Consider the following 57252-nt stretch of genomic DNA (forward strand, 5'->3'; position numbering starts at 1 on the left):
TCCGTGAGGGGAACCCTGAGGGACTCTGATTCCCTCAGGGTTCCCCTCACGGACGACCGACTCCCCCGAGCCCGGCATGGCTCGGCCGCGCTCATGGCGCCGGCTTGAGCCCTGGGCAGGGGGGCTCGGATTTCTTCGAGGAGTCCTCCACGGACCGTCGGGGGCAATACCGGCACCGGGGACGGAACGGCTCGATACATCGCCCGAACCGGAGTCGATACGCTTCCGGGCGTGGCAGTCGGCGAACACCCGGACCAGCGGGCACCGGAACCGGACTTATCCGGCGAACCGGGCAGCGCTGACGGTGCCGACGGCGCCGTGGCCGCTCCCCCGGCCCCCGAAGCCGCGCCGTCGCCGGTCGGCCCGCGCCGCACCGATCCGCTGAACGCCGCCGAGACCCGCGGCCTCGACGCGGTCCGCCGCTTCGGCACGGTCGGCTCGTTGTTCCTCGCGCTCGGCTCGCTCGGGGCCGGGGCCGCGCCGGTGATCAACCCGGTGCAGGACCTGCCGGTGCTGCGGCTGTTCATCCGGATCCCGACGGTCTCGCTCGCGATCGCCTTCTCCGGCATGGGCATCCTGGTGCTGAGCTGGCTCCTGCTCGCCCGGTTCGCCCGTCCGGCGAGCGCGCGGCTGGCCACCAGCGGGCAGCTCGCCCGCACCGTCGCCATGTGGGTCGCGCCGCTGCTGCTGATCCCGCCGCTGTTCTCCCGCGACGTCTACAGTTACCTCGCGCAGAGCGAGATCGTGCACCGCGGCATGGACCCCTACCAGCTGGGCCCGGCGCAGGCGCTCGGCGTCGCGGACCCGCTCACCGCGGGCGTCACCAACATCTGGCGCGAGACCCCCGCCCCGTACGGCCCGCTGCTGCTGCGCCTCGGCGGCTGGCTGGCCCCGGTCGGGGGCAACAACATCGTCGTCGGCGTGCTGCTGCAGCGCGGCCTCGCGATGGTCGGCGTGCTGCTGATCGTGTGGGCGGTGCCGCGGCTCGCCCGGCGCTTCGGCGTGCAGCCGGCCACCGCGCTGTGGCTCGGCGCGGCGAACCCGTTGCTGATCTTCCATTTCGTCGCGGGCGCGCACAACGATTCGCTGGCCATCGGGCTCATGGTGGCCGGGCTGGAGATCGGCATCCGGCGGCTGCCGGTGCGGGTGAAGGGCGACAGTCCGCCGCCCTTGGCGAAGGGCGAACTGCTTTTCATCGCGCTCGGCGTCGTCATCATCACGATCGGCGCCACGGTGAAAATCCCGGCGGTGCTGGCGTTGCCGTTCCTCTCGGTGATGGTCGCGCGCAGATGGCACGGACGGCTGAAAGACCTGGTGTGGGCGGGAGCGCCGATGGCGCTGCTGTTCGGCGTGGTGCTCACCGCGATCTGCGTCGGCACCGGGCTGGGCTTCGGCTGGATCGGCGCGACGGCGAGCACGCCGGGGCTGGTGCGGTCGTTCATCTCTCCCACCGCGGAGATCGCGAACCTCAGCGGCGTCCTCGGCATCACGCTCGGGCTCGGCAACCACACCGACGCGCTGGTGCCGATCCTCGGCACGCTCGGCAACGCGATCACCGCGGCCGTCACGATCAAATTCCTGTGGGCCAGCTTCAAATGGCGCTACCGGCCGATCATCGGGCTCGGCGTCTCGCTGGGCGCGGCGATGATCCTGCAGATCAACCTGCAGCCGTGGTACCTGCTGTGGGCGGTGATCCCGCTCGCCGCGGCGGCCGGGACGTCGCGGTTCCGGGTGGTCGCCACGGTCATCAGCGCCGGGCTGCCGTTCCTGCTCCCGCCCACCGGCGGCACCTTCGACGGCCGCTCGTACATCCTGCCGTGGGCCTACGGCGCGGCCGCTCTGGTGACCCTCGGCGGGCTCGCGATCGTGTACCGGGTTTCGCCGCTGCTGTTGTCCAGGACACCTCCGGCGTCCCCAGCACCGCGCGCGCCCGCCGACGTCGTATCGTGAACCGTTGTGGACAACCCCGCCGTCGAGATCTCCGGCTTGGCGAAAAGCTACGGCTCCACCACCGCGGTCGACGGCATCGACCTGCGCATGGAGCGTGGTTCCCTGCTGGCCCTGCTCGGGCCGAACGGTGCCGGAAAAACGACCACTGTCGAGATTTGCGAGGGTTTCCGCAGACCTGACGCGGGCCGGGTGCGCGTGCTCGGGCTCGACCCCGTCGCGGACAGCTCCCGGCTCCGCCCGCGCGTCGGCATCATGCCGCAAGGCGGCGGCGCGTACCCGGGCGTGCGCGCGGAGGAAATGCTGCGGCTAGTGGCTTCCTGCGCGGCGAACCCGCACGATCCGGCGTGGCTGCTCGACGTGCTCGGGCTGGCCGGCGCGAAGCGGACGCCGTTCAAACGGCTCTCCGGCGGGCAGCAGCAGCGGCTTTCCCTGGCGTGCGCGCTGGTCGGCCGCCCGGAGCTGGTGTTCCTGGACGAGCCCACCGCGGGCATGGACCCGCAGGCGCGGCGGCTGGTGTGGGACCTGCTCGCGGCGCTGCGCGCGGACGGCGTGAGCGTCCTGCTCACCACCCACCTCATGGAGGAAGCGGAAACGCTGGCCGACCAGGTGGTGATCGTGGACCACGGCAAGGTCGTCGTCGAGGGCACGCCGCATTCGCTGACGCTGGAGGCGGGCGAGGCGGCGCAGCTGCGGTTCCGCGCCCGCACGAAGCTCGACACGACGCTGCTCGCGGCCGCGCTGCCGGAGGGGTACCGGGTCAGCGAAACCGCGCCCGGTTCGTACCTGGTGGAAGGCGCGGTCGACCCGCAGGTGGTCTCCGCCGTCACCGCCTGGTGCGCGCAACAGGGCGTACTGCCCGAACAACTGCAAGTCGGACGGCGGACGCTCGAAGAAGTGTTCCTCGAACTCACCGGACGGGAGCTGCGCGCATGAGTTCTCCTTTCCCCGCAGGCACTTTCGCCCCCGCGCCCGGCCGCGGCTCGCTCGGCAAGATGCTGCGCACGCACGCGCGCGTCGAGGCCGCGCTGACGCTGCGGCACGGCGAGCAGCTGCTGCTCACCCTGATCATCCCGCTCGCGCTGCTGATCGGCCTGAGCTCGCTGGACATCCTGCCCGCGAGCCAGCTCGGCTCAGCGTCCAAAGTGGACTGGATGACGCCGAGGATCCTCGCGCTGGCGGTCATGTCGTCGGCCTTCACCGGCCAGGCGATCGCCCTCGGCTTCGACCGCCGCTACGGCGTCCTGAAGCGGCTTTCGGCGACGGCGCTGCCGCGCTGGCTGCTCGTGGCCGGACGGGTCGTGGCCGCGCTGGTCGTGGTGGCCCTGCAGTCCGTGGTGCTCGGCGTGGTGGCGGCTTTCCTCGGCTGGTCGCCGTCGGCCGCCGGGATCGGTTCGGCGGTCGTGCTGCTGGTGCTGGGAACGCTCGCTTTCGGCGCGCTGGGCGTGCTGCTGGGCGGCGCGTTGCGCGCGGAAGCCGTGCTGGCGCTGGCGAACATCGTGTGGTTCGTGCTGCTGCTCGCGGGCGGGATCCTGCTGGCTCCGTCGGCGTTGCCGTCCGGGGTCGGGGTGATCGTTTCGCTGCTGCCCTCGGGCGCGCTGGCGGAAGGCATGCGCGCGGCGCTGGTGGACGGGCAGTTCCCGCTCGGCCCGGCGGCGGTGCTGGTGGTGTGGGCCGCGGCGGCCGGAGCGCTGGCGACGCGGACTACGAAACTCACCTGAAGCCCACACCCGATTTCCGGATCGCCGCGCCGGAAATGGTGCCCCGAATGTGACGGCCGCCGCACCCGATTCCTTGCGCGCGCTGGCAAATCCGTGCCGGACAATACCGCCGCGTGAAGGCGGGAAAACGCGCGCGAGTATTCTTTCCGCGTGTCCCTTCGCAGTTTGATCGCCCGCCTGCCGTATCCGTCCGCCGCGGTCCAGCGCGGGGTCGGGATCGCCGCGGTGGTCGCGCAGGCAGGCATCGGCGTCACCGGTTCCGTGGTGCGGGTGACCGGGTCCGGGCTGGGATGCCCGACCTGGCCGCAGTGCGTCGCGGGCAGCCTGGTGCCGGTGCGGCACCCCGGCATCGACGCGGTCACGCAGTGGATCGAGTTCTCGAACCGGATGCTGACCGGCGTCGTGATCGTGGTGGCCGCGCTGGCCGTGCTCACCGCGTGGCGGATCCAGGTCGACCACCCGGAGCGCAAGCGGCTGGTGAAGCTCGCCTGGGCGATGCCCGGCGGCGTCGTGCTGCAGGCGGTCATCGGTGGGCTGACCGTGCTGGCGAAACTGGAATGGTGGACGGTCGCGATCCACTTCCTGGCGTCCACTCCGCTGGTGTGGCTGGCGGTGCTGCTGCTGAAGGCGTTCCGCGAAGGAGACGAACCCGCGCGCCCGCTGGTCCCGAAGCTGGGACGGCAGATGCTGGTGTTGCTGACGGTCCTGATGTGGGCGGTCCTGATCGCCGGCACGACGGTCACCGGAGCGGGCCCGCACGGCGGCGACGTCAACACGCATCGCCTCGACGCCCCGATCGAGCAGCTGGCCCGGGTCCACAGCGGCCTGTTGATCGCGTACCTCGTGGTGCTGGGGGTCTTCGGGCTCACGCTGATGCGCGTCGGTGCGCCGAAGAGCGTGTGGCAGCGGTACGCGTGGGTGTGGATTGTCGCGCTGCTGCAGGGGGTTCTGGGAACGGTGCAGTACGCACTGGGCGTGCCCGAGGCGATGGTGTCGTTCCACGTGCTGGGCTCGGCGCTCGTGATCGTGGTGACGGCGGTGCTGTGGACGGGGACTCGCGACCGCGGGCCGGTGACGTCGCTGGAGCCCGCGGAGAAGCGGGAACTCGCCACCGCGAACTGACGGTCATCCGGGCGTAACTGCGCGTCGGCCCGGCGGACAGGTCGGCGGCTTACCGTCATCGCCGTCCGGCTTTCCGAAAGCCCCGCAAAGCCCGAGGTGCCGCCATGCCGACCGCCCCTGCCCGTCCCGGCAAGCCCCTGCTCTCCGGCCGGCGCGGGACCGCCGAGATGATCGTGCTCAAGACGTTCCTGCTCGTGCCGTTCGCCGCGCTGATCGCCGCCGTGCCGCTGCTGTGGGGGTGGGGCATCGGCTGGACCGACCTGATCCTCGCGACAGTCTTCTATGTGCTCGCGACGCTCGGCGTGACCGTCGGGTACCACCGCTACTTCACCCACGGCGCCTTCAAAGCGAGCCGCCCGCTGCGGATCGCGCTCGCGATCGCGGGGAGCATGGCCGTGCAGGGTTCGGTGATTTTCTGGGTCGCGAGCCACCGCCGCCACCACGCGTTCTCCGATCGCGAGGGCGATCCGCATTCCCCGTGGCTCTTCGGCACCTCGCCCGCCGCGCTGCTGCGCGGGTTCTGGCACGCGCACATGGGCTGGATGTTCCAGCGCGAGGTCACCAACGCCGACCGCTTCGCCCCGGACCTCGTCAGCGACCGCGACCTGCGCCTGGTGAACCGGTTCTTCTGGCTGTGGATCACCCTCAGCCTCGCCCTGCCCGCCGCGCTCGGCTGGGCGTTCAGCGGCACCTGGCAGGGCGCGCTGACGGCGTTCTTCTGGGCCGGCCTGGTGCGGATCGCGTTCCTGCACCACGTGACCTGGTCGGTGAACTCGGTGTGCCACCTGATCGGCGACCGCCCGTTCGCGAGCCGCGACCGCGCGGCGAACTTCTGGCCGCTGGCGCTGCTGTCCATGGGCGAGTCGTGGCACAACTCCCACCACGCCGACCCGACCTGCGCCCGGCACGGCGTGCTGCGCGGACAGGTGGACGTCTCGGCCCGGGTGATCTGGGCGTTCGAGAGGTTCGGCTGGGCCAGCGACGTCCGCTGGCCCCGGGCAGAGCGGTTGGCGGCGAAGCGCGTCCAGCAACCTGGCTGACAGTCCGTGAAGGGCTCCTTGAGGGAATCTGATTCCCTCAAGGAGCCCTTCACGGACCTTCAAGCATTGCCGGGTGGGGCTAGGCCAGCTGCTGCCGCACCGCCGACGCGAACCGCAACGGCGCACCCGCGTCCGCATGCCGGAAACCCAGCGACGGCTCAGTCAACTCCAGCTCCAGCACCAGCGGCCGACCGTCGTCCCCGCGCACCAGATCCACCCGCGCGTACAAGAGCTCCGCCCGCAAAATGCCGAGCAGCCCGCAGGCGGCGTCCAGCGCGTCCTCCGCCACCGCACGCACCTCCGGAGCCGGAACAGCAGCCGCGAGCCGCTCTTCGCGGTACAGCCCGGAAGTGTCCATTGAGGAATCCAACGGAGCGAATTTCGTGAAGGCGTGCGAATAAACGCCGCCGAAGTACGTCACCGCGATCTCGCCCTGAGTGTCCACACTGGACTGATACGGCTGAATCAAACCCGTGCGCCCGTCGTCGTGCAAAGCGCGCAGGTGCTGCTCCGCGTCCGCACCGGCGGAGGAGAACCGGGCGGCGTCGCGGCCTCCCGCGCCCACCGAAGGCTTCACCACGAACGGTTTCTTCGGCCAGCGCGGCTTCTCCCCCGGCGGCACGATCTCGACCGGCACTGTCGGCACGCCCGCGTCGAGCAGTTCGCCCAGGTACGTCTTGTCGGTGTTCCACCGCACGACCGTCGCCGAGTTGCTCAGCCCCGGCACGTCTTCGCACCAGCTGAGGAATTCCTCCCGCCGCGAGGGGTAATCCCAGGCGGCACGCAGCACCACGATGTCCGCCGAAGCGAAATCGACGGCCGAATCCCAGGCCGCCCAGCTCACGGTGAAGCCGAGGTCCGCGAGCGCGGGCAGCACCGCGGCCTCGTCGCCGTCGCCCTCGGGCAGCGCGGCGCAGCCGACGAAAATCGCCGAGCGGGTCACCGGCCCGCTCGCGGCCCGGCCATCTTGCGCCGGTGCGCGGCACCGATCTTGACCGTCTTCACGGTTTCGCTGTCCCACTCGGCCGCCTCGAGGTCGTCGACCTGCTCGACCAGCGCGGCACCGGTCTCGACCCCGGCGACCAGCACGTCGCCCATCGCCCCGTCCGGGCCCACGAGCACGACCCGCGCGCCGGCCAGCCCGATGTTCTCGACCACCGCGCGCGACGGTTTGCCGTGCTTCGCCACGAAGCCGCGGGCGGAGGCCAGCTGGCGGGCAGTCGGCGCGGTCGGCGTGTTTTCGGTCTCCTCAGCCACGTCCGGAGCTTAACCCGAGACCCCCGCCCCCGCGGCCCGACCGTGTTCTCGGCCATAGTGGACGGCAGACGCGCACATCTCGAGGAGGAACCATGCCGACCGCAGTGCAGGTGACCCGGACCGGCGGCCCGGAAGTGCTGGAACTGGCCGAGATCGAGCCCGGTCCGCCCGGCGCGGGCGAACTGCTGGTCGACCTCGCCGCCGCGGGCGTGAACTACATCGACACCTATCAGCGCCAGGGCATCTACCCGATCGACCTGCCGTTCGTCCTCGGTTCCGAGGGCGCCGGGACGGTCGTGGAGACCGGCGAGGGCGTCACCGGGTTCGCTCCCGGCGACCGCGTGACCTGGCAGGGCGTGCTCGGCAGCTACGCCCAGCGCGCGGTGGTCCCGGCCAGCGCCACGGTGAAGGTGCCCGAAGGCGTGTCCGACGAGACCGCCGCGGCCACAATGCTGCAGGGCCTGACCGCGCACTACCTGGTGCGCTCGACCTACGAAGTCAAGGCAGGCGACGACATCCTCGTCCACGCGGCGGCCGGCGGCGTCGGTTTGCTGCTGGTGCAGCTGGCGAAGGCACGCGGCGCGCGAGTGCTGGCCACGGTGTCCACCGACGAGAAGGCCGAGCTGGCCCGCGGCGCGGGCGCGGACCACGTGATCCGCTACGACCGCGAGGACTTCGCCACCGCGACCCGCGAGCTAACCGATGGCGAAGGCGTCGCGGTGGTCTACGACGGCGTCGGCAAGAGCACCATCGACGGCAGCCTCGCGAGCCTGAAAATCCGCGGCACGCTGGCGCTGTTCGGCGCGGCCAGCGGCCCGGTCCCGCCGATCGACCCGCAGCGGCTCAACTCCGGCGGCTCGCTCTTCCTGACCCGCCCGACGCTCGGCCACTACCTGCGCACCCGCGAGGAACTCGACTGGCGCGCCAACGAACTGTTCGCCGCCGTGCAGGACGGTTCGCTGAACGTCCGCATCGGCGGCCGCTACCCGCTCGCCGACGCCCGCAAGGCCCACGAAGACCTGCAGGGACGCCGGACGACCGGGAAGCTGCTGCTGATCCCGTAAGCAGCGTGGCTCGGACGGGTGTGGCATCGGCGCTGGCGCTCATGCCACACCCTGAGCATCACCGTCGGTAATCGATGTCGAGTCGCGTCGACAGCCGCTGCTCGGGCGAGGCCTCCGGCCGGGGGCCGCAAGGCCCGCAGAGCATGAGGTAATGAAACGTGAACTTCAGGTTCGCGGTCCCGTTGTTCTTCACCTTGAAGACACACGACCCGTAAAGATCGTAGGGAGTGTTGTCGGATTTGTTTCCCTGCACTGTCGAGTGCCAAAAGTAGTCGACCGGGATATTGCTGTGGGCATCGTGGTACGGCAGCTGCATATGCCCGGCAGTGCAGTTCATCGAGCTCACCGCGATCGCCTGGACAGCCGGCGAAATCCGGAAAGACCACGCCATCGGAACAGCTCTTCCGGGAAAAGTCACTGCCTGACCGGTGAACCGCCCGTTCGCGTCCGTCGCGTCGAACGTGGTGTTGTCCTGGGTGAAGGTGTGATAGTGGTCCGCACTCGCCTGCCCGGCCGCCAGCGCCAGCGCGGCGGCGACGACAGCACCGACGGCTACCGCCTCAGCGGCTTTCTTCCGGCCCATTCCCGCGCTCCTTCGTCGACTTGATCCACGACGCCCGCAGACGAAAATCGTCCTGCTCGGCGTGCTCGACGATCATGCGGACTTCGTCGCCCACATGGAGCTGGCGAAATCCGCTGCCGAGCACGCCCCAGCTCGCCGGATCGACAACCGAATAGTGCACCCAGACGGGATCGCTGAAACTGTCGGATTCGACAACTCCCCACCCGTTGTCCGTGTCCCATTGACTGACTCGGCCCACGTAGACCAGGCCATCTGAATACGCCATTTCGCGACCTCGCTCCTCAGCGACGGTATGCACCGGCCGCGGCGCGGTCAACACTTTCCGTGAGGAACACCCGAAAGCGGACTCGGCGATTACCCAAGCCCGCCGAGCGCGGGCACCGCCGGACCAGTCCGCACCACGCCGAGTCGCTGTGTCGCCCGGGTCAGCGCCACGTACAGGTCGTTGAGCCCGCGCGCCGAGCCCGCCACGATCTCGTCCGGCGACACCAGCACGACCCCGTCGAACTCCAGCCCCTTGGACCGGTCGACGGTCAGCACGCTCAGCCGCTCGTCCTCCGGAAGCAGCTTCCGCACCTCGTCGACGCGACCGCCCGGCACCAGCACCGCCACGGTCCCACCGTCCACAGCGGACAGTTCGGCGGCCACCAGCGCGGGCAGTTCCCCGTCCAGCGAAGCGACTTCCACGCCCCACGGCGGCACCCCGGTCTCGCGCACCGACGCCGGCGCGGCCAGGTCCACGTCGAGTTCGGCGAGCACGCCCGCCGCGACCGCCATGATCTCCGCCGGGGTCCGGTAGTTCACCGTCAGCTGCTCCAGCCGCCAGCGGTCCGCGACGTACGGCGACAGCACCTCGTCCCAGGTCCGCGCTCCCCCGGCGGCCCCGGTCTGCGCGACGTCGCCGACCAGCGTCATCGACCGGTTCGGCGTGCGGCGCATCAGCAGCCGCCAGTCCATCGCGGACAGTTCCTGCGCCTCGTCGACGATCACGTGCCCGAACGTCCACGTCCGGTCCTGCGCGGCACGCTGCGCCGCGGTCAGCTCGCTGCGCGCCTGCTGGCGTTCGGCGAACATTTCCGCGTCCAGCACGTCGGACACCCGCAGGATCTCCTCGTCCTGGATTTCCTCGTCCTGTTCGAGGATGTCCAGCACGCCCTCCGCATACGCGCGCTCGACGCGTTCGCGGCGCTTCTCCGCAGCCTCTTCCTCGGAGTCGTCGGTGCCGAGCAGCTCGGCCAGTTCGTCGAGCAACGGCACGTCGGCGGGCGTCCACTTCGTGGTGCGGCCGCTCTCCAGGTGCTTCCGGTCCGCTTCGGACAACAGGTCGCCGGCCGCCCGATCGAGGTGTTCGCGGTCGGCGAACAGGTCGTCGAGCAGGCCTCCCGGGGTGAGTTTCGGCCACAGCGAGTTCAGCGCGGCGGCCACCGCGGGGCTCGAGGCCAGCTCGGCGCGGATGTCCTGGACGTCCTGCGCGTCCAGCAAATCCTCGCCCAGCGCGCGGGCGGCCTGCCGGGTGAGCGCGTCGAGGACGTCGGAGACGAACAGCCGCCGCGCGAGGTTGTGCGGCCGGCGCGAACGGCGTGCCCGGGTGCGGGCCTGCGCGCAGGTCTTCCGGTCGAGCTTGAGGATCTCGCGTTCGTGCTCGATCTCGATCACCGGATCGGGTACACCTTGCCGATCCCGAACGGCCTTGGCGAGCACGTCGGCCATCACCAGCCGGCCCTTCACCTCGGCGGCCTCCGGGGGCTCGACGCCGTCCGCGTCCAGGCCCGGCCACAGCTGCCCGATGGTCGACAGCAGCACGCCGGTCTCGCCGAGCGACGGCAGCACCTGGCCGATGTAGCGCAGGAAGGTCGAGCTCGGGCCGACGACGAGCACGCCGCGCGTGGTCAGCTGCTGGCGGTGCGTGTAGAGCAGATACGCCGCGCGGTGCAGCGCGACCGCGGTCTTCCCGGTGCCCGGCGCGCCCTGCACCACCATCACCCCGCCGAGCGGCGCGCGGATGATCCGGTCCTGCTCGGCCTGGATGGTGGCGACGATGTCGGCCATCTCACCGGTCCGGCGGCGCTCCAGCGCGGCCAGCAGCGCCGCTTCTCCGGCCAGCCCGAGATCCTGGCCCTGGTCGGCGGCGGTCAGGTCGAGGATCTCGTCGTCGAACCCGGTGACGCGACGGCTCAGCGACCGCAGATGCCGGCGGCGGCGCACCCCGTCCGGCGAAGCGGCGGTGGCGAGGTAGAACGGCCGGGCGACCGGCGCGCGCCAGTCGATCAGCAGCGGCCGGTAGTCGTCGTCCTCGTCGAACAGGCCGAGCCGTCCGATGTACGCGGTCTCCTCGGTGTCTTCGGAGGTGCTGCCCGGCACGAAGTCCAGCCGCCCGAAGCACAATCCCTGCTCGACCGACCCGAGCTGGGCGAGCCGGTCGGTGTGCAGGTTCGTGGCGGCTTCGCGTTCGGTCCGCGCCTGCGGCGTCCCGCCGGTCTGGCGCAGGGTCTCGTCCAGCCGGCGCTGGGTCTGGGTGCGTTCGGAGTCGAGCTTCGCGAACAGCGCGTCGGTGTAGGCCTGTTCGCGGCGCAGCTCGGCTTCGTAGGCCGGTTCCTCGGACAAGGAAAGGTCCTGCTTTCAGGTCGGGATCGGGGCCGGAAGAGTGCAACCGGCGAGGATCCCGGGCCATTCCTGCCCGGCGCGAAACGGGGCGGAACGGATCAGAAAGGAAGGCCGAGGACCGGCAAGCCGATCGCCGAGTCGACCGCCAGCGCGACGAACACGATCATCAGGTACGTGTTCGACCGGTGGAACAGCGCCATCGGCTTGGTCTCCTCGCCGCGGTGCACGGCGGCCTGCAGCCGGTGCGCGTAGAAGAGGAACCAGCCGCCGGCGAGGATCGCGAAGGTCGCGTACAGCCAGCTGGTGACCGGGAGCAGGAGCAGCGTCCAGGCGACCATCACCCACGAGTAGATGACGATCTGCCGGGCCACGTGCTCGGCGGTCGCGACGACCGGAAGCATCGGCACGCCCGCGCGCTCGTAGTCGTCGCGGTACTTCATGCCCAGCGCCCAGGTGTGCGGCGGAGTCCAGAAGAAGATCACGCCGAACATCACGAACGCCGGCCACTGCACGGTGCCGGTGACCGCGACCCAGCCGATCAGCACCGGCATGCAGCCCGCGGCCCCGCCCCAGACCACATTCTGCGACGTCCGCCGCTTGAGGCCGAGGGTGTAGACGAAGATGTAGAACAGGATCGTCGCGATCGCGAGGACCGCCGCCAGCAGGTTCACCGTGAAGTACAGGACGGCGAACGAGGCGACGCCCAGCACGAGACCGAAGATCAGCGCGTTGCGCCGCGGCACCGCGTCCTTCACCAGCGGACGCCGCTTGGTGCGGTTCATGACCTTGTCGATGTCGCTGTCGATCACGCAGTTGAGCGCGTTCGCGCTGCCCGCGGCCATCGTGCCGCCGATCAGCGTCGCGACCACCAGCCACGGGTTCGGCACCTCGCGCCCGGCGAGGAACATCGCGGGGATCGTGGTGACGAGGAGAAGCTCGATCACGCGCGGCTTCGCCAGCGCGGCGTACGCGCCGGCCACCTGGCGGAAGCTTCGCCGGGCCCCGCTCGGCCGTCCGCCGTCCGGGGGTACGGCGCTGGTGTCTTCACTGCGTCCGTGCGCAGCGTTCACCAACGACATTTCTCTCCCTGAGTCAGTCCTGGGCCGGGCGGCCCGGAAGAAACAGGTGGTGCTGTGTGAGAACTTCCGTGCCTGGCCCGCGATCGATGTTAGACGTGGCGGATGGGCTCGACGCCCGCGGGTCCGGGACACGCCCGGCGATGTCTCGTCCGTCACGTCGCCCCGCGAGTCGCGAAGGCCCGCGGCGGGTAGCCGGGGAAGGACAGGCGGGCAGGATCACCTCACCCGCAGGGTGCTCGCCCGCGCTCGCGCGCACGCGTACGCACTAGGGTGACAGCGTCGGGCCGCTCGCTCCGCCTGCACAGCGCCGTCAGCAGGAATATCGTCCCTTCGGGATCGATTGAGATAACTGAGGGCGCACACCGCAGCACCTGAGCGGCACGCACGGAATACAGCCACCACTTCACCGACGCAGGAGTTCGAGTTCAGTGTCCGAAACCTCTAGCAGCGAGACCAACCCCTTGCTCCGGCGCAATGTGCCGGCCGACTGGACCGAGACCGACACCCGCGCCGTAGACACCGCCCGCGTGCTGGCCGCGGACGCCGTCGAAAACTGCGGCAGCGGGCACCCGGGCACTGCGATGAGCCTGGCGCCGCTGGCGTACACGCTGTTCCAGCGCACGATGCGGCACGACCCGGCGGACCCGGAGTGGCCCGCCCGCGACCGGTTCGTCCTCTCCGCCGGCCACTCCAGCCTGACCCTCTACATCCAGCTGTACCTGGCCGGCTTCGGCCTCGAGCTGGAAGACCTCGAGCAGCTGCGCCGCTGGGGCTCCAAGACCCCGGGCCACCCGGAGTACCGGCACACCAAGGGCGTCGAGACCACCACCGGCCCGCTGGGCCAGGGCCTCGCGAACGGCGTCGGCATGGCGATGGCGGCGCGGCGCGAGCGCGGCCTGCTGGACCCGGACGCCCCGGCCGGCGAGAGCATCTTCGACCACCACATCTACGTGATCGCCTCCGACGGCGACATCGAAGAGGGCGTCACCTCCGAGGCCTCGTCCATCGCGGGCCGCCAGGAGCTGGGCAACCTGATCGTCTTCTACGACGACAACAAGATCTCCATCGAGGACGACACCAACATCGCGCTGTCCGAGGACGTCGCGAAGCGGTACGAGGCCTACGGCTGGCACGTGCAGACCGTCGAGGGCGGCGAGGACGTCGTCGCGATCGAGGCGGCCATCAAGGCGGCGCAGGCCGAGACCCAGCGGCCGTCGTTCATCCAGCTGCGCACGATCATCGGCTACCCGGCCCCCACCAAGATGAACACCGGCAAGGCGCACGGCGCGGCGCTGGGCGCGGAAGAGGTCGCGGGCGTCAAGAAGGCGCTGGGCTTCGACCCGGAGAAGAACTTCGACGTCGACGACGCGGTTCTCGCGCACACCCGCCAGCTGATCGAGCGCGGCGAGAAGGAGCGCGCCGAGTGGCAGGAGCGCTTCGAGGCGTGGGCCGCGGCGAACCCGGAGCGCAAGAAGCTGGCCGACCGGCTGTCCACCCGCACGCTGCCCGAGGGCTTCGCGGACAACCTGCCGTCGTGGGAGCCCGACGCCAAGGGCATCGCCACCCGCAAGGCCTCCGGCGAGGTGCTGAACGCGCTGGCCGAGCCGCTGCCCGAGCTGTGGGGCGGTTCCGCTGACCTCGCGGAGAGCAACAACACCACCATGAAGGGCGCCGACTCGTTCGGCCCGGCCGCGGCCGGCACCGACATGTGGAAGACCAACCCGTACGGCCGCACGCTGCACTTCGGCATCCGCGAGCACGCGATGGGCTCGATCCTCAACGGCATCGCGCTGCACGGCGGCACCCGCCCGTACGGCGCGACCTTCCTCACCTTCTCCGACTACATGCGCCCGCCGGTCCGGCTCGCCGCGCTGATGAAGGCGCCGGTCATCTACGTGTGGACGCACGACTCGATCGGACTCGGCGAGGACGGCCCGACGCACCAGCCGATCGAGCAGGTCGCCGCGCTGCGCGCGATCCCGGGCCTCAACGTCGTCCGCCCGGCGGACGCCAACGAGACCGCGTACGCGTGGAAGGCCGTGCTGGAGGACGTGCACCACCCGTCCGGCTTCGCGCTGACCCGGCAGAACGTGCCGGTGCTGGAGGGCACGAACGCCGAGGGCGTCAAGAAGGGCGGCTACGTGCTGGCCGAGGCGTCCAACGGCACCCCGGAGGTCGTGCTGATCGCGACCGGTTCCGAGGTCCAGCTGGCCGTCGAGGCGCGCAAGACCCTCGAGGCCGACGGCGTCCCGACCAGCGTGGTCTCGATGCCGTGTGTCGAGTGGTTCGACGCGCAGGACCAGGACTACAAGGACGCCGTCCTGCCGCCGTCGGTCAAGGCCCGCGTTTCGGTCGAGGCCGGGATCGCGATGCCGTGGCAGCGCTTCACCGGCGACGCCGGCGAGAACGTTTCGATCGAGCACTACGGCGCCTCGGCCGACGCCGCGACGCTGTTCCGCGAGTTCGGCTTCACCGCCGAAGCCGTGGTCGACGCCGCCCGCCGCTCGATCGCCAACACCAAGAACTGAATTGAAGGGAGTGCACTCATGACTGACCGACTCGCGCAGCTCTCCGAAGCAGGCGTCTCGATCTGGCTGGACGACCTTTCGCGGGAACGCCTGGAATCGGGCAACCTCGCCGGGCTCGTCCGCGACAAGCACGTCGTCGGCGTGACCACCAACCCGACGATCTTCGCGAACGCGCTGTCGAACGGCGCCGCCTACGACGCGCAGGTCAATGACCTCGCCGCCCGCGGCGCGGACCTCGACGGCACCGTCCGGGAGCTGACCACCACCGACGTGCGCAACGCCGCGGACCTGTTCCGCGACGTGTACAACGCGACGAACGGCGTGGACGGCCGCGTGTCCATCGAGGTGGACCCGCGTCTGGCGAAGGACACCGAGAAGACGGTGGCCGAGGCCAAGGACCTGTGGAAGACCGTCGACCGGCCGAACGTGATGATCAAGATCCCGGCGACCGAAGAGGGTCTGCCCGCGATCACCGCGGTGCTCGCCGAGGGCATCAGCGTCAACGTCACGCTGATCTTCTCCGTCGAGCGCTACGAGGCCGTCATCAAGGCCTTCTTCGCCGGCCTGGAGCAGGCGAAGGCCAACGGCCACGACCTCAAGGGCATCCACTCGGTCGCGTCGTTCTTCGTGTCCCGTGTGGACAGTGAGGTCGACAAGCGGCTGAACGCGATCGGCACCGACGAGGCCAAGGCGCTGCTGGGCGAGGCGGCCATCGCCAACGCACGGCTCGCGTACGCGGCCTTCGAGAAGCTGTTCGCCACGGACCAGTGGAAGGCGCTCGCCGAGGCCGGCGCGAACGCGCAGCGTCCGCTGTGGGCCTCCACCGGCGTGAAGGACCCGGCCTACTCCGACACCCGGTACGTCGACCAGCTCGTGGTCAAGGACGTCGTGAACACGATGCCCGAGAAGACCATGGACTCGGTCGCGGACCACGCGGAGATCACCGGCGACACGGTTTCCGGAAAGGGCGAGCAGGCGCAGGCGATCTTCGACAAGCTGTCGGCGGCCGGCATCGACGTGCCGGACGTGTTCGTGACGCTGGAGACCGAAGGCGTCGAGAAGTTCGAGAAGTCCTGGCAGGAACTGCTGGACACGGTGACCGGGCAGCTGAACAAAGCGAGGGGCTGAACCAGAGACCATGAGCGGGGACGAAACCGGCGTCGTGATCGTCGACGCCGAACTGGCAGAAAAGGCAGCGCCGCTGGCGCAGCGGCTGGCCGAAGACGGCGCCGCTGCCAAGCTCGCCGCCAAGGACTCCACGCTGTGGGGTCCGGACGCCGAGTCCGAAGCGTCGATCCGATTGTCCTGGACGACGTTGCACAAGTCGTCGCGTCCGTTGATCGGGGAAATCGAAGCGCTGCGCGCGGAACTGCGCAGCGAGGGCGTGGACCGCGTGGTGCTCGCCGGCATGGGCGGCTCGTCGCTCGCGCCGGAGGTCATCACCGCCACCGCCGGCGTCCCGCTCACGGTGCTCGACACGACCGACCCCGGCCAGGTGGCCGACGCGCTCGCGGGCGACCTCGAGCGCACCGTCATCGTGGTGTCGTCGAAATCCGGCGGCACCGTCGAGACGGACAGCCACCGCCGGATCTTCGCCAAGGCGTTCGCGGACGCCGGGATCGACGCGGCGCGACGGATCGTCGTCGTCACCGATCCCGGCTCCCCGTTCTCCGAACTGGCGGAGAAAGAGGGCTACCGCAAGACCTTCCTGGCCGACCCGCACGTCGGCGGCCGCTACTCCGCGCTGACCGCGTTCGGCCTCGTGCCGGCCGGTCTCGCGGGCGCGGACGTCGCGCGGTTGCTCGACCAGGCCGCGTCGGTGGCGGAAACGCTGGCCGAGGACACCGCTGAGAACCCGGCTGTGCAGCTGGCGGCGGCGTGGGGCGCGGCGCACGAAGCAGGTGCTGAAAAGGTCGTGCTGGCCGACACCGGTTCTGGGATCAAGGGCTTCCCGGACTGGGCGGAGCAGCTGATCGCCGAGTCCACCGGCAAGCTGGGCACCGGCCTGCTGCCGGTGGCGGTCGACGGCCCGGACGCACCCGGGTTCGCCGACCACGGCAAGGACGCGACCGCGGTCGCGATCGGCGCCGCGGAAGGCGCGGCGCAGATCTCGGTGACCGGCCCGCTCGGCGCGCAGTTCCTGTTGTGGGAGTTCGCGACCGCGCTCGTCGGACGACTGCTGGAGATCAACCCGTTCGACCAGCCGGACGTCGAGGCGGCCAAGAAGGCGGCGCGCGCGCTGCTGGACGACCCGGAGAAGCTGAAGGGCGGCGAGGAACCGGCCACTGTGGACGGTTCCGTCGAAGTCTTTGGCACTGGGTCCAACAATGCGGCGCGCAGCGCCTCCGTTGAGGGCGGCGGCGGGGGCATGGATGGAGTCTCGACCGACGGCAAGCTCGCCGACGTGCTCCGCGCGTTCTTCGGCTCGGTGGCCGACGGCGGCTACATCGCCGTGCAGGCCTACCTCGACCGGCTGGACGACGCGTCGACTTCGTTGCTGCGCGGCGAAATCGCGAAGCGGACCGGCGTGCAGACCACGTTCGGCTGGGGCCCGCGGTTCCTGCACTCCACCGGGCAGTACCACAAGGGCGGCCACCAGAACGGCAGCTTCCTGCAGATCACCGGTGCTGTCGACGAGGACCTCTCGGTGCCGGACCGCCCGTACACGCTGGGGCAGCTCCAGCACGCGCAGGCCCTCGGCGACGGCCAGGTGCTCGCCGAGCACGGGCGTCCGGTGCTGCGGCTGCACCTGACCGACCGTGCCGCCGGGCTCGCCGAGCTCGTCCGGGCAGTGCAGGAGGCCGCTCAGTGACCACCTGGCGCAACCCGCTGCGGGATCCCCGCGACAAGCGGCTGCCGCGGATCGCCGGTCCGTCGAGCCTGGTGATCTTCGGCGTCACCGGCGACCTGGCGCGCAAGAAGCTGATGCCGGCCATCTACGACCTCGCGCACCGCGGGCTGCTGCCCGCCGGGTTCTCGCTGGTCGGCTTCGCCCGCCGGGACTGGGAACACCAGGACTTCGGCGAGCTGGTGCACGATTCGGTGCGGGAGCACGCGCGGACGCCGTTCAAGGAGTCGGTGTGGAACCGGCTCGCCGAAGGAATCCGGTTCGTCCAGGGCACTTTCGACGACGACGACGCCTTCGACCGGCTCGCGCAGACCGTGCGCGAGCTGGACGAGGAACGCGGCACCGGCGGCAACACGGCGTTCTACCTCTCGATCCCGCCGGGCGCGTTCCCGGTGGTGACCAAGCAGCTGGCGCGCTCAGGCCTCGCGCAGGCCGACGAGAACACCTGGCGGCGCGTGGTCATCGAGAAGCCGTTCGGCCACGATCTCAAGAGCGCCAAGGAGCTCAACGCGATCGTAAACGACGTCTTCCCCGAGGAGTCGGTGTTCCGCATCGACCACTACCTCGGCAAGGAGACGGTGCAGAACATCCTGGCGCTGCGCTTCGCGAACCAGCTGTTCGAGCCGATCTGGAACGCCAACTTCATCGACCACGTGCAGATCACCATGGCCGAGGACATCGGCCTCGGCGGCCGCGCGGGGTACTACGACGGGATCGGCGCCGCGCGCGACGTCATCCAGAACCACCTGCTGCAGCTGCTCGCCTTCACCGCGATGGACGAGCCGCTGTCGTTCGAGCCGAAGGCGCTGCGCTCGGAGAAGGCCAAGGTGCTGGCGGCGACCAAGCCGATGCTGCCGCTGGACCAGACCACCGCGCGCGGGCAGTACGCGGGCGGCTGGCAGGGCGGCACCAAGGTGCCGGGGCTGTTGCAGGAAGCCGGATTCGCGAAGGATTCGAAGACCGAGACCTACGCCGCGGTGACGCTGGAGGTGCAGAACCGCCGCTGGGCGGGCGTGCCGTTCTACCTGCGCACCGGCAAGCGGCTCGGCCGTCGCGTCACCGAGATCGCGGTCGTGTTCAAGCGCGCGCCGCACCTGCCGTTCGACTCCACCTCCACCGAGGAGCTGGGGCAGAACGCGCTGGTCATCCGCGTGCAGCCGGACGAGGGCATCACGCTGCGGTTCGGCTCGAAGGTGCCGGGGACCACGATGGAGGTCCGCGACGTCACGATGGACTTCGGCTACGGCCACGCGTTCACCGAATCGTCGCCGGAGGCCTACGAGCGGCTGATCCTGGACGTGCTGCTGGGCGAGCCGTCGCTGTTCCCGGTGAACGAGGAAGTCGAGCTGTCGTGGGAAATCCTCGACCCGGTGCTCTCGCACTGGGCGAAGCTCGGCACCGCGCCGGAGCAGTACCCGCCGGGCAGCTGGGGACCGAAATCGGCTGACGAAATGCTCGAACGTACCGGCAGGCACTGGAGGCGTCCGTGATCATCGACCTGCCGTCGACCACGACGTCGGCGCTGAACAAGAAACTGGTGGAAATCCGCGAGCAGGGCGGCCAGGTCGCGCTCGGCCGGGTGCTGACGCTGGTGATCGTCGCGGACGACGACGCCAAGCTCGAGGACGCCATCGAGGCCGCGAACGACGCCAGCCGCGAGCACCCGTCGCGGGTGATCGTCGTGGCGAAGGGCGCGCGCACGGCCGCGCCGCGCATAGACGGCCAGATCCGCGTCGGCGGCGACGCCGGCGCGAGCGAGGTCATCGTGCTGCGGCTGTACGGTCCGCTGGCCGCGCAGGGGCAGAGCGCCGTGGTGCCGCTGCTGCTGCCGGACGCGCCGATCGTCACCTGGTGGCCGGGTGCCGGTCCGAAGGCTCCCGCGGAGGACCCGCTCGGCCAGCTGGCGCAGCGGCGGATCACCGACTCGGCCGCGGAAAAGAGCCCCATAAGGTCTCTCACCACGCGCGCGAAGTCCTATGTGGAGGGTGACACCGACCTGGCGTGGACCCGGCTGACCCGCTGGCGGGCGCAGCTGGTGTCGGCGCTGGACCTCCCGCCGTACGAGAAGATCACGAGCGCGACGGTGACCGGCGAGGCGGATTCGCCGTCCACCGAACTGCTCGCGGGCTGGCTCGCCGAGTACCTCAAGGCTCCGGTGCACCGGGTCAAGAGCTCGAGCGCGCAGGGCATCATCTCGGTGAAGCTGGAGCGGAAGTCGGGCGCGGTGGAGCTGACGCGGCCGGACGGGCGGGTCGGCACGCTGACCCAGCCGGGCCAGCCGACGCGGCGGATCGCGTTGCAGCGGCGCAGCAATCCGGAGTGCCTCGTGGAGGAACTGCGGCGGCTCGACCCGGACGAGATCTACGAGGCGGCGCTGCACGGGCTGCACAAGATCGCCGCGTCCAACGGGTCGAAACCCGCTGCCGCCAAGGCTCCCGCCGCCAAGCCCGCTGCCGCCGCGAAGCCGAAGACGGCCCGCAAGACGGCGGAAAAGAGCACCTCATGAGCCGGACCGAGGTCGTCGTCTACGAAAACCCGGACCTGCTCGCCGCGGCCGCCGCGGCCCGCCTGGTGACCCGGATCGTCGACGTGCAGGCGGCCCGGGGCGCGGCGTCGGTGGTGCTCACCGGCGGCGGCACCGGCATCGCCGTGCTGCGGGAACTGCGGGAGTCGAGCGCGCGGGACGCGATCGACTGGTCGCGGCTGGACATCTACTGGGGCGACGAACGGTTCGTCCCGGCGGATTCGGACGAGCGCAACGAGAAGGGCGCGCGCGAAGCCCTGCTCGACCACGTGCCGCTGGCTCCGGAGCGGGTGCACGCGATGGCCCCGTCGGACGGCGAATTCGGCGACGACGTCGACGCGGCCGCCGAGGCCTACGCGAAGGTCCTGTCCGACGCGGCCGGTCCCGATGCCGACGTGCCGGAGTTCGACATCATGCTGCTGGGCCTCGGCGGCGAGGGCCACACGGCGTCGCTGTTCCCGGAAACCGCCGAGGTGCGCGAAACCCAGCGCTCGGTGGTGCCGGTCCGCGATTGCCCGAAGCCCCCGCCGACGCGCGTGTCGCTCACGCTGCCGGCCATCCGCCGCGCCCGCGAGGTGTGGCTGATGACGGCGGGCACCGCCAAGGCGGACGCGGTCGCGCAGGCACTGGCCGGTGCGCCGGAAACGCAGATCCCCGTGTCGGGTGCCCGCGGGTACCGGCGGACGCTGTGGCTCCTGGACCGCGAGGCGGCAGGGAAGCTGACGAAGGTGTACGAGCCGCCAGCCGAGTAAGACGGTTTGCCGGAAAGGGCTCCTCGCGCGTTGGCGCGGGGAGCTTTTTTCGTTGTGGAGCAAGGGAAGCGGGCTTATCCCGGCGCTGCGCTCACGCGCATTGTTCCCCCGCCAGGTGGTTCGCCGCCAATTCCCCGCGCATCGCGACCGGGCCCGTCTCCGTCGCGCGGCAAGGAATTCTCGCCGCTACTCCCCCGCCGACTCCGCACCCGCCAGCAGCGCCGCCGTCGCCCCCAAATGGTCCGTCAGCAACCCCGCCGCGACCTCCGGATCCCGGCCCAGCGCCGCCCGCTCCAATTCCTCGTGCTGGGCGAGCACGTCCTCCACCGGGAGCCGGTACGCCGGGTGCACCGTCCACCGCCGGGCCAGTTCGCTCGCCGCCCACATCCGGTCGAAATTCTCCAACAGCACCGCGTTCCCGCAGCCGTCGAGCAGCGTGCGGTGGAACAAGCGGTGCGCTTCCGCCCAAGCAGCGGAGTAGTAGCTGCCTTCGTCCGGCACATACATCGGCGTCCGGGCGAGCCGGTGTCCCGCCGCGCGCACCCGCGTCTCCCACTCCAAGTCTCCGCGCACGACCGACAACCGCAGCATCGCGGGCTCGACCGTCTGGCGCGCCTCGACGATCTCCTGCCACCGCCGGTCGGCGAGCGCCGGCACCGCGAACCCGCGGTTGGTCAGCCGTTCCGCCAATCCCTCTCCGGCCAACCGGACCAGCGCCTCGCGCACCACGGCGAGGCTGACCTCGTACCGCGCCGCCAGCTCCTGCGGTTTCAGCGCCTGCCCCGGCTCGACCTCGCCGCGCATGATCGCCGCGCGGACCTGGTCGTAGATCTGCTCGGACAGCATCTGCTTCATGCCCTCAGGATAGACGATCTGACAAATCATCGATTATTATTGCTATCGTCGATCAGGTACCGCTTCCCGTGAGAGGAACTCATGTCCGCCAACTCCCCGTTCGCACGCCTTCCCGAGGTGCCGAGCTTCACCGTCACGAGCACGACCGTCGCCGACGGCGCGGCCTGGTCCGCCGAGCAGTTCTCCGGGATTTTCGGCGTGCCCGGCGGCAAAGACACGTCACCGCAGCTGTCCTGGACCGGAGCGCCGGAAGGCACGAAGAGCTACGCCGTCACGGTCTACGACGCCGACGCGCCGACCGGCTCTGGCTTCTGGCACTGGGTCGTCGCCGATATCCCGGCCACCGTCACCGACCTGCCGGAAGGCGCGGGCGACGACACCGGCTCGGGACTGCCCGACGGTGCGTTCCAGCTGCGCAACGACGCCGGAGCCGCGCGCTTCATCGGCGCGGCCCCGCCCGCCGGCCACGGCGAACACCTCTACTTCGTCGTCGTGCACGCCCTGGATGTCGCGTCGATCGGCGTCCCGGCCGACGCGACGCCCGCCGTCCTCGGATTCACCATGTTCGGCCACGTGCTCGGCCGCGCGGTGCTCGTCGCGACCGCGGAGACCCCCGCGTAAGCCTCGGCCGACTGCTCACTCGGAGGCCGCCGCTTCGTGCTCGCCACGCCGCGGCGGCCTTCGACTGCGCTCCGACACTTCCCACCCACCCGCACGGGTGATCTGTCGCCTGTTCGCGTGGCTAAGACCTGGTCCCGACCTGGGCGGCAAACGGAGTAACTGACACTCCGCCAAAAAGCGGCTCACCAGTATGTGGGAACCGCCGTATGGTGAACATAAGGTGATGTGATCGACACATGGTGATGTCGACCGCGCTTTGTTCATCCTGTTGGAGCAGTCGTGGAGATTACAACACCACTAGAACCACTCTGGGTGAAACTTACTGGCAACACACACGTTCCCGTTAGCATCCGCACATTTGTTCACCGCCGCGCGTCCCGATCGGGTGGCCGGAGCATCTCATCACTAAGTCCACAAGACGAATGGGGTCGCCGCGATGAGCACTGAGGGACTCTCGATTCCTGGCATCTCGATGAGCAGCTCCGCAGCGGGAGCCGCTCGACGGGCCAGGCGCGCCAGTCTGACCGGCGTGTTCGCCGTGTTCCGGAAACCCCTCGTCGCGACGATCGCGGTCGAAGCGGTGGTGGTGCTGCTGGCGGTGCTCGACGTCTGGCTGGTCGTGCCGCCGAAGGCACAGCCCTATTCGCTGTACCTGTCCGCCGCCGCGTGCCTCGCGGTCGTGGTGCGGCGGCGCTTCCCGTTCCTCGCGGTGCTCGCCGCGGTGCCGGGATTCTTCGCCGGATGGGCGCAGCTGGCGTCGATGCTCAACCTGGGCATGCTCGCGACGCGGCGGCAACTGCACTGGCAGACCTGGGTCGGCGCGGGACTCGTGTTCACCTGCCGGTTCGTGCGGTGGCCGCTGTCGGAGTTCGCGGAACTGAGCTGGCGCGAACACGTCCTCGACGGGATCTACGGCGTACTGGTCGCCGGAATGCCGATCGCGATCGGCCTGCTGATCGGGGCGCGCGCGGAGATCTCGGCGAAGCTGCGCGAGCTGGCGAAGAGCCGCGACCGCGAACGCCGCTTCCACGCCGACGCGGTGCGAGCCGAGGAACGCGCGCGGCTGGCCCGCGAGATGCACGACGTGGTGTCGCACCAGATCACGCTGATCGCCATGCAGGCCGGCGCGCTGCAGGCACAGGCGAAGGACGGCCCGGCGCTGGAAACGGCGCAGGTCATCCGCCAGCTCTCGACGCGGACACTGGAGGAACTGCGCTCGCTGGTGAGCGTGCTGCGCTCCGGCTCCGGAGACGACGGCCCGCGCCCCGGGATCGGGGAACTGGACCACCTGATCCGCGAGTGCGACGTGCCGGTGCAGCTGACCGTGGAGCAGCTGCCGGACACCCTGCCGAGCCAGGTCTCGGCGGCGGCGTACCGGACGGTGCAGGAATGCCTGACGAACGTCCACAAACACGCCCCCGGCGCGACGGCGACAATCCGCATCCACGCGGCGAGCGGCGCGCTGGACATCGAGGTGGAGAACGCCCGCGCTTGTCGCGCCGGAGAAGCCTTCCCGTCGGGCGGCCATGGTCTCACCGGACTCGCCGAACGAGCCCGGCTGCTGGGCGGAAGCTTCGAAACGTCCGGAACGGAGGACGGCGGATTCCGGGTGCGGGCGCGGTATCCGCTGGACCGCTGAGCCCTTGCTCGGACTTGCCTGGAATTGGTCTGGACCGGTCAAGAACTGCTCGGCGCCAAGGAATCGCCCCCGGTCAGGATGCGAACGCCAGCGGGGTTCAGACCTCTCTCCCGACAGATCGAGACCGCCCGGGCGGTGCCTGGCACCGCAGCCCGAACAGGAGCCGTGACTACCAGACTGCGCCACCCGGCCCCAGAGGTCTGAACCACCCTCAGTCAGGTCCAGACCACCCGGACGACGCCCGGCGGCCCCGGCGCCTGAACAGAAGGCCCGGCGAACACCCGGTCCGCGGGGGCCCGAGCCTCCCCCAACCAGGTCCAGACCACCCGGACGACGCCGACTGGCCCGCCGTCCGGACAGGAGCATCCCCGCCGAACTCAAGCCACCGGCCGCAGCGGTCTGAACCATTCCTCACCGAGGTCCAGACCATCCCCGGGAACTAAAAAACCACCGGCCCTCGCCCTCGCGGACGGGAAGCCGGTGGTCCCGGAGAAAAACCGTGCCTCAGATCAGTTCTCGGCGTTGGCGGAGGCGCTCGAGCGCTTCGGCGAGGATGGCCTCTCCGTCGGCGTCGCTGCGGCGTTCCTTCACGTAAGCCAGATGCGTCTTGTACGGCTCGGTCCGAGGCGCGGCGGGCGGATTCTGCTCGTTTTGCCCGCCGGGAAGCCCGCAGCGCGGGCAATCCCATTCTTCGGGGACCTCCGCGTCCATCGCGAACGACGGGCGGGCTTCGTGCCCGTTCGCACACCAATAGGACACCCGGCGCCGCGGCGCCGATTCACCCCGCTCCGATTCGCCCGAAGGACCGGCACCCACGCGGGTGCCGCGAATCGCGTTACCGCCAACCATGAATCCTCACCCGTTGGAATCGGCGGCGCGCCCCCCAATAGGCACGCCGATCGCAAGTCCCCTTCCGGGGACCCGGTCAGACCTTGAGCAGGAGGCCGAGACCCACGATGCTGATCAGCCAGATGGCTCCGAGCAGCAGCGTGATCCGGTCGAGGTTCTTCTCGGCGACGCTGGACCCCGCCAGGCTCGACTGCATCCCGCCGCCGAACAGGGACGACAGGCCGCCGCCCCGGCCGCGGTGCAGCAGCACGGCCACCACCAGCAGGACGCTGGAGGCGATCAACAGGATTTGCAGGAACAGCTTCATGTCATCCTCTGTGCTTGTCGGAGCATGCAGGGGTACGGCCGGACCCGCACAGCGTGCGGATCTTCACCGTACCCCTGGACTCGTCCACTGCTCTAGTGACGGACCGAACACACAGGCTACCCGCTAGTGCCCACGATCAGGGCAGCGGGCCACCGGCGGCGAGCGCGCAGAGTTTGGTGAACTCCTCGCCGTCGAGGCTCGCGCCGCCGACCAGCGCGCCGTCGATGTTGTCCGCGCCCACCAGCTCGGAGACGTTCCCGGCCTTCACCGAGCCGCCGTAGAGCACGCGGACCGCCGTGGCGACCTCGTCGCCGTACTTCTCCGACAGGGTCCCGCGCAGGGATTTGCAGACCTCTTCGGCGTCGGCGGCGGTCGCGACCTTGCCGGTGCCGATGGCCCACACCGGCTCGTACGCGATCACGACGGCCTGCACCTGCTCGGCCTTGAGTCCCTTCAGACCCTCGACGAGCTGGTTGCGGGTGTGCTCGAGGTGCTCGCCCGCCTCGCGGATCTCGAGCTCCTCGCCCACGCACAGGATCGGCGTGATGCCGTGCTTGAGCGCGGCCTTGACCTTCTTGTTGACCAGCTCGTCGGTCTCGCCGTGGATCGCGCGCCGCTCCGAGTGGCCGACGGTGACGAAGCTGCAGCCCAGCTTCGCCAGCATCGGGCCGGAGATGTCGCCGGTGAACGCGCCCGAATCCTGCGGCGACAGGTCCTGCGCGCCGTAGGTGAGCGACAGCTTGTCGGCGTCGATCAGGGTCTGCACGCTGCGGATGTCGGTGAACGGCGGCAGCACGGCCACGTCCACCTTCGCGTAGTACTTCTCCGGCAGCGCGAAGGCGATCTTCTGCACCAGGGCGATGGCCTCGAGGTGGTTGAGGTTCATCTTCCAGTTGCCTGCCACCAGGGGCTTGCGTGCCACTTAGTTCTTCCCCTCCAGCGCCGCCACGCCGGGCAGCTCCTTGCCTTCCAGGTACTCCAGCGAGGCGCCGCCGCCGGTGGAGATGTGCGAGAAGCCGTCCTCGGGCAGGCCCAGCTGCCGCACCGCGGCCGCCGAATCGCCGCCGCCGACCACGGTGAACGCGTCGCTCTTGACGAGCGCCTCGGCCACCGCGCGGGTGCCGCCGGCGAACGCTTCGAATTCGAAGACGCCCATCGGGCCGTTCCAGAAGACAGTCGCCGCGTCGGCGAGCTTCTGCGCGAACAGCTCGGCGCTGCGCGGGCCGATGTCGAGGCCCATGCGGTCGGCCGGGATGGCGGTGACGTCGACGGCCTCGTACGCCGCGTCGGCGGCGAAGCCTTCGGCCGCGAGCACGTCGACCGGCAGCACCAGTTCGACGCCGCGCTTCTCGGCCTCGGCGAGGAAGCCCTTGACCTGGTCGAGCTGGTCTTCCTGCAGCAGCGACGTGCCGACCTCGTAGCCCTTGGCCTTGAGGAACGTGTACGCCATGCCGCCGCCGATGAGCAGCCGGTCGACCTTGGTGAGCAGGTTCGCGATGACGCCGAGCTTGTCGGACACCTTCGAGCCGCCGAGCGCGACCACGTACGGCCGCTTGACGTCGTCGGTGAGCTTCTTCAGCACGTCCAGCTCGGCCAGCACGAGGCCGCCCGCGTACGCCGGGAGCACCGCGGCGATCTCGTAGACCGAGGCCTGCTTGCGGTGCACGACGCCGAAGCCGTCGGAGACGAACGCCCCGCCCGGCGTCAACGCGGCCAGCTCGGCCGCGAGCTCGGAACGGTCGACGGCGTCCTTGCTGGTCTCGCGCGCGTCGAAACGCACGTTCTCCAGCAGCACTACACCGCCGTCGTTCAGCCCCGCCACGAGCGCCTTCGCCGACTCGCCGACGAGGTCGCCGGCCAGCGGGACCTCGGAGCCGAGCAGTTCGCCCAGCCGCTTCGCGACCGGCGCGAGCGTGAACTTCGGGTCCGGCTCGCCCTTGGGGCGGCCGAGGTGCGCGGTGACGACGACCTTCGCGCCCGCGCCGGCGAGCTTCTTGATCGTCGGCAGCGCGGCGCGGACCCGGCCGTCGTCGGTGATGGCCGACCCGTCGAGCGGGACGTTCAGGTCGCTGCGCACCAGCACGTAGCGGCCCTGAACACCCTCGCTCAGCAGGTCGTCGAGGTTCTTGACGCTCATCGGGCTCAGAGCTTGGAGCCGACGAGCTTGATCAGGTCGGCGAGGCGGTTGGAGTAGCCCCACTCGTTGTCGTACCAGCCGACGACCTTGACCTGGTTCCCGATCACCTTGGTGAGCGGCGAGTCGTAGATGCAGGAGGCCGGGTCGGTGACGATGTCCGAGGACACGATCGGGTCGACCGAGTACTTCAGGATGCCGGCCAGCGGGCCCTCGGCGGCGGCCTTGTAGGCGGCGTTGATCTCCTCGACCGTGGCGGACTTCTTGAGGGTGACGGTGAGGTCGGTGGCCGAGCCGGTCGGGACCGGGACGCGCAGCGCGTAGCCGTCCAGCTTGCCGAGCAGCTCCGGCAGCACGAGGCCGATCGCCTTGGCCGCGCCGGTGGAGGCCGGGACGACGTTGAGGGCGGCGGCGCGGGCGCGGCGCAGGTCCTTGTGCGGGCCGTCCTGCAGGTTCTGGTCCTGCGTGTAGGCGTGGATCGTGGTCATCAGGCCCTGCTCGATGCCGAAGGCGTCGTTGAGGACCTTGGCCAGCGGGCCGAGGCAGTTGGTGGTGCAGGACGCGTTGGAGATGATCGTCTGCGAGCCGTCGTACTTGTCGTCGTTGACGCCGAGGACGACGGTCAGGTCCTCGCCCTTGGCGGGCGCGGAGATGATGACCTTCTTCGCGCCGCCGGCGATGTGCGCCTTGGCGGCGTCGGCGTTGGTGAAGAAACCGGTCGACTCGACGACGACGTCCACGCCCAGGTCGCCCCAGGGCAGGTTGGCCGGGTCGCGCTCGGCGAGGGCCTTGATGGTCTTGCCGTCGACGACGATGCCCTCGTCGGAGACGCTGACCTCGCCCGGGAAGCGGCCGAGGATCGAGTCGTACTTGAGCAGGTGGGCCATGGTGGCGACGTCGCCGAGGTCGTTGAACGCGACGACCTCGATGTCGTGACCGCTCGCCTTCACGGCGCGGAAGAAGTTGCGGCCGATCCGGCCGAAGCCGTTGACACCTACGCGAACGGTCACTGCTGCCACTCCTCTGGTGTTGATCACGGCGGCGGCGCACCGGCCGCCGGCCGTGGGGTTGGACACTGCGGAAGTTCTCCCGGGGCGCCCGCCCCGGAGAAGCCTCCGCGACTTCCGGGTTTCGGCGCAACCCTAGCGTGCGGGCGCCGTTGCCCCGGACTGCCCTGACGAGACTTCCACCACTGCCGGGAGACGTCAAGAATCGATTAAGAACCCAGCTCAGCCGGGTGAGGGCACGAAACGGGGCGAGCGCTCCCGCCGGGCTCCGGGGCCGGGGCGGACCAGTGGCTTGATCGGTCTTGGTGCCCCGGTTCACGCTGTCGGGCGGCACCGCCGGGGAAGGCCCGTCCGACGGGGCGGGCTCGGGAGGCCCGATCGGGCTCGGCGGCGCGTGACACCAGCCGCGCGGGACAGCGTGGGCGGCTGGGATCAGGAGGCTGCGGGGTCCGGGGCTTGGGGACGACCTGGAGCCGAAGCTCGCCGCGGCTGGCGTGCGGCGGAACGAACTGCCAGGCGGGGCCGGAGCCCTCGGGAACGAACCGAAGCCACAGGGACCGGCGCAGGCAGCGGCCAAACTAACCACCGAGCGGGGCCGGAAACGAGCCTTCGCGAACGGGCCGAAGCCCACCGGGGCCGGCGAGCGCGGCTGACGAACTGGCAGGCGGAACCGGTGACAAGCCCTCGGGAACAGCCCGGACCCGAAGCCCACCGGGACCGACACAGGCAGCGGCCAAACTAACCACCGAGCGGGCCGGAGACGAGCCTTCGCGAGCGGGCCGAAGCCCACGAGGCTGGCTCGGGCGGCGGCCGACGAACTGCCGGGCGGCAGTCCGGCGAGCCGTGGCTGCACCGCCGAGGCAATCCGATCACCAGGCAGCCCACCCGCTGAGCCGTCCCGTCGCCCTGCCCGCCGAGTCGTCCGGCCCAGCACGATGCTCGCGCGGCAACTGGTCATTTCGGCACAGCGCGAACCGCTATCCGGACACCTCCTTCTCCGCCGGGGTGCGGAACTTCGGCACCACACGCGCCTCCCCCAGCCACTCGCTCAGCCGGGCTGCCTCGGCCTCCACCGCGGCGGTCTTCTCGGCTCCCACGTCCTCCAGCAGGCGGACCGCGACTTCGCCGGACGCGCGTTGAGCCCAGGCTCCGACGATCCGGCCGTCGCTCCAGACTGTCGGGCCGATGTTGCCGCTGCGGTCGAACAAGGCGGAGCGGTGCGGGCCGACGTACCAGTCTCGCGACTGCCAGCCCATCGCGGTCGGATCCAGGGCGGGGAGCAGGGCGATCCACGGGTCGGGAGCGGGGACCGGGGCGAGGTCGTCGGGGAGGGCGATTGCGGGTTCGCCGTCCAGGTCCACTTCGGCGGGGGCGAGGGCGGCGAGCGCCTTTTTCGTTTGGCCCGCATTCCAGCCGGTCCACCAGCGGAGGTCGGCGATCGGAGCGGGACCGAAGGCGTGCAGCCATCGCCGGGCCAGGGCGGTTCGGGCTTCGTCTTCGGAGAGGGCTGGCCAGTCGGCACTGCTGGCAACCCCCGTGGCGCCTTCCGCCAGCCAATCGGTCAGCGGGGACCAGCAGTACTGCGTGCTCTGCCAACTCCCCCGCGGCCGGCCGCGCACGATGTGGCCCTCGGCGGCCAGCTGGAACAGCACCCGGCTGGTGACGTTGCCGATCGACTCGTACGGCTTTCCCTTCGCCATCAGCAGTTGCTGGCGCAGGCGCGGTTCGTCGTCCGCGAGTTGCTGGGCGGTCGCCGATTCCCTGGCTCGCAAGGCTTTCTCGACGCTCGCCATCACCTCGTCCAGCCATTCGCCCGGACGCGGGACATTCTCCGGATGCCCCAGGGTGCCCAGCTGCTTCTCCAGCAGACGGCGTTGCCGAGCCGCGATGTCGTACGAGCACGCCGCCTGTACCTGCGCGGCGGTGGCGACATCGGTGACGAACATGGTGCGCCGCATGCCCAGCAACCGCAGGAGGGTGCGCCGGGAGTACAGGGCCTCCTCGACATCGGCGACCGAGACCTCACGCACGCGCGACCAGGCGGACAGGTACACCGAAGCGGGATCGGTGGCGTGCAGCGCAACGACGCCGTCGACTGCTTCCTCGACGGTCGTCGTCCGGGCCGCCAGGTGGTGGCGTACGCCGAGGCGGGCTCGGCGCTGGGCGAGGGTCATCTTCACGATTCGATTCCTACCAGGAGGGACCGACAGAAAACGCGTCCCCGCTGGTCAAGAGGGCAAACCGGCGAGCATGGCGGTGCGCACCCGGGCCCGGAACCAGAGCTGGGCGGGGTCGGTGGCGGTGCGCGGATGCCAGGCCAGGCCCAGTTCGATCGGCGGCAGGTCCAGCGGGATGTCGAAGGTTCGCAAGCCCAGCGCGGCCAGGAACGGGTCCAGCCAGCCTGCGACGCCGATGGTCACCAAATCGCTGCTGCTCGCCAGGGCCAGGGCGCTCGGGTGGCCGGGGACGACGACGGCGACCCGGCGGTGCAGGCCCAGCTGGGCCAACGCGGTGTCGATCGGGCCATCTTGCTTGCCTCGGCGGGAGATGCCGATGTGCTCGGCGGCGGCGAAGCGCGCTGGATCCACCCGCGCGTCGAAGAGCGGATTTCCTTGCCGCGCAATGCCTAGGACGGTCGATCGCACCAACGGCTCGGTGCGGGTTTCCGGGTCGTGATGACCGGCGGCGCCGATCTCGAGGTCTACCCGGCCGTCGCGCAGCGCCCCGCTGTCCTCTGTGGACTCCGGCAGGAAAATGACCTCGACGTGCGGGGCTTCAGCACGGATGCGGGCGGCGAGCGGGCCGGCTAAGCCGCTTACCACCAGGTCGGCGGCTTGGATCGTGAAAGTGCGGCGCAAGTCCGCGGGGGTGAAGCCGGGACCGGGGCCCAGGATGCGGTCGGCTCGGTGCACCAGGGTGGCGACTTCGTCCTTCAACTCCAGCGCACGCGGGGTCGGGACCAGGCCTTGGCCCGCACGCACCAGAAGCGGGTCACCGGCGGCGCGGCGCAGCTTGGCGAGGGTGCGGCTCACCGCGGCGGGCGAGCTGCCCAGCCTGGCCGCGGCGCGCGTGACGCTGCCTTCCTGCAGCAGGACGTCCAATACGCGCAAGAGGTTGAGGTCCATGACCATCCGGAAGGTTTGCGTGAAGCGGAAGAATTCCGTGCCGATTCTTGCATCGACGCACAATCCGCGACAGCCCAGAGTGGATCACGTAAGCCAACAGGAGGAGAAAATCTATGCGAGAAGCGATACTCGCGGTCGCGGGAGCGAAGGGATCGGCGGTCGCGTTCTTCGACGTCGGGTCCGGGAAGCATCTCGGCACCGTCGAAGTGCCCGCCCAGCCGCACGACCTCTGCTTCGACCCGGTCCACCGGCTCGTCTGGTGCGCGAGCGCGTACCGCCGCGGCGCCTATCACAGCCACGGCGAGCGGGCGACCGAACTGACCGCGATCGATCCGGATTCGCGCGAGATCATGGAGGTCGTCGACCTCTCGCCGGACCACGCGCCGCACGGGCTGGCGATCGATCCGGTGCGCGGGCTGCTGTACGCGACGGTCGAGGCCGGTCCGGGCAGCGAAGGCGGTCTCGTCGTGGTCGACACTGCGACGCGGCGGCCAGTGCGGCATCTCGCGGCTGGTGCGCCGGGACCGCATTGGGTCGCGATCAGTCCGGACGGGCGGCGCGGGTTCGTGACCAACAAGGAAGCGCCATTTGTGTCCTTTGTAGACCTCGACAGCGGCGAGGTCGAACGCGTCTCCGTTCCGGGCAGTGAGGGGCTGGAAGTTTCCCGGGACGGCAAGAGGTTGTACGTCGCGACGCCGTATCTGGACAACGGCACCGAGCCGCTTCGCGCGACGCCCGGAGTCCGGGTGTTCGACGCGACGACCGGGTCGCTCGAAACCATCCTTCAGACAGAACGTCCAGTGCTGCCGATCCATTGCACGAACGCAGGCGAGGTGCTGGCCGCCGAGTTGGGCGGGCGGTTGCTGGCGTTTTCGGCCACCAGCAACGAGGTGCTCGGGTCGATGGAGCTGCGGACGGAGTTTCCGCTGGCCATTCTGTCCGATCCGGACGGTCGGATCGCGTTCGTGTCCGGGGCGGCGTCGACCGCAGTGGAGGTCATCGATCTCGAGACCCGCACCCTGGTGACCACTTTGGACACCGAGGCGGCGGGAGCGCCGGGCGGACACGGGCTGGCGTACGTGCCCGTCGGCTGACGGGTCTCGGCGCGCGGTGTGTCCTCCCGGACAGACCGCGCGCCAGCCAGACCGTCAGGCCGGTTGTTCTTCGTCAGCAGACAAATCCGCCGCAGGAGACACCCGGCTGAACATCCGCGTCGCCGAAAGCCGGGCCACCCCGTCCGGATCCCCGAGGTCGTCGAGGGAATTCCGGATCGTCGCGTCCACCGACAGGTACTTCCGCCCGGCGCGCAGGTCCGCGTCGTTGCGCAGCCGCACGATCAGCGGGAATTCCGCCAGCGCGCCCGCGTCGAACAGGCCCGTCGTGTAGATCAGCTGCACGCCCAGCGCCTCCGCGACGGCTCGCTGCAGTTCCAGCAGGTACCCGGCCGATGCCCGGCCGATCGGGTTGTCCAGGAACAGCACGCCCGAATGCCGATTCCGCGCCTTGCCGCGGTTGTTGGCGCGCAACGCCGCGAGCGTGCAGTACAGGATGATCGCCGCGGTCAGCTGCTGGCCGCCGGAGAACACGTCGCGGATTTCGGACACCCGCTGGCGTTCGGTGCGCAGCACGGAGTCCGGCTTGAGCATGTCGACCCGGTACCCCTTGGGCGAGGCGACGTGCACCCCGCGCAGCACCAGCGACAGCCCGTCGCGCTTCACGTCGCGGCCGTCGGCGGTCTTGCCGGCGGCGGCCTCGTCGACGACCTCGCCCAGTTTTTCCGCCAGCACATGGTCTTCCAGCTCGGTGAACCGGATCCGCAGGAATTCCTGGCCAGACCAGTCGCCGAGCCCGTCCGGCAGCCGCGACACCCGCTGCGCCGAGCGCAGGGTGCGCAGCGCGCCTTCGACCATCCCCTGCAACCGCGTGATGATGCCGCCGCGGTGCCGGTCGATCTGCGCGAGATCGTCGGTGAGCGTCCGCAGCCGGGGCCGCAGCGCCTCGCCCCATTCCGCCGCGTGTGCGGGAAGCTGGTCCCGCTTGACGGAAATCACCTGCTGCCGCACCGGCGTGCTGAGCTTCTCGAACCGCTTCTCGGTCGCGTACTGCGCCAGCTGGTCCGCCGCCGCGCGCACCCGCCGGTCGCCGGAATCGGCGGCCGACTGCGCGTCGTTCAGCACGGTGTTGAGCTGGTTGTACCGGGTCCGCGCGGACTCGACATCGCCGTCGTACGCGTCCGCCGGATCTTCAGAACGCAAGTGCGCCAACGATTCCGACAGCAACCCGAAGCCGGACGCCGAAGCCTTGGCCGCGTCCAGCGTCGCGTCCGCGGCCGCTCGGCGTTCCTGCAGTTCTTCCCACTTCCGGGCCGCCGCGGACACTTCCAGCGAAGCCGCGTCGATCAGCTCAAGGCCGTGCTCGATGTCGCGCGGACGCTCGGCCGGAGAAGCGACGCCGGTCTGCAACGGCAGGACGTCCAGCTCAGCCCGACGCGTCGACACCTGGCCGATCGCCTCGGTGCGTTCCTCTTCCACTGCATCGACGACTCGCCGCGCCCGCGCCAACGCCGCTGCCCGCGTCGAAGCGTCCGAACCGTCGGGCGTCTCCAGCAACGCCGCCGCGCGCGCCCGGACTTCTTCGTCCAGCGCTTCCAGCGCGGAAGAAGCCGCCGCTTCGGCAGACTCAGCCTGCTCCAACTCGGCCCGGAGATCGCTGCCGACCTCGACCTTCGCGTACGCCTCGGAAGCCGACGCGAACGTGCGCCGCAACGCATCCACCGGTTCCGAAGGCGCTTCGACATCCTCCGGCAGCTCGGCCGCGCCGGGCACCTCGGCCAACTCGGAACGCGCGGTGGTGACGGTGCGGCGGTGGCCATCGGCGGTCCGCTGCTCCTCCCCCGCCTGCTCGCGCAACCGCGCCGCCCGCGCCGAAGCCTCGGCCGCCGAATTCTCCGCGCGTTCCGCGATTTCCGTTGCCCGCTCGACTTCTTCGGTCCATTCCGCGACCCGCGCGGCCCGAGTGGACAGCTCGCCGAGCCGACGCGCCTTCTCCTCGGCCTCCGCGGCAGCGGTCCGCAACGCCGGGACCCGCTCCCGCAGCGAAGCGACTTTTTCGCTCAACCGGGCGAATTCCGCCTCCGCCTGCCCGAGCGCGGTCTGCGCGGTCTCCCGTGCGACGCGCGCGTTCTCGGCCTGCTCAGCGAGCGTCCCGATCGCACCAGCCGGGTAGTCCTCGCGCCAGGTGGTGAGCTTCCAGGTCAACGCGCCGTCGTTGGCCAGCGACTCCGACAGTTGCTCCAGCCGACGCTGCCGTTCCGCATGCCGCCGCGCCACGGCTTCCCGCTCGGTGTCGGCGGCTTCCTCGTCGTACATCGCCGGGTTCGGCGGCACGAGGAACTCGACGCCCGCCGCGGCCGGGACATCGGCAGCCTGGAACGCGTCCGTGGTACCGACCGCGACGACCGCGCTCGGCAGCAACCGCTCGGAGGACAGCACCTCACGCGCCCGCTTGACCTGCGCCGCGTCGTTCAGCAGCACGCCGGCGACGAGCTGCGGCATCCGCTCCAGCACCTCGTCGCGCCGCACGGAGTCCAGTTTGGACAGATAACGCCAGCCCGACCACGCGGTGATTCCGGCCTGCTCCAACGCATCCAGCGCGGCCTGGACGTCCTCCGGCGGCGGCAGCAGACCGCCCGACCCGAGCGCGGCGAGCGCCCGTTCGTCGGCCGACTCCTCCATCCGCAGCGCGGTCTGTTCCTTCTCCACCGCCGCGCTCGCGTCCCGCAAACGCTGCAGCAGCACCGGAAGATCGCTCTCCAGCTTGACGTCGTCCGCGCCGAGCAGCTCCATCAACCGCGGCTCCGCGGCCAGCGCGTCGGTGCGCCGATGCGCGCGTTCAAGGTCTTCGGCTGCCCGGACGAGCCGGTCCTGAGTGGACCCGGCGAGCTGGTGCGCCTCGTTGACCGAACGCTGCGCCGCTTGCAGATCCTCGCCGACCCGGTCGAGTTCCTGTTCCCGGCGAACGGATTCCGCCGTCGTGGCCTCAGCTTCGGCTCGCGCCGCCCTGGCCGACTCCGCGACGTCCGCACCGGACGTCAACAGTCCACTGCGGACAGACTCCGAGATCTCCTCGCGCAGCTCAGCGATCCGCGACGACAGCCCACGCGCCTCAGCCCGACGGCCAGCAGCCAGGTTCGCCGCCTCGTCCCGTTCGGTCTGCGCCTTCTCCGCTTCGGCCCGCAACGCGTCCGCGTGCGCCTCGGCTTTGTCCGCCTGCCGCTGCGCGTCACGCGCCAGCGAAAGCAAGCCACGCCCCAAGGCGACCGCTGCCGCGTCCCGTGCGGCCAGCGCCGGTTTCGCCTTCTCCTCACGGTTTCCGACTAGCTCACGCAGGTCTTTCGCCTTGCGCGCAGCGTTCAACCGGTTCAGCACAGTCGCGGTTTCGCGCCATGCCTCCGCTTGCGTCTTCGCCTCGGCCAGCTCGCCGTCGACGCGCTCGCGTTCGATCTGCGCTTCTTCCAGCCGCAGCACCGCGACCAGCCGGCGCAGCTCGGTGACGCCCGCGGTCAGCCGCCGATGGTCGCCCTCGGCGAGCTTTTCGGCGGACCGCACCTCCTCGACGTGCTCCTCAAGCCCGGACAGCCGCGCGTTCTCCAGCTCGTTGCGCGCGTGGATCCGCCCGGCCAGCTCGCCGAGGTCCTCCCGCGCCGATTCGGCGATCCGGCGCGACGCCGCGGCTACGCCTTCCTCCTCGGCCAGCGGACCGAGCAGTTCCAGCGCACCCTCGACGAAGTCCTTCTCCGCCATCAGATCGCCGCGCTGCGAGAGGTTGTTCGCGTACGTCGACACGACCTCGGCGAGGTCTTTCGGCTCGTCCTCCGACAGCACCGCGCGCAGCAGGAACTCCACGAACGCCTCGTCGGTGGAGAACTGGAACGCGTCGGCCGCCTCGCCCTCGCCCGCGTTCATCGCGCGCTGGTAGCGGAACAGCTCGGTGTCGAGGCCGAGCTGGTCAAGCCGCCCGGTCCACTCGTGGTGCCGGCGCGTCCAGAACAGCTCCAGCTCCGGTTCGGCCATCGCCGCGCCCGCGATCCGGTCGTGGAACCCGGACATCGTCAGCAGCCTGCCGTCCTCGGTCAGCGGCAGCGAATCGAGCGCGACGTCGGCGGTCGGGCGGAAGCAGTACCAGGAGTCGACCAGGTTCTCCGAGTCCGCGGACGTCACGTGCCCGCGCCACTCCGACACCTTGCCGGTGATCACCCGCTGCCCGGTCTCGACGTGCAGCCACTCCAGCACCACGTGCGCGACGTCCTTGGCCGTCACGAACTTCTCCAGCACCTTCGTGCTCGTGGTGCCGACGACCTGGCGCCGCCCGGGCAGCATCACCGAGAAGATCAGCTTGATCAGCACCGATTTGCCGCCGCCGTTCTCCAGGAACAGCACGCTCGCCGGCGACGGGCGGCGCACCGGGCCGCCCGCGTGGATGCCCGCGGAGAACAGCGCGTCCTGCTTCGGCGCGGTGATCGTGGCCCCGACGCCGCTGAAGTCCAGCACCACGTCCTGGTACCGGGCGCCCGCCGGGCCCACCGAATGCAGGCGGACCCGCGAAAGCTCGTACATTCCCGTCCCCTCTTACTGCAGCGTGTCCGAGGCCGTCGCGCGCAGCGTTCCCCCGGCCCCGGCGACCGCGACGACGTCGAGCGCGAGCAAGTCGTCGAACGCGGCGTCCGCGGCCAGCTCGCGCACCTGGATCTGATACCGCGGCGTCGTGCGGTAAGTGCCGCCCTGTTCGTCGCTCACCTGCACCAAAAAGCCTTGGTCGGCAAGGAAACGCAGCGCCCGCGACACCATCCCGCGCGTGGTGTCCGCCGCCATCCGGCCGTCCTTCGTCGCCGCGGCGGCCGGACGGCGGGCGTACGCGCGCCACGCCTGCTCCAGCTCCGGCGCGTCCGCCAACGGGTCGTTGTTCGCCTCAGCCAGCTGCGCCCGCTCGTCAAGCACGCGCGCCGCTTCGCGGACCATCGCGTCGACCTGCTCGACACTCACCCGGCCGATGTACGTGTCGTTGGCCAGGTCGTCCGGCCGCGGGTAGCCGAGCGCGGCCGTCGCGAGGTGGATCAGGCCGTGCAGCACCTTTTCCGTCTCGCGCCGCTCCCGGATCTTGGCTTGCCGCGCGTAGCTGTCCATCTTGATCTCGAAGACGGACTCGTCGGTGGCCGCGAGCACGCATCCGGCCTGCTGCGTCACCTCCAGCACCATCAGCCCGAGCCCGGACGCGACCGCGTGGGTGAGCGCCTTGAACGCGTTGTCCTCGCCGTAGCGGCGCACCAGCTCGCCGTACACGACGTCTCGGGCGGGCAGCTGCTTCGGGCGCATCCCGAAAGCGACGAGGCGCGAGGCGGCCTCGGCGTCGACGCTCGTGTGCGTCACAGGCATCAGGCGACCTCCTCGGTCTCGTCGTCCGCTCGTTCGACCTCCGCCGTGGACAGCAGCAGATCGGCCCCGCCGAAGTCCGGGTCGTCGAGCAGGGTGCCGTCGTCGACGGCGAGCAGCACGTGGCGTTCCCCCTGCCGACGCGCCGCGCCGACCTCGGGACTGTAAGCGTGCACCGCACGCAGCGCGACCAGGGACGCCAGGTTCGGCTGCCCGGAGCGGCGCGCGTCCTCCAGCAGCCCGGACAGCCGGCGCGGCACGTCGGGCAGGTCCAGCAGTTCGTCGGCGAGCCGCCACACGTCGTCGCCGAAGCGGTCGGTCACCTCGGCGGGCACCAGCTCCGGCTCCGGCACCTCGCCGACCAGCTGATCGCGTTCCGGAGCGGGCCGCAGCAGCAGCGACACCAGCGAGGACAGCGACGGCACGACCGGCGTCGTGATGCCGGCGACGGCGTGGAAGAAGTGCTCGGCGGGCGCGGTGGCGTCGGCGAGCGGCAACCCGAGGGTCGGCATCAGGAGCTGGCCGAACAGGTCGATCGTGGCCCGCTGCGGCGGTCCGGAGAACTGCTGGCGGTCCTGTTCGGCGCGGAAGACCGCACCGGCGTCGGCCAGCCGCGACTGGAGCCGGGTGTGCCGCCGGATGCAGTCGGCGACGATGTCGACCAGCTCGGCCGCGCGGCGCTTGTGGTCGGCGTCCTCGGATTCGTCGCGCGCGGTGGTGATGTTCTTCAGGATCGCGTTCTCCGCACGGAAGCGGGACTCGATGTGCCCGAGCGCCGATTCGATCAGCTCCGGCACCTCGCTCTCCCAGTCGACCGCGCGCACGTCACGACGGGTGGCGTCGAGCTTCGCGCGCAGCGTCTCGCCGTACTGCACGGTGCGGTAGCGCGCCTGCTCCGCGGCCAGCTTCGCGTCGGCGAGGCGGCCGCGGTTGATCAGGTTCTCCAGCTTCACCTCGGCCGCGATCTGCGCCGACTCGACGTCCGTGTCCAACGCGCCGACCAGCACGTTGATCGCCTCGTCGGTGGCGCGCAGGTACACCTCGCCGTCCGGCGCGGCCAGCTCGACCAGGAGCTTGAAGTCGAACTGACGGCGCTGGTAGCCGCCGGGGCCGAGCGAGCCGTACACGCGCCGGAAGCCGCGGTCGGTGGTGCCGACGTTGATCAGGTTGTCCAGCACCCACTTCGCGACGCGCACGTGCTCGTCCGGCATCCGCGAGGGCGCCTGCAGCGAGATGAACGGCAGCAGCCGGTCGATGACCTGGTCGTGGCCCGCGCCGGTGTCGAAGTCCATCGCGATGGTGACCTGGTCGATCGTGTGCAGCGCGATCTCGGCCATCTGGTAGACGGTGGCGTCGGCCCAGTCGAGCTTCGCCTTGCGCGCGTCGAGGTCGTGCAACGGCGCGGTGCAGGCGAGCGCCTTCAGCCGACGGGTCAGCCCCTCGTCGGCGAGCCCAGCGGCGCCCATCTCGTCGTATCGCACAGCAGGTCAGGCTAGTCGGCCTGCCCGGGCGCCCGCACACGCGGACGGCTAGCGTGGCGGGCATGCGGGAGATGACCAGGGCGGAGTGGTGGAAGTTCGCGAGCGAGGGCACGCGGACCGGGATGCTGGGGATCGTGCGGGCCAATGGGGCACCGGTCGTCACGCCGGTGTGGTTTCTGCTGAACGAGGGGCCTGGTGGTGACGAATTGATCTTCACCACCGGCACGGACACGCTGAAAGGCAAGGCCCTGCGCCGCGACGCGCGGATCTCGCTCGCCGTCGACGACCAGCGGCCGCCGTTCTCGTACGTGCAGTTCACCGCCGAGGCGGAACTGCACCACGATCTCGACGAAATGCGGGAGTGGGCGACGCGGCTCGGCGCGCGGTACATGGGCGAGGAGAACGGCCCGGCCTACGGCGAGCGCAACGCCGTCCCCGAAGAATCCCTCGTCCGGGCGAGGATCACGAAGGTGATCGCGCGGGCGGACATCGCCGGCTTCTGACCCGCCTTTTCTTTCGGCTTGCGCTCCGCGGCTACGGCTGCGGAGCGTAATGCCGTGATCGCACTATTGACACCGCACCTGCCGAGGGTGTGTGATCTGTCCCGATAAATAGGAAACTTTCCTAACGAAGACTCTTGAGCAATCCCGCCGCCGCCCCGATCCCCCTCAAGCAGGAGGCCCCCGTGGCACGACGCTCGACGTTGAGCGCGCTGTTCGCCGGTACCGCGGCGACCGCACTCGGCTGCGCACTGCTGACCCCCGTGACCGCGACCGCGGCGACCGGGGATTACGAGTCCGAGGACGCGACGCTCTCCCAGGCCAAGATCGCCACGAACCACTCCGGGTACTCCGGCAAGGGTTTCGTGGACTTCGACAATCTCGTCGGCAGCTACGCCGACTACTCGGTCAACGCGGCACAGGCCGGCACGCACACGCTGACTTTCCGCTACGCCAACGGAACCGCCGACGACCGGCCGATGAAGCTCGTGGTCGACGGCGGCGACAAGGGCACGGTTTCCTTCCCTGGCACGGGTTCCTGGACGACGTGGAAGACCGTCACCGCGACCGTGCAGCTCACCGCGGGCGTCAACCACGTCCGCACCGTTTCGGCGTCCGCGAACGGCGGGCCTAACACCGACAAGATCACCGACAGCTTCAGCGCGCCGGCCGACAACGAGCCGCCGACGCCGCCGAAGAACTTCCAGGTGTCGAACATCCGGCCCACCGCGGCCGATTTCCGCTGGGACCCGGCGACGGACAACGTCGGCGTCACGCGGTACGAGATCAACCGCGGCGGCAACACGCTGAAGGTCGTGGACGGCAAGACCACCTCAGCGACCGTCGACCAGCTGACGCCGAACACGTCGTACGACATCTCGGTGATCGCCTACGACGCGGCGGGCAACCCGTCGCAGCCGAGCAACGTCGTCGGCGTGAAAACGCCGCCCAGCGACGACAAGACCCCGCCGAGCGTGCCCGGTTCGCTCAAGTCCACCGGCAGCACGTCGGACAGCATTTCGTTGTCCTGGAAGGCTTCCACCGACGACAGCGGCTCGATCGCGGGCTACGACGTGTACCAGGGCAACGACGTCGTCTCGACCACGACGCAGACCTCGGCGACGGTCACCGACCTCAAGCCGAACACGTCCTACACGTTCACCGTGAAGGCGCGTGACCCCAACGGAAACGCCTCAGCGGCGAGCAACGCGGTCACCGCGAAGACCACCAGCAGCAGCGGTGCCGGCGGCGGAATCCCTTCGTACGACAAGGACATCGCGAAGGTCGACCTCGGCTGGGCGGTCGGTTTCCTGCCGAACGGCAACGCGCTCGTGACCGAGCGGGACCGGTTCGAACTGCTGCAGATCACCCCGGACGGCAAGAAGACGACGCTCGGCAAGATCCCCGGCGTAGTCACCACGAACGGCGAGGGCGGCCTGCTCGGGCTGGCGATTTCGCCGCAGTGGAACACCGACCACGCGGTGTACCTCTACCACACCTCGTCCAGCGACAACCGGATCGTGAAGGTCACCTACGACGGCACCACGCTGTCCAAGACCACCACCCCGGTGCTGACCGGCATGGCGAAGAACCAGTACCACAACGGCGGGCGGATCGCGTTCGGCCCGGACGGCAAGCTGTACGCCACCGTCGGCGACGCGAAGGTCAAGGCCAACGCGCAGAACAAGAGCTCGCTCAACGGCAAGATCCTGCGGCTCAACCCCGACGGTTCCGCGCCGAGCGACAACCCGTTCTACGCCACCGGCGGCAACGCGCGGTACGTCTGGAGCTACGGGCACCGCAACCCGCAGGGCCTCGCCTGGGATTCGCGCGGGCAGCTGTGGTCGTCGGAGTTCGGCGAGAGCAGCCAGGACGAGCTGAACCTGATCCAGAAGGGCGGCAACTACGGCTGGTCGGCGTGCGAGGGCACGATCGGCGACTGCAACGGGACCATCGCGCCGAAGAAGACCTGGCCGACCTCGCAGGCCGGACCGTCGGGCATCGAGATCGTGAACGACTGGATCTACATCGCGGCGGTGACCGGCAAGCAGTTGTTCGCCACGCAGATCAACGCCAAGGGCGACGGGATCGGCAACGTGTCCGCGGTGTTCTCCGGCCGCTGGGGCCGGCTGCGCTCGGTGACCAAGACCCCCGACGGGCACCTGTGGGTGACCTCGACGAACAACGACAAGCTCGGCGGCACGCCGGACACCATCGACAACGTGGTGGTGCAACTGAAGTTCCCCGGCGCGGGTCTCGCCGGATAAGCCGCGGCAGGGTGACCGGAGCGGCGCCGGTCACCCTGCCGCACCTAATTCTTTCAGGGGCACGAGCGCCTTGTCGGCTGGCCGACGAAGCGCTCGGTCTGTCCGGCTGAGGCTCTCGGGCGCGGTCACCGGCGACCAGCTCAGCATCCAGCCGCTTCCCGTTGACTGCCATGGCGTTTCGAGCCATTCCATAGCAGCCGGTCACCCCTAGTTCTCCCCAGCCACCAGTTCGTAACAGCGGATGCGCGCCTTCGCGTCGAACACCGGCACCGTGACCATGATTTCGTCCGCGCCGGTCTGCTTCGCCAGCTCAGCCAGGCGCGCTCGGACCTGTTCCGGCTCGCCGTACGCTTGGGCGGCGCGGAAGTGTTCGAGCTGCGGAACCATCTCCGGCGCGAACTCGTATTCGGCGGCCTGCTCCGGCGTCAGCATCGGCTGGTCTCCCCCGCCGCCGGTGAGCAGGTGGGATTTGAGGACGTTCATCGGACCGGACAGGTATTCGGCCTCGGCGTCGGTGTCCGCGCAGATCGTCTCGACGCACAGCAGCACGTACGGCTCGGAGCGCCACTTCGACGGCCGGAACTTCTCCCGGTACCGCTCCAGCGAGGGCGCGGTGTTGTCCGGCCGGATGTGATGCGCGAACGCGATCGGCAGCCCGCGCTCGGCCGCGACCTCGGCGCCCGCCGGGCTGGAGCTGAGCAGCCACGGCTCCGGCACGGTCACTCCGCCCGGGAGCACCTTTTCGCTGCCGAGATGCCTCAGCAACTCGTCGACATCCGCGTGGTAGTCGGCCTCTCCAGCCGGTTCGGCTCCTCGGCGCAGCGCCCGGATGATCTCCGGATCGAGCGCGCCGGGCCCACGCCCGACGCCGAGATCGACCCGGCCGCCGCTGAGCGCGGACAGCGTGCCGAACTGCTCAGCCAGCGCGAACGGCGCGTGGTTCGGCGCGAGGACCCCGCCGGACCCGACCCGCACCCGGGACGTCACCGCGGCCGCGTGCGCCGCGAGCACCTGCGGGGACGCGCTGGCGATGGCCGGCGAGCCGTGATGCTCGGCGAACCAGAGACGCCGGTAGCCGAGGTCGTCCAGCCGCCGCGCGACGGAGGACAGCGGCTCGAGCGCCGCCGTGGCCGACTGCCCGGCTTCGACGAGCGCGAGTTCAAGTGCGGAAAGCGGCACATCGATCATGGCCCCCACGGTAGCGAACCCGGTGGTGTGGCGGGGGTGATTTGTCCACTGTGGACGAAATCTTGGCGGCCGGACCGGGCGGGGCTGGGCAAGGTGCGGCAGGCGGCTATTCGAGCCCACGTGAGTGTTCAGGCCGGTGAGAGCGGATGCCCGGGCCCTGCCTGCGGTGGCGAGCGCCCCAATGTGGCATTGGGTGCGTCAGACGCACCCAATGTGGCGTTCGATGCGTTGAGCGCACCCAATGAGGTTCTCAGTAGTGCGGTGTGCGGCGGGTTCGTTGTGGCGGTGCTGGGCCGGGGGATGCGGAGCACTGCTTGGCGAGACAGGCTGCGTGGCTGCGTTCCGGCGAAGGTCCGTGAGGGGAACCCTGAGGGACTCTGATTCCCTCAGGGTTCCCCTCACGGACGTCGGCATGGGGTGCGCAAGACCGCGCACAACCCGAACCCGCAGAGCACCACGGCCTCGGCCTCGTGAGTGTTTCTGCCGGTGAGAACCGGGACGAACACTCACGAGGCTCCCCGCGGGCAACCGCGTCAGGCTTCTTCCTCCAGCATTTCCGGGGTCACCGCTGATTCGGTGTCCGGGATGCTCAGTTCCTTCGCCCGCTTGTCCGCCATCGCCAGCAGCCGCCGGATCCGGCCGGCCACCGCGTCCTTCGTCATCTGCGGGTCGGACAGCTGGCCCAACTCTTCGAGCGACGCCTGCCGGTTCGACAAGCGCAGGCGGCCCGCGGCGAGCAGGTGATCCGGCGCGGTGTCGCCCAGGATCTCCAGCGCGCGTTCCACCCGGGCAGCCGCCGCGACCGCCGCGCGGGCCGAGCGGCGCAGGTTCGCGTCGTCGAAGTTGGCGAGGCGGTTGGCGGTCGCGCGGACCTCGCGGCGCATCCGGCGTTCTTCCCACTGCAGCACGCTCGCGTGCGCGCCCAGGCGGGTCAGCAGGGCTCCGATGGCGTCACCGTCGCGGACCACGACCCGGTCCGCGCCCCGTACCTCGCGGGACTTCGCCTGGATGCCCATCCGCCGGGCCGCGCCCACCAGAGCCAAGGCCGCTTCCGGGCCGGGGCAGGTCACTTCCAGCGACGACGAACGGCCCGGTTCGGTCAGCGAGCCGTGCGCCAGGAAGGCACCGCGCCAGGCTGCTTCGGCGTCGGCCACTCCGCCGGACACCACGGCGGCGGGCAGGCCGCGCACGGGGCGTCCGCGCTGGTCGATCAGGCCGGTCTGCCGGGCAAGGCCCTCGCCGTCTTTCACCACGCGCACGACGTACCGCGTCCCCTTGCGCAGTCCGCCGCTCGCGGTGATCACGTGCACGTCCGAATGATGTCCGTACAGCTCGTGGATCTCCTTGCGCAGCCGCCGCGCGACCGAACCCGTGTCCAGCTCCGCCTCGACCACCACCCGGCCGGCCACGATGTGCAGCCCGCCCGCGAAGCGAAGCAGCGACGCGACCTCCGCCCGGCGCGGCCCGATCTTCGTGATCTCGAGCCGGCTCAGTTCGTCCTTCACCGCGGCGGTCATCGCCATGTACTGCCCCTCCTGCCTTTCGCTGCGCGCCCGCCGTCACCCACAGTGCTCCCCGCCGAGGCCTAGTGCCTCTCGCATGCACTGGGCGAGCGCACCAGGATCATGCCGTCCCTCCACGACCGGGTCGGCCACCGCCCCCAGGCAGGCCCTCGCTCCCAGGCGTTCGGCCGCCCGGCGCAGGCTTGCCGGGTCAGGGACGGAATCACGGTCCGCGACGACGGCGTCGACCCGCAGCGCGGGCGCGTGCTCGAAGAGTACGTCCAGATGCCGCTCGGGGGAGAATCCGCCGGTTTCCCCCGGTTGGGGGACAAGATTCAGCACGACGACCTTGGTGGCGCTCGTGCGCACGAGCGCGTCGTGCAGGTCCGGGACCAGAAGATGCGGCAGCACGCTGGTGAACCACGAGCCGGGGCCGAGGAACACCACGTCCGCCTCCAGCACCGCCTCGATCGCCTCCGGGCAGCCGCGCGGCGGACGCTCCTGGCGGCCCGCCGGGTGCAGCGTGATGCGGTGCACCTGGCCGGGCGTGCTGGCGACCGCGACCTGGCCGCGGATCCGCCGGATCGCGTCCGGGTTCTCGCTGTCCAGGCCGCTGACCTCGCCCTCGATCTCCAGCGGCTCCGGCGACATCGGCAGCACGCGGCCGGAGATGCCCATCAGCCTGCTGGCCTCGTCGAGCGCGGCCACCGGGTCGCCGAGCACCTCGAACAGCCCGGCGAGCAGCAGATTGCCGACGGCGTGCCCGGCGAGCGCGCCGTCGCCGCCGAAGCGGTGCTGGAACACCTCCGCCCACAGCCGCCCGCCGTCCTCGGCGGCGAAGGCGGCGAACGCCTGGCGCAGGTCGCCCGGCGGCAGCAGCCCCAACTCGCGCCGCAGCCTGCCGGACGACCCGCCGTCGTCGGCCACCGTCACCACCGCCGTGACGGCGCGGGTGATCCGCCGGAGCGCGGTCAGCGTCGCGTGCAGCCCGTGTCCTCCGCCCAGCGCCACCGCGCGCACGTCACTCCCGGCCAAGATCCCGGTGCACCACCTTTACTGCCATGCCGTCCTCATTGGACAGTCGCTGGGCGAGTTCCTCGGAGATCGCGACGCTGCGGTGCTTGCCGCCGGTGCAGCCGACCGCGAGCGTCAGGTACCGCTTGCCCTCGCGCTTGTAGCCGGCGCCGATGAGCCGCAGCAGCTGGTGGTAGCGGTCGAGGAATTCCTCGGCGCCTTCCTGCGACAGCACGTAATTGCGCACCTCGCCGTCGAGGCCGGTGTGCTCGCGCAGCTCCGGGATCCAGAACGGGTTCGGCAGGAACCGCACGTCCATCACCAGGTCGGCGTCCATCGGCAAACCGTACTTGTAGCCGAAGGACAGCACGGTGACGCGGGTCTGCGTGCTGGCCTCGGAGCCGAACGCGTCCTCGATTTTCGCGCGCAGGTCGTGCACCGACAGCGCGGACGTGTCGAGCACCAGGTCGGCCTCCTCGCGCAGCGGCGAAAGCAGCTTGCGCTCGGCGGTGATGCCGTCGGCGAGCCTGCCGTCACCCTGCATCGGGTGGCCGCGGCGGACCGATTCGAAGCGGCGCACCAGCACCGCGTCCGTGGCCTCGAGGAACAGCACGCGCGGCTTGTACCCGCGTGCGTCCAGGTCCTTGATCACCGAGGCCAGGTCGTCGGTGAACGCGCGCGAGCGCACGTCCATCACCACCGCCACCTTCGTGATCGCCCCCCGCGCCTGCGCGCCGAGCTCGACCATGGTGGCGATCAGCTCCGGCGGCAGGTTGTCGACCACGAACCAGCCGAGGTCCTCCAGGCATTTGGCCGCCGTGGAGCGGCCCGCGCCGGACAGGCCGGACACGACCGCGACCTCCATCCCGCTGCCCCGTTTTTCCTCTTCCGCACTCACTTGTGTGCTTCCTTCCCGATCACGACCCCTGGTCCCCTCCCGGTACTGCCCGCGGTGCGGCGCCGGTCTCCCCGGCCAGTGCCGCCACCACGGCCTCGGCGGTGCGCCTGCCGAAACCGGGCACCGCTTCGATTTCCTCGACCCGGGCCTGCTTGAGCTTCTTCACCGAGCCGAAGTGCTTGATCAGCGCGGTGCGCCGAGCCTGCCCGAGTCCGGGCACACTGTCCAATTCGGACGCCTGCATGCGCTTGGCGCGCTTTTCGCGGTGGTAGCGAATGGCGAACCGGTGCGCCTCGTCGCGCAGCCGCTGCAGCAGGAACAGCGCGTCGGACGTGCGCGGGAGGATCATCGGATCCGGTTCTCCCGGCAGCCACACCTCTTCGAGCCGCTTCGCGAGCCCGACGACGGCGATGTCGGTGATGCCGAGTTCGGCGAGCACGTCCGCGGCCGCGGTGGCCTGCGGGCCCGCGCCGTCGACGACCAGCAGGTTCGGCGGATAGGCGAACTTGCGCGGACGGCCGGTCTCCGGGTCGATCCCCGCGCGCACCGGCTGGGCCGCCTCGTCCCCCGCTTCCTCGACGGCCTCGGCTGCGGTTTCCGTTGTCTCAGCGGCATTTTCCGCGGTTTCCTTGAGATAGCGGGAGAAGCGCCGCCGCACGACCTCGGCGATGGACGCGACGTCGCCCTCGGTCGCCGCCTCGCGCAGCGCGAACTTGCGGTACTCGGATTTGCGCGGCAGCCCGTCCTCGAACACCACCAGCGACGCCACGACGTCACTGCCCTGGATGTGGCTGATGTCGACGCATTCGATCCGCAGCGGCGCGCTGTCGAGCGCGAGGTAGTCCTGGAGTTCCTGCAACGCCGCGGACCGTGCGGTGAGGTCGCCCGCGCGGCGCAGTTTGTGCTGAGTGAAGGCTTCCTTCGCGTTGCGCTCCACCGTTTCCGCGAGCGCCTTCTTGTCGCCGCGCTGTGCGACCCGCAGCCGCACGCGCGACCCGCGCAGGCCGGACAGCCACTCGGCGACCGCGTCGGCGTCCGCGGGCAGCTCCGGCACCAGCACCTCGCGCGGGACGACCGGCCCGACCTCGACGTCGTCGCGGCCCACTCGGTCGGATTCCTCGCCGTAGAACTGGGTGAGGAAGTGGTCGACCAGCGCCGGGACGTCCATTTCCTCGGCCTTGTCGATCACCCAGCCGCGCTGCCCGCGCACGCGCCCGCCGCGCACGTGGAACACCTGGACGGCGGCCTCGAGTTCGTCGTGCGCGAAGGCGACGACGTCCGCGTCCGTGCCGTCGCCGAACACCACGGCTTGTTTCTCCATCGCGCGGCGCAGCGCGCCGAGATCGTCCCGCAGCCGCGCGGCGCGTTCGAACTCCAGCTCTTCGGAGGCCTGCGCCATCTCGCGTTCGAGCCGCTTCACCATCGCGTCCGTGCGGCCGGCGAGGAAGTCGCAGAAGTCCTCGACGATCGCCCGGTGCTCGTCCGCCGACACCCGGCCGACGCACGGCGCCGAGCACTTGTCGATGTAGCCGAGCAGACACGGCCGCCCGATCTGCCCGTGGCGGCGGAAGACGCCGGTGGAACAGGTGCGAGCCGGGAAAACACGCAGAAGAAGGTCGAGGGTTTCGCGGATCGCCCACGCGTGCGAGTACGGCCCGAAGTAGCGGACGCCCTTCTTGCGCGCGCCGCGATAGACGTGCAGCCGGGGGAATTCCTCGTTCAGCGTGACCGCGAGGACCGGGTAGCTCTTGTCGTCGCGGTAGCGGACGTTGAACCGGGGGTCGAACTCCTTGATCCAGTTGTACTCCAGCTGGAGCGCCTCGACCTCGGTGCCGACGACGGTCCACTCGACGCTCGCCGCGGTGGTGACCATCTGCCGCGTGCGCGGATGAAGGCCGGACAGGTCGGCGAAGTACGAGTTCAGCCTGCTGCGCAGGCTCTTCGCTTTGCCGACGTAGATGACTCGCTTGGCGGCGTCGCGGAACTTGTACACGCCAGGCGAGTCCGGGATGCTCCCCGGCTGAGGTCGGTAGGTGGTCGGATCAGCCACGTGCCCCACTGTATGGCGAGGGTCCGACAGTTTCCGTGAGACCCCTTGCCGCGAGCGGGCGCATCCGGGTCGGCCGCGGATCCGGCCTGCCGTAGCCTGGCTTCGCCGACCCGCCGAACGATCAGGGAGCAGCCATGACCGTCCGCGTCGCCACCTGGAACGTGAACTCCATCGTTCCCCGGCTGCCCCGCGTGCTCGACTGGCTCGACCGCACCGCGCCGGACGTCCTGTGCCTGCAGGAACTCAAGAACACCACCGAAGCCTTCCCCGCCGACGAGATCACCGCGCGCGGGTACGAGGTCGCCGCCTACGGGCTCGGACGGTGGAACGGCGTCGCGATCCTCTCAAAGATCGGGCTCGACGACGTAGCGCGCGGGCTGCCGGGCGAACCGGGCTTCGACGGGCAGGCCGAGGCGCGCGCGATCGGCGCGACGTGCGGCGGGATCCGCCTCTGGTCGGTGTACGTGCCGAACGGGCGCGAGCCGGAAAATCCGCACTACGCTTACAAACTCGAGTGGTTCGAGAAGCTCAGCGACCTCGTCGGCGACGAGCTTCAGCAGGCCCGCCCGTTCGCGGTGCTCGGCGATTTCAACGTCGCGCCAACCGACCAGGACGTCTGGGACATCTCGCTTTTCGCCGAGTCCACGCACGTCACCGAGCCCGAACGGGCCGCGCTGAAGAAGCTTCGCGACGCGGGATTGTCCGACGTTTTCCCGCGGCCGCTGAAGTACGACCACCCGTTCACGTACTGGGACTACCGCGGCGGGAACTTCCCCAACAACAAGGGAATGCGCATCGACCTCGTCTACGGCAACGAGGTTTTCGCCAAAGCGGTCACCGATTCCTACGTGGACCGCGAGGCCCGCAAGGGCAAGGGACCGTCCGACCACGCGCCGATCGTCGTGGATCTGGAACTGGATCTGGAGCGGTAAGAACTCAGGCCTCGGTGGCGGCCCGGTGCAGCTTTCGCAGCGCCCGCACCGCCAGCACCGCGCGTTCCCGGTCCACCGCCTGCACGGCCATCACCGAGAAGTACTCGTCGTCCGGCAGTTCCAGCCGGGCCCACGAGGCGCCGTCCGGGAAGCTGATCGACAGCACCTGATCCCAGGTGAACACGCGCCGCGCGAGGACGTTGCGGACCTCGATGCCGGTGGCGTCCGCGCGGACGCGGGCGTTGCCGAACAGCATCGTGCCCGCCGACAGCGCGACGCCGATGCCGATCATCGCGATCTGGTCCGACGCCTCGAACACGACGCCGGTGTGCGAGCTGCGCAGCAGGACCGCGACCACCACGAACGCCGCGAGCAGCGCCACCGCGAGCACGCTGCACATGACGAGCGCCCGGCGCGGCCGGATCACGAGGGTGGTCTGCGGCTCGGTCATCACGCTCACACGAATCCCCGCTCGGTCCACGGCTTGCCGAGGCCGCGCAGCACGTGCGCGGTGTCGAGCGCCGCCACGGCCGCTTCGTAGCCCTTGTCCTCCACAGAGCCGGGCATGCCGGAACGGTCGAGCGCCTGCTGCTCGGTGTCGCAGGTCAGGACGCCGTTGCCGACCGGGGTGCTCTCGTCGAGCGCGACCCGGGTGAGGCCCGCGGTGACCGCGTCGCACACGTACTCGAAGTGCGGGGTGCCGCCGCGGATGACGACGCCCAGCGCGACGACCGCGTCGTGGTTGCGCGCCAGCGCCTGCGCCGCGACCGGAAGCTCCACCGCGCCCGCGACGCGGACGACCGTGGGCTCTTCCTCCAGCTCGGCGTCCTTCGCCGCGGCGAGCGCGCGCTCCAGCAGCACGTCGGTGATCTTCGCGTTCCACCGCGTCGCGACGACCGCCAGCCGCAGGGACTTGCAGTCGCGCAGGTCGAGCGCGGCTTCCGGCCGCCCCTCGCCGCTCATCGCGTGGTGTCCTCCTCGGTGCCCTGGTCGGACGCCCCGACCTGGTCGTAGTGCTCGAGCTGGCTGAGGTCGTGCCCCATCCGGTCGCGCTTCGTGCGCAGGTACCGCAGGTTTTCCGGGTTCGGCGAGATCGGCAGCGCGACCCGGCCGGTGACGCGCAGGCCGTAGCCCTCGAGACCGACCCGCTTCGCCGGGTTGTTCGTGAGCAGCCGCATCGACCGGACGCCGAGGTCGCACAGGATCTGCGCGCCGGTGCCGTAATCGCGCGCGTCGGCGGGCACGCCCAGCGCCAGGTTCGCGTCGACGGTGTCCGCGCCCGCGTCCTGCAGCTGGTACGCCTGAAGCTTGTGCAGCAGGCCGATTCCGCGGCCCTCGTGCCCGCGGATGTAGAGCACGACCCCGCGACCCTCGTCGGCCACCTTCTGCAGCGCGGCGTCCAGCTGCGGGCCGCAGTCGCAGCGCAGCGAGCCGAAGACGTCGCCGGTGAGGCATTCGGAGTGGACGCGGACCAGGATGTCCTCGCCGTCGCCGATCTCGCCGTACACGAAGGCGACGTGCTCGATCCCGTCGAGCAGGCTGTCGTACCCGACCGCGCGGAACTCGCCCGCGGCCAGCGGGATCCGCGCCTCGGCGACGCGCTCGACCTGCTTCTCGGTGCGCCGCCGGTAAGCGATCAGATCCGCGATCGAGATGATCTTCAGATCGTGGTCGGCGGCGAACACTTCCAGCTCGTCGCGCCGGGCCATGTCGCCCTCGTCCTTCTGCGACACGATCTCGCAGAGCGCGCCCGCCGGGTGCAGGCCCGCCAGCCGGGCCAGGTCCACCGCGGCCTCGGTGTGCCCGGGACGGCGCAGCACGCCGCCTTCCTTGGCACGCAGCGGCACCACGTGCCCGGGGCGGCGGAAGTCCTTCGCGGTGGCTTCGGGATCGGCCAGCAGCCGGGTGGTGTGCGCGCGGTCGGTGCCGGAGATGCCGGTGCTGATGCCCTCCGCCGCGTCGACCGTGACGCTGTACGCGGTCCCGCGCTGGTCCTGGTTCGTGTGGTACATCGGCGGCAGGTCGAGCCGGTCCGCCTCGGACTCGGTCAGCGCGACGCACACGTAGCCCGAGGTGTAGCGCACCATGAACGCGAGCAGCTCCGGCGTCGCCTTCTCGGCGGCGAAGATGAGGTCGCCCTCGTTCTCGCGGTCTTCATCGTCGACAACAACCACGGCGCGTCCGGCCGCGATGTCCGCGATCGCGGCCTCGATGGCGTCTACGTCTACCACCGCGCCTGCCCCGCACGGGGTCCAACCGGTCTGCGGCTCGGCCGCCTTCGTCTCGCTCACGGGTGCTCCTTCGCTGCCGCCGCCGGGTGGATGTCACACATTGTGCGCGTTCGCCGCCACGTGTGGCGCAGTGAGCTTCTCCACGTACTTCGCGACGACGTCCACTTCGAGGTTCACGTGGTCGCCTTCTTCCCGCCTGCCGAGCGTCGTCACCTCGAGCGTGGTGGGGATCAACGCGACCGAAAACCGGTCCTCGGACACGCTCGCGACGGTGAGCGAAACGCCGTCCACGGCGATCGAACCCTTCTCCACGACGTACCGCGACAAGGCCGGGGGCAGGGAGAACGTCGTCACGCCGCGCTCGTCGCGGGAGACGAAGACGCCGGTGCCGTCCACGTGGCCCTGCATGATGTGCCCGCCGAGCCGTCCGCCCGCCGGGGTCGCGCGCTCGAGGTTCACCGCGTCGCCGACGGCCACCTTCGCGAGGCTCGAACGCTGAAGTGTTTCGTTCACCACATCGACGGTGAACTCGCCGCCGGAGACCGTGACGACGGTCAGGCAGACGCCGCTGACCGCGATCGAATCGCCGTGGCCCGCGTCCGAAGTGACCAACGGGCCGCGCACGGTGAGCCGAGCCGCGTCGGTGAACTGCTCGACCGCGGTGACCTCGCCGACCTCTTCGACAATTCCCGTGAACACTGCTGCCTCCTCGCCCGGCCACCGCCCTCGGTGGCCCCTCCATCCAACACCCGTCCGGCCCCGGGAGCTTCCCGGGCCGCGACGTCAGCTGACGCGGAGGCGGGCGGCCTGCTCGCGCAGCGCGGCGACGGCGCGGCCGGGGTCCTCGGCGCCGTAGACGGCCGAGCCCGCGACGAAGCAGTCGACGCCCGCTTCGGCGGCCTGTTCGATGGTGTCGGAGTTGATCCCGCCGTCGATCTCGACGACCAGCTTGAGGTGCCCGGTGTCGACCAGGCGGCGCGCGGTGCGCACCTTCTCCAGCACGTCGGCGATGAACGACTGCCCGCCGAAGCCCGGTTCGACCGACATGACGAGCAGCGTGTCGTAGTGCTTGAGGGTTTCCAGGTGCGGTTCGAGCGGCGTGCCCGGCTTGATCGACAGACCGGCCTTCGCGCCCGCGGCGCGCAGGTTCTTCGCCAGCATGACCGGGTCCGCGGCGGCTTCCACGTGCACCGTGACGTTGTACGCGCCGGCCTCCGCGTAGCCGATCGCCCAGCGGTCCGGGTCGTCGATCATCAGGTGGCAGTCGATCGGCACGTCGGTCGACTTGAGGATCGACTCGACCACCGGGAGGCCGAGGGTCAGGTTGGGCACGAAGTGCGCGTCCATGACGTCCACGTGCACCCAGTCGGCCCGGGTCTCTCCGGGCCGCGCGACGGCCGCGATCTCCTCGCCGAGCTTGGCGAAGTCGGCGGACAGGATGCTGGGTGCGATGAGAGGTGAAGCCACGACCCGAGTGTAGGAGGACCCGGTTCCGTCCTGTTCACCGGCCGTGACCGCACCGGAGTTCGCTTTCCGGACACCGGGCGCTCATCCGGATTCTCCGTATCGAACACATCGGCGAGCACTAATGGGTCGCATCCGGAAGTTCCGGACGAGAAGCACCCCGAGGAGAATCATGAGAACCGTCTTGGCAGGCCGCCGCAAGTGGCTGGCCGCGGGCGCGCTGGGCGTCGCGATGGTCGCCGCGGCCCCGGTCGCGATCGCCGCGCAGGGCAACCAGGACGACCAGGGCGCGCGCGCCGCTTCGGCCGGCGCGGGCGACCGCACGCAGGAGGTCCGCCAGGCGATCCAGGGCGGCCACGCGCGCAACGTCATCCTGTTCATCGGCGACGGCATGGGCCAGTCCGAGATCACCTCGGCGCGCAACTACGAGCGCGGCGCGGCCGGCCGGCTCGCGATGGACGAGTTCCCGCTGACCGGCGACTACACCACGTACGCGGTCGAGAAGGGCAACCCGGCGAAGCCGGACTACGTCACCGACTCCGCGGCGTCCGGCACCGGCTGGGCGACCGGCACGAAGACCTACAACGGCGCGATTTCCGTGGACGCCTACGGCAACCCGGTCCCGACGCTGCTCGAACTCGCCAAGCGCGGCGGACTGCGCACCGGCGACGTGACCACCGCCGAGGTCCAGGACGCGACCCCGGCCGTGCTCGGCGCGCACGTCGTCGACCGCGACTGCAAGGGCCCGGACGAGACCGCCAAGAAGTGCGCGCAGAACGCCAAGGAGAACGGCGGCGCGGGCTCGATCTCCGAGCAACTCGTGCAGACCCGCCCGGACGTGCTCCTCGGCGGCGGCGCGAAGTACTTCGACCAGAAGGCGACCGCCGGGCAGTTCAAGGGCAAGCCGGTTCTGGAGCAGGCCAAGGCCGCCGGCTACAACGTGGTCAACACCGCTGACGACCTGGCCAAGGCCCGTCCCGGCCAGCCGCTGCTCGGGCTGTTCGCGTCGGGCAACATGCCGGTGAACTGGACCGGGCCGAAGGCGACGCAGGGCGGTACCGCGCCGACTCGCTGCACTCCGAACCCGGCGCTGCCGAAGACGCAGCCGAAGCTGGTGGCGCAGACGCAGAAGGCGTTGCAGCTGCTGGAGGACCGGCGCAGCAACAAGGGGTTCTTCCTGCAGGTCGAGGGAGCTTCGATCGACAAGCAGGACCACGCGGCTGACCCGTGCGGGCAGATCGGCGAGACGATCGACTTCGACGCTGCTGTCGCGGCTGGGCTTGCTTATGCGCGCAGCCACACCGACACGCTCGTCGTGGTGACTGCCGACCACGGGCACACCAGCCAGATCGTGTCCAACGACGCCAAGACTCCGGGCCAGACCGCCACGCTGATCACCAACGAGGGCGCGAACATGACCCTCAACTACGGCACCGCGCTGCCTGGTTCCTCGATGGAGCACACCGGCACGCAGGTCCGCATCGCGGCTTACGGGCCGCAGGCGGCAAACGTCGTGGGGCTGACCAACCAGACCGACCTGTTCGGCACGGTGAAGCGCGCTCTTCGCCTGCGCTGAGCCTGAAGTCCGTGAAGGGCTCCTTGAGGGAATCTGATTCCCTCAAGGAGCCCTTCACGGCTTTCTACGCAGGCGAGGGCAGCAAGTCGAGCGGCTCCGACCAGGGGCGGCGCGGGTCCAGGCGGTGCAGCCGGACACCGGCCTCGGCCAAGGTGTCGAGGTGCCGCTGCCAAGCCGGGTGGTGGGCTCGGGTCGGCTGGATCTGATAGGCGACGACGATGGTGATCCCGGGCGCGCCAAGGACATCGCCTAGCAGCGTGAGCGCCTGGTTGTCCGCGATCCCCAGTGCCAGCTTCGCTACCGAGTTCGCGGATGCGGGCGCGAAGAGGAAGACCTTCGGATCCGGGTGCGGACGCGGTTCGCCGGGGAGGCGGGACGTGCTGCGCACCGGCAGGTCCGTCGTGGCTTCAAGTTCGCCAAGGCCGCCGGTCGCTTTCAGCCAGCCCCAGGCCGTCGGGGTAAGCGTGATGGCCAATCGCCAGCCTCGGGCGACCGCTGGTTTTGCCAGCTCGTCGGTGAACCGGGTGTCCAGTCCGCCGCACGAGCTGGCGACCAAACCTAGATCCGTCACGGTTTGCGCAGCACCGCGCAGAACATCGCGTCGGTGCCGTGTCGGTGGGGCCACAGCTGGACGTACGGGCCGTCGCCGAGCTGCGGGACGCCGGGGAAGAACTCCCGGGCGTCCACGATCTCGGACTTGGTGCGGCGGGCGGTTTCGCCTACCACGCCTTCGGTTTCGGCCAGGTGCGGCGAGCAGACGACGTACGTGACGATGCCGCCCGGGCGCACCAGGTCCAGCGCCGCCATCAGCAGTTCGCCTTGCAGCTTGGTGAGGTCCGCGACGTCCGACGGCTTGCGGCGCCACCGGGCTTCGGGGCGTCGGCGCAGTGCGCCCAGGCCGCTGCACGGAGCGTCGACGAGGATCCGGTCGTAGCCCGGTTCCAGGCCGGTTTCGCGGCCGTCGGCGACGTGCACGGTGACCGGCAGGCCCTCGATGGCGTTTTCGATCAGCCGGGCGCGGTGCGGGGCCTTCTCCACGGCGTCCACGTGCGCGCCGCTGATCTTGGCCAGCGCACCCAGCAGCGCAGCTTTGCCGCCGGGACCCGCGCACAGGTCCAGCCAGCGTTCGTCAGAGCCCTCCAGCGGAGCCTTGGTGACGGCGATGGCACACAGCTGGCTGCCTTCGTCCTGCACCGCGGCGAGGCGTTCGCGCACCGGTTCCGCGTCGGCCGGGTCGCCGGCGCCCGCGGGCAGGTGGACGCCGTAGGGCGAGTACGGCGCGGGGTCGCCGCCGGTGATGGCGGCCAGTTCGTCGGCGCTGATCTCGCCGGGGCGGGCGACCAGATGCACCTCGGGGCGGGCGTCGTCCGCCTCGAGGGCGGCTTTCAGCTCAGCGCCCTTGTCCCCCAACGCTTCCGCGAACGACCGGGCGACCCAGCGCGGGTGCGCGGTGCGGAGCGCGTAGGCGCCGATCGGGTCAGTGGCCTCGTCCGGCGTCAGTTCGTCAAGCCACTGCGACTCGTCCTTCGCCGACACCGCGCGCAGGATGGCGTTCGTGAATCCCGTTGCCCACGAACCGGCTTCGGCACGCACGAGGTCCACAGTGGACCCGACGGCGGCGTGCTCCGGGATCCGGGTGCGCAGCAGCTGGTAGACGCCGAGGCGCAGCGCGTCGAGCACCACCGGGTCGGTCTTCTCGATCGGCCGGTCAGCGCACGCGGCGATCACCGCGTCCAGCAGGCCTTGCGCGCGGGCGGAACCGTAGGTCAGTTCGGTGGCCAGCGCGGCGTCCCGGCCGCTCACCCGGCGTTCCCGCAGCAGCTGCGGGAGGACGAGGTTGGCGTACGCGTCCTTCTCGCGCACGGCGCGCAGCACGTCGAACGCCACCTGGCGGGCCGGATCGATCTCCGGCGGACGCCGCGGTCCCTGTTTGCGCGGAGCCGGACGGCCCCGCTGCGGCCGTGACGGCCGCCGTTCTCCACGCTCGTTCACCGCAGGCGCTCTCCTTCGTCGATCCTCGTGCCGCGCGCCCAGTCGGTGGCAGCCATTCGTTTCTTCCCGGCCGCCTGGACCTCGCCCAGCCGCACCGGTTTCGTCGCCGTGCCCACGAGCACG

49 protein-coding genes (1 of these 49 running past the window's edge) are annotated in these 57252 nt (G+C 70.4%); 19 read left to right on the forward strand and 30 right to left on the reverse strand.

The genetic code is table 11. From position 1 onward, the window contains the following. Positions 1-318: 318 nt before the first annotated feature. The 5 genes from mptB to ACFXI3_RS28855 all read left to right on the forward strand — a co-directional run bounded on the left by mptB (position 319) and on the right by ACFXI3_RS28855 (position 5830). On the forward strand, positions 319-1950 hold the full coding sequence (gene mptB, locus ACFXI3_RS28835; RefSeq protein ID WP_378403698.1) for a polyprenol phosphomannose-dependent alpha 1,6 mannosyltransferase MptB: 1632 nt from the start codon (positions 319-321) through the stop codon (positions 1948-1950). Between the two features lie 6 nt (positions 1951-1956). Beyond that, positions 1957-2883, forward strand: a complete 927-nt coding sequence (locus ACFXI3_RS28840; RefSeq protein ID WP_009075909.1) for an ABC transporter ATP-binding protein — start codon at positions 1957-1959, stop codon at positions 2881-2883. After that, entirely contained in the window at positions 2880-3668 is a 789-nt protein-coding gene (locus ACFXI3_RS28845) for an ABC transporter permease (RefSeq protein ID WP_378403643.1), read from the forward strand. Before ACFXI3_RS28840 ends, ACFXI3_RS28845 begins: the two co-directional genes overlap by 4 nt. Before the next feature lie 150 nt (positions 3669-3818). Then, complete coding sequence (locus tag ACFXI3_RS28850; RefSeq protein WP_378403645.1) at positions 3819-4790, forward strand: heme A synthase; 972 nt, start codon at positions 3819-3821, stop codon at positions 4788-4790. A gap of 104 nt (positions 4791-4894) precedes the next feature. After that, entirely contained in the window at positions 4895-5830 is a 936-nt protein-coding gene (locus ACFXI3_RS28855; RefSeq protein WP_378403647.1) for an acyl-CoA desaturase, read from the forward strand. Positions 5831-5909: 79 nt separating this feature from the next. On the opposite strand, the gene ACFXI3_RS28860 is transcribed toward ACFXI3_RS28855, so the two are convergent. Together ACFXI3_RS28860 and ACFXI3_RS28865 are read right to left on the reverse strand one after the other, a co-directional pair. Next, positions 5910-6773 carry a RimK family alpha-L-glutamate ligase gene (locus ACFXI3_RS28860; RefSeq protein ID WP_378403649.1) on the reverse strand — a complete coding sequence of 288 codons (864 nt, stop codon included), beginning with the start codon at positions 6771-6773 and terminating at the stop codon, positions 5910-5912. Continuing rightward, positions 6770-7087, reverse strand: a complete 318-nt coding sequence (locus ACFXI3_RS28865) for a hypothetical protein (protein ID WP_344267221.1) — start codon at positions 7085-7087, stop codon at positions 6770-6772. Before ACFXI3_RS28865 ends, ACFXI3_RS28860 begins: the two co-directional genes overlap by 4 nt. 92 nt (positions 7088-7179) lie before the next feature. On the opposite strand from ACFXI3_RS28865, the gene ACFXI3_RS28870 reads away from it, so the two are divergent. Continuing rightward, positions 7180-8151 (forward strand): quinone oxidoreductase family protein, encoded by a 972-nt coding sequence (locus ACFXI3_RS28870; protein WP_378403651.1) that lies wholly within the window; start codon positions 7180-7182, stop codon positions 8149-8151. A 58-nt stretch (positions 8152-8209) separates the two neighbouring features. Here ACFXI3_RS28870 and ACFXI3_RS28875 read toward each other — a convergent pair whose 3' ends face one another. The 4 genes from ACFXI3_RS28875 to ACFXI3_RS28890 all read right to left on the reverse strand — a co-directional run bounded on the left by ACFXI3_RS28875 (position 8210) and on the right by ACFXI3_RS28890 (position 12417). Continuing rightward, positions 8210-8734 (reverse strand): hypothetical protein, encoded by a 525-nt coding sequence (locus ACFXI3_RS28875; protein WP_378403653.1) that lies wholly within the window; start codon positions 8732-8734, stop codon positions 8210-8212. Next, positions 8712-8999, reverse strand: a complete 288-nt coding sequence (locus ACFXI3_RS28880) for a cold-shock protein (protein WP_378403655.1) — start codon at positions 8997-8999, stop codon at positions 8712-8714. The genes ACFXI3_RS28875 and ACFXI3_RS28880 overlap by 23 nt, the downstream gene beginning before the upstream one ends. Positions 9000-9088: 89 nt before the next feature. Further along, positions 9089-11338, reverse strand: a complete 2250-nt coding sequence (locus tag ACFXI3_RS28885) for a HelD family protein (RefSeq protein WP_378403656.1) — start codon at positions 11336-11338, stop codon at positions 9089-9091. Between the two features lie 98 nt (positions 11339-11436). After that, the gene (locus tag ACFXI3_RS28890) at positions 11437-12417 is read right to left on the reverse strand and encodes a heme o synthase (protein ID WP_344267231.1); all 981 of its coding nucleotides are present in this window, start codon (positions 12415-12417) and stop codon (positions 11437-11439) included. A gap of 428 nt (positions 12418-12845) precedes the next feature. Here ACFXI3_RS28890 and tkt point away from each other — a divergent pair, with 428 nt between their 5' ends. From tkt to pgl, 6 genes are read left to right on the forward strand one after another with little or no spacing between them, the layout of a single operon-like run. Then, positions 12846-14945, forward strand: coding sequence for a transketolase (gene tkt, locus ACFXI3_RS28895; RefSeq protein ID WP_378403658.1), 2100 nt, complete (start codon positions 12846-12848; stop codon positions 14943-14945). A gap of 18 nt (positions 14946-14963) precedes the next feature. After that, positions 14964-16073 carry a transaldolase gene (gene tal, locus ACFXI3_RS28900; RefSeq protein WP_378403660.1) on the forward strand — a complete coding sequence of 370 codons (1110 nt, stop codon included), beginning with the start codon at positions 14964-14966 and terminating at the stop codon, positions 16071-16073. Between the two features lie 10 nt (positions 16074-16083). Then, positions 16084-17757, forward strand: coding sequence for a glucose-6-phosphate isomerase (locus ACFXI3_RS28905; RefSeq protein ID WP_378403662.1), 1674 nt, complete (start codon positions 16084-16086; stop codon positions 17755-17757). After that, the gene (gene zwf / locus ACFXI3_RS28910; protein WP_344267239.1) at positions 17754-19283 is read left to right on the forward strand and encodes a glucose-6-phosphate dehydrogenase; all 1530 of its coding nucleotides are present in this window, start codon (positions 17754-17756) and stop codon (positions 19281-19283) included. The genes ACFXI3_RS28905 and zwf overlap by 4 nt, the downstream gene beginning before the upstream one ends. Then, on the forward strand, positions 19280-20299 hold the full coding sequence (gene opcA, locus ACFXI3_RS28915; RefSeq protein WP_378403664.1) for a glucose-6-phosphate dehydrogenase assembly protein OpcA: 1020 nt from the start codon (positions 19280-19282) through the stop codon (positions 20297-20299). The genes zwf and opcA overlap by 4 nt, the downstream gene beginning before the upstream one ends. Further along, the gene (gene pgl, locus ACFXI3_RS28920) at positions 20296-21069 is read left to right on the forward strand and encodes a 6-phosphogluconolactonase (RefSeq protein WP_344267243.1); all 774 of its coding nucleotides are present in this window, start codon (positions 20296-20298) and stop codon (positions 21067-21069) included. Before opcA ends, pgl begins: the two co-directional genes overlap by 4 nt. A 186-nt stretch (positions 21070-21255) precedes the next feature. Here the strand turns inward: pgl and ACFXI3_RS28925 are convergent, their stop codons facing one another. After that, entirely contained in the window at positions 21256-21915 is a 660-nt protein-coding gene (locus tag ACFXI3_RS28925) for a GntR family transcriptional regulator (protein ID WP_378403700.1), read from the reverse strand. Positions 21916-22005: 90 nt separating this feature from the next. Here ACFXI3_RS28925 and ACFXI3_RS28930 point away from each other — a divergent pair, with 90 nt between their 5' ends. Together ACFXI3_RS28930 and ACFXI3_RS28935 are read left to right on the forward strand one after the other, a co-directional pair. Continuing rightward, on the forward strand, positions 22006-22545 hold the full coding sequence (locus tag ACFXI3_RS28930; protein ID WP_378403666.1) for a YbhB/YbcL family Raf kinase inhibitor-like protein: 540 nt from the start codon (positions 22006-22008) through the stop codon (positions 22543-22545). 436 nt (positions 22546-22981) lie between these two features. Next, positions 22982-24184: a sensor histidine kinase gene (locus tag ACFXI3_RS28935; protein WP_378403668.1), complete on the forward strand. Its 1203-nt coding sequence runs from the start codon at positions 22982-22984 to the stop codon at positions 24182-24184. 504 nt (positions 24185-24688) lie between these two features. On the opposite strand, the gene ACFXI3_RS28940 is transcribed toward ACFXI3_RS28935, so the two are convergent. The 7 genes from ACFXI3_RS28940 to ACFXI3_RS28970 form a co-directional block, all read right to left on the reverse strand. After that, positions 24689-25033 carry an RNA polymerase-binding protein RbpA gene (locus tag ACFXI3_RS28940; RefSeq protein ID WP_344267249.1) on the reverse strand — a complete coding sequence of 115 codons (345 nt, stop codon included), beginning with the start codon at positions 25031-25033 and terminating at the stop codon, positions 24689-24691. Between the two features lie 76 nt (positions 25034-25109). Then, positions 25110-25340 carry a preprotein translocase subunit SecG gene (gene secG, locus ACFXI3_RS28945; RefSeq protein WP_033292761.1) on the reverse strand — a complete coding sequence of 77 codons (231 nt, stop codon included), beginning with the start codon at positions 25338-25340 and terminating at the stop codon, positions 25110-25112. 136 nt (positions 25341-25476) lie between these two features. Beyond that, positions 25477-26262, reverse strand: a complete 786-nt coding sequence (tpiA, locus tag ACFXI3_RS28950; RefSeq protein ID WP_344267253.1) for a triose-phosphate isomerase — start codon at positions 26260-26262, stop codon at positions 25477-25479. Beyond that, positions 26263-27477 carry a phosphoglycerate kinase gene (locus ACFXI3_RS28955; RefSeq protein WP_378403670.1) on the reverse strand — a complete coding sequence of 405 codons (1215 nt, stop codon included), beginning with the start codon at positions 27475-27477 and terminating at the stop codon, positions 26263-26265. It abuts the gene before it with no gap. Between the two features lie 5 nt (positions 27478-27482). Then, complete coding sequence (gene gap / locus ACFXI3_RS28960) at positions 27483-28484, reverse strand: type I glyceraldehyde-3-phosphate dehydrogenase (protein WP_344267257.1); 1002 nt, start codon at positions 28482-28484, stop codon at positions 27483-27485. A 974-nt stretch (positions 28485-29458) separates the two neighbouring features. Next, entirely contained in the window at positions 29459-30655 is a 1197-nt protein-coding gene (locus tag ACFXI3_RS28965; protein WP_378403673.1) for a winged helix DNA-binding domain-containing protein, read from the reverse strand. Between the two features lie 54 nt (positions 30656-30709). After that, on the reverse strand, positions 30710-31606 hold the full coding sequence (locus ACFXI3_RS28970) for a LysR family transcriptional regulator (RefSeq protein WP_378403675.1): 897 nt from the start codon (positions 31604-31606) through the stop codon (positions 30710-30712). 113 nt (positions 31607-31719) lie between these two features. Here ACFXI3_RS28970 and ACFXI3_RS28975 point away from each other — a divergent pair, with 113 nt between their 5' ends. Then, positions 31720-32700 (forward strand): YncE family protein, encoded by a 981-nt coding sequence (locus ACFXI3_RS28975; RefSeq protein ID WP_378403677.1) that lies wholly within the window; start codon positions 31720-31722, stop codon positions 32698-32700. Positions 32701-32754: 54 nt separating this feature from the next. Here ACFXI3_RS28975 and ACFXI3_RS28980 read toward each other — a convergent pair whose 3' ends face one another. From ACFXI3_RS28980 to ACFXI3_RS28990, 3 genes are read right to left on the reverse strand one after another with little or no spacing between them, the layout of a single operon-like run. Further along, positions 32755-37221 carry a hypothetical protein gene (locus ACFXI3_RS28980; protein ID WP_378403679.1) on the reverse strand — a complete coding sequence of 1489 codons (4467 nt, stop codon included), beginning with the start codon at positions 37219-37221 and terminating at the stop codon, positions 32755-32757. A 12-nt stretch (positions 37222-37233) separates the two neighbouring features. Continuing rightward, entirely contained in the window at positions 37234-38037 is an 804-nt protein-coding gene (locus tag ACFXI3_RS28985) for a hypothetical protein (RefSeq protein WP_344267265.1), read from the reverse strand. Next, positions 38037-39500, reverse strand: a complete 1464-nt coding sequence (locus tag ACFXI3_RS28990; protein ID WP_344268480.1) for a hypothetical protein — start codon at positions 39498-39500, stop codon at positions 38037-38039. Before ACFXI3_RS28990 ends, ACFXI3_RS28985 begins: the two co-directional genes overlap by 1 nt. Before the next feature lie 77 nt (positions 39501-39577). Here ACFXI3_RS28990 and ACFXI3_RS28995 point away from each other — a divergent pair, with 77 nt between their 5' ends. Both ACFXI3_RS28995 and ACFXI3_RS29000 read left to right on the forward strand, forming a co-directional pair. Next, the gene (locus tag ACFXI3_RS28995) at positions 39578-40018 is read left to right on the forward strand and encodes a PPOX class F420-dependent oxidoreductase (RefSeq protein ID WP_344267267.1); all 441 of its coding nucleotides are present in this window, start codon (positions 39578-39580) and stop codon (positions 40016-40018) included. A gap of 182 nt (positions 40019-40200) precedes the next feature. Further along, positions 40201-42282: a PQQ-dependent sugar dehydrogenase gene (locus ACFXI3_RS29000; protein ID WP_378403681.1), complete on the forward strand. Its 2082-nt coding sequence runs from the start codon at positions 40201-40203 to the stop codon at positions 42280-42282. Between the two features lie 207 nt (positions 42283-42489). Here ACFXI3_RS29000 and ACFXI3_RS29005 read toward each other — a convergent pair whose 3' ends face one another. The 5 genes from ACFXI3_RS29005 to uvrC all read right to left on the reverse strand — a co-directional run bounded on the left by ACFXI3_RS29005 (position 42490) and on the right by uvrC (position 48934). Next, positions 42490-43470 (reverse strand): LLM class flavin-dependent oxidoreductase, encoded by a 981-nt coding sequence (locus tag ACFXI3_RS29005; protein ID WP_378403683.1) that lies wholly within the window; start codon positions 43468-43470, stop codon positions 42490-42492. 533 nt (positions 43471-44003) lie between these two features. Then, the gene (gene whiA / locus ACFXI3_RS29010) at positions 44004-44993 is read right to left on the reverse strand and encodes a DNA-binding protein WhiA (RefSeq protein ID WP_344267273.1); all 990 of its coding nucleotides are present in this window, start codon (positions 44991-44993) and stop codon (positions 44004-44006) included. 36 nt (positions 44994-45029) lie between these two features. Beyond that, positions 45030-45992: a uridine diphosphate-N-acetylglucosamine-binding protein YvcK gene (yvcK, locus tag ACFXI3_RS29015; protein WP_116205181.1), complete on the reverse strand. Its 963-nt coding sequence runs from the start codon at positions 45990-45992 to the stop codon at positions 45030-45032. Position 45993: 1 nt separating this feature from the next. Further along, positions 45994-46851 carry an RNase adapter RapZ gene (gene rapZ, locus ACFXI3_RS29020; RefSeq protein WP_020658140.1) on the reverse strand — a complete coding sequence of 286 codons (858 nt, stop codon included), beginning with the start codon at positions 46849-46851 and terminating at the stop codon, positions 45994-45996. A 52-nt stretch (positions 46852-46903) separates the two neighbouring features. Next, on the reverse strand, positions 46904-48934 hold the full coding sequence (gene uvrC / locus ACFXI3_RS29025; protein ID WP_378403685.1) for an excinuclease ABC subunit UvrC: 2031 nt from the start codon (positions 48932-48934) through the stop codon (positions 46904-46906). Positions 48935-49068: 134 nt separating this feature from the next. On the opposite strand from uvrC, the gene ACFXI3_RS29030 reads away from it, so the two are divergent. Further along, complete coding sequence (locus ACFXI3_RS29030) at positions 49069-49866, forward strand: exodeoxyribonuclease III (protein WP_378403687.1); 798 nt, start codon at positions 49069-49071, stop codon at positions 49864-49866. Between the two features lie 4 nt (positions 49867-49870). Here ACFXI3_RS29030 and ACFXI3_RS29035 read toward each other — a convergent pair whose 3' ends face one another. The 5 genes from ACFXI3_RS29035 to rpe form a co-directional block, all read right to left on the reverse strand. Then, complete coding sequence (locus tag ACFXI3_RS29035) at positions 49871-50317, reverse strand: PH domain-containing protein (protein ID WP_344267279.1); 447 nt, start codon at positions 50315-50317, stop codon at positions 49871-49873. 5 nt (positions 50318-50322) lie between these two features. After that, a complete protein-coding gene (gene ribH / locus ACFXI3_RS29040) occupies positions 50323-50829 on the reverse strand; it encodes a 6,7-dimethyl-8-ribityllumazine synthase (RefSeq protein ID WP_067579223.1) in 507 nt (168 codons plus the stop codon). Next, a complete protein-coding gene (locus ACFXI3_RS29045) occupies positions 50826-52097 on the reverse strand; it encodes a bifunctional 3,4-dihydroxy-2-butanone-4-phosphate synthase/GTP cyclohydrolase II (protein ID WP_344268485.1) in 1272 nt (423 codons plus the stop codon). The genes ribH and ACFXI3_RS29045 overlap by 4 nt, the downstream gene beginning before the upstream one ends. A gap of 93 nt (positions 52098-52190) precedes the next feature. Beyond that, positions 52191-52796 (reverse strand): riboflavin synthase, encoded by a 606-nt coding sequence (locus ACFXI3_RS29050; RefSeq protein WP_378403690.1) that lies wholly within the window; start codon positions 52794-52796, stop codon positions 52191-52193. Between the two features lie 84 nt (positions 52797-52880). Further along, positions 52881-53564 (reverse strand): ribulose-phosphate 3-epimerase, encoded by a 684-nt coding sequence (gene rpe, locus ACFXI3_RS29055; protein WP_344267284.1) that lies wholly within the window; start codon positions 53562-53564, stop codon positions 52881-52883. A gap of 169 nt (positions 53565-53733) precedes the next feature. Between rpe and phoA the strand changes: the two genes are divergently transcribed. Then, complete coding sequence (gene phoA, locus ACFXI3_RS29060) at positions 53734-55137, forward strand: alkaline phosphatase (RefSeq protein ID WP_378403692.1); 1404 nt, start codon at positions 53734-53736, stop codon at positions 55135-55137. Positions 55138-55201: 64 nt separating this feature from the next. On the opposite strand, the gene ACFXI3_RS29065 is transcribed toward phoA, so the two are convergent. The 3 genes in view from ACFXI3_RS29065 to fmt are tightly spaced (each overlapping or abutting the next) and all read right to left on the reverse strand, a layout consistent with a single transcriptional unit that may run on beyond the window. Beyond that, on the reverse strand, positions 55202-55708 hold the full coding sequence (locus ACFXI3_RS29065; RefSeq protein WP_378403693.1) for a flavoprotein: 507 nt from the start codon (positions 55706-55708) through the stop codon (positions 55202-55204). Further along, entirely contained in the window at positions 55705-57129 is a 1425-nt protein-coding gene (locus ACFXI3_RS29070) for an RsmB/NOP family class I SAM-dependent RNA methyltransferase (RefSeq protein ID WP_378403694.1), read from the reverse strand. The genes ACFXI3_RS29065 and ACFXI3_RS29070 overlap by 4 nt, the downstream gene beginning before the upstream one ends. Continuing rightward, positions 57126-57252, reverse strand: the 3' portion of a protein-coding gene (gene fmt / locus ACFXI3_RS29075) for a methionyl-tRNA formyltransferase (protein ID WP_378403695.1). 800 nt of this gene lie beyond the right edge of the window; only the last 127 of its 927 coding nucleotides appear in the window; its start codon lies off the right edge, out of view — the gene reads right to left on this strand; its stop codon occupies positions 57126-57128. Before fmt ends, ACFXI3_RS29070 begins: the two co-directional genes overlap by 4 nt.

The organism is Amycolatopsis sp. NPDC059235, from assembly GCF_042754125.1.
In the GTDB taxonomy this organism is placed as follows: Bacteria; Actinomycetota; Actinomycetes; order Mycobacteriales; family Pseudonocardiaceae; genus Amycolatopsis; species Amycolatopsis albidoflava.

What these genes read in the sequence shown, in the direction of transcription:
- ACFXI3_RS28845 (WP_378403643.1), top strand. Translation starts at nt 2,880, where the DNA reads ATGAGTTCTCCTTTCCCCGCAGGCACTTTCGCCCCCGCGCCCGGCCGC.
- ACFXI3_RS28855 (WP_378403647.1), top strand. Translation starts at nt 4,895, where the DNA reads ATGCCGACCGCCCCTGCCCGTCCCGGCAAGCCCCTGCTCTCCGGCCGG.
- ACFXI3_RS28870 (WP_378403651.1), top strand. Translation starts at nt 7,180, where the DNA reads ATGCCGACCGCAGTGCAGGTGACCCGGACCGGCGGCCCGGAAGTGCTG.
- ACFXI3_RS28875 (WP_378403653.1), bottom strand. Translation starts at nt 8,734, where the DNA reads ATGGGCCGGAAGAAAGCCGCTGAGGCGGTAGCCGTCGGTGCTGTCGTC.
- ACFXI3_RS28880 (WP_378403655.1), bottom strand. Translation starts at nt 8,999, where the DNA reads ATGGCGTATTCAGATGGCCTGGTCTACGTGGGCCGAGTCAGTCAATGG.
- ACFXI3_RS28890 (WP_344267231.1), bottom strand. Translation starts at nt 12,417, where the DNA reads ATGTCGTTGGTGAACGCTGCGCACGGACGCAGTGAAGACACCAGCGCC.
- tal (WP_378403660.1), top strand. Translation starts at nt 14,964, where the DNA reads ATGACTGACCGACTCGCGCAGCTCTCCGAAGCAGGCGTCTCGATCTGG.
- ACFXI3_RS28905 (WP_378403662.1), top strand. Translation starts at nt 16,084, where the DNA reads ATGAGCGGGGACGAAACCGGCGTCGTGATCGTCGACGCCGAACTGGCA.
- pgl (WP_344267243.1), top strand. Translation starts at nt 20,296, where the DNA reads ATGAGCCGGACCGAGGTCGTCGTCTACGAAAACCCGGACCTGCTCGCC.
- ACFXI3_RS28925 (WP_378403700.1), bottom strand. Translation starts at nt 21,915, where the DNA reads ATGCTGTCCGAGCAGATCTACGACCAGGTCCGCGCGGCGATCATGCGC.
- ACFXI3_RS28930 (WP_378403666.1), top strand. Translation starts at nt 22,006, where the DNA reads ATGTCCGCCAACTCCCCGTTCGCACGCCTTCCCGAGGTGCCGAGCTTC.
- ACFXI3_RS28935 (WP_378403668.1), top strand. Translation starts at nt 22,982, where the DNA reads ATGAGCACTGAGGGACTCTCGATTCCTGGCATCTCGATGAGCAGCTCC.
- ACFXI3_RS28940 (WP_344267249.1), bottom strand. Translation starts at nt 25,033, where the DNA reads ATGGTTGGCGGTAACGCGATTCGCGGCACCCGCGTGGGTGCCGGTCCT.
- secG (WP_033292761.1), bottom strand. Translation starts at nt 25,340, where the DNA reads ATGAAGCTGTTCCTGCAAATCCTGTTGATCGCCTCCAGCGTCCTGCTG.
- ACFXI3_RS28955 (WP_378403670.1), bottom strand. Translation starts at nt 27,477, where the DNA reads ATGAGCGTCAAGAACCTCGACGACCTGCTGAGCGAGGGTGTTCAGGGC.
- ACFXI3_RS28965 (WP_378403673.1), bottom strand. Translation starts at nt 30,655, where the DNA reads ATGACCCTCGCCCAGCGCCGAGCCCGCCTCGGCGTACGCCACCACCTG.
- ACFXI3_RS28970 (WP_378403675.1), bottom strand. Translation starts at nt 31,606, where the DNA reads ATGGACCTCAACCTCTTGCGCGTATTGGACGTCCTGCTGCAGGAAGGC.
- ACFXI3_RS28975 (WP_378403677.1), top strand. Translation starts at nt 31,720, where the DNA reads ATGCGAGAAGCGATACTCGCGGTCGCGGGAGCGAAGGGATCGGCGGTC.
- ACFXI3_RS28980 (WP_378403679.1), bottom strand. Translation starts at nt 37,221, where the DNA reads ATGTACGAGCTTTCGCGGGTCCGCCTGCATTCGGTGGGCCCGGCGGGC.
- ACFXI3_RS28985 (WP_344267265.1), bottom strand. Translation starts at nt 38,037, where the DNA reads ATGCCTGTGACGCACACGAGCGTCGACGCCGAGGCCGCCTCGCGCCTC.
- ACFXI3_RS28990 (WP_344268480.1), bottom strand. Translation starts at nt 39,500, where the DNA reads ATGGGCGCCGCTGGGCTCGCCGACGAGGGGCTGACCCGTCGGCTGAAG.
- ACFXI3_RS28995 (WP_344267267.1), top strand. Translation starts at nt 39,578, where the DNA reads ATGCGGGAGATGACCAGGGCGGAGTGGTGGAAGTTCGCGAGCGAGGGC.
- ACFXI3_RS29005 (WP_378403683.1), bottom strand. Translation starts at nt 43,470, where the DNA reads ATGATCGATGTGCCGCTTTCCGCACTTGAACTCGCGCTCGTCGAAGCC.
- whiA (WP_344267273.1), bottom strand. Translation starts at nt 44,993, where the DNA reads ATGGCGATGACCGCCGCGGTGAAGGACGAACTGAGCCGGCTCGAGATC.
- rapZ (WP_020658140.1), bottom strand. Translation starts at nt 46,851, where the DNA reads ATGGAGGTCGCGGTCGTGTCCGGCCTGTCCGGCGCGGGCCGCTCCACG.
- ACFXI3_RS29030 (WP_378403687.1), top strand. Translation starts at nt 49,069, where the DNA reads ATGACCGTCCGCGTCGCCACCTGGAACGTGAACTCCATCGTTCCCCGG.
- ACFXI3_RS29035 (WP_344267279.1), bottom strand. Translation starts at nt 50,317, where the DNA reads ATGACCGAGCCGCAGACCACCCTCGTGATCCGGCCGCGCCGGGCGCTC.
- ribH (WP_067579223.1), bottom strand. Translation starts at nt 50,829, where the DNA reads ATGAGCGGCGAGGGGCGGCCGGAAGCCGCGCTCGACCTGCGCGACTGC.
- phoA (WP_378403692.1), top strand. Translation starts at nt 53,734, where the DNA reads ATGAGAACCGTCTTGGCAGGCCGCCGCAAGTGGCTGGCCGCGGGCGCG.